The 55,927-nt window shown below is 70.8% G+C and carries 53 protein-coding genes (1 of these 53 cut by a window edge); 31 read left to right on the forward strand and 22 right to left on the reverse strand.

The annotated features are described in order from the left end of the window. The first annotated feature begins 41 nt into the window (after window positions 1–41). Complete coding sequence (locus HD557_RS08500; protein WP_196873560.1) at window positions 42–1,049, forward strand: GNAT family N-acetyltransferase; 1,008 nt, start codon at window positions 42–44, stop codon at window positions 1,047–1,049. A 51-nt stretch (window positions 1,050–1,100) separates the two neighbouring features. Here the strand turns inward: HD557_RS08500 and HD557_RS08505 are convergent, their stop codons facing one another. The 3 genes from HD557_RS08505 to HD557_RS08515 all read right to left on the reverse strand — a co-directional run bounded on the left by HD557_RS08505 (window position 1,101) and on the right by HD557_RS08515 (window position 5,902). Further along, the gene (locus HD557_RS08505) at window positions 1,101–3,548 is read right to left on the reverse strand and encodes a GH92 family glycosyl hydrolase (protein WP_196873561.1); all 2,448 of its coding nucleotides are present in this window, start codon (window positions 3,546–3,548) and stop codon (window positions 1,101–1,103) included. A gap of 63 nt (window positions 3,549–3,611) precedes the next feature. Further along, window positions 3,612–4,703 (reverse strand): N-ethylmaleimide reductase, encoded by a 1,092-nt coding sequence (gene nemA, locus HD557_RS08510; protein WP_196873562.1) that lies wholly within the window; start codon window positions 4,701–4,703, stop codon window positions 3,612–3,614. A 23-nt stretch (window positions 4,704–4,726) separates the two neighbouring features. Continuing rightward, window positions 4,727–5,902: an ROK family transcriptional regulator gene (locus HD557_RS08515; protein ID WP_008357686.1), complete on the reverse strand. Its 1,176-nt coding sequence runs from the start codon at window positions 5,900–5,902 to the stop codon at window positions 4,727–4,729. A 165-nt stretch (window positions 5,903–6,067) separates the two neighbouring features. Between HD557_RS08515 and HD557_RS08520 the strand changes: the two genes are divergently transcribed. The 4 genes from HD557_RS08520 to HD557_RS08535 all read left to right on the forward strand — a co-directional run bounded on the left by HD557_RS08520 (window position 6,068) and on the right by HD557_RS08535 (window position 10,470). Further along, window positions 6,068–7,339 (forward strand): ABC transporter substrate-binding protein, encoded by a 1,272-nt coding sequence (locus HD557_RS08520; protein ID WP_008357684.1) that lies wholly within the window; start codon window positions 6,068–6,070, stop codon window positions 7,337–7,339. Window positions 7,340–7,422: 83 nt separating this feature from the next. Further along, complete coding sequence (locus HD557_RS08525; protein ID WP_008357682.1) at window positions 7,423–8,361, forward strand: carbohydrate ABC transporter permease; 939 nt, start codon at window positions 7,423–7,425, stop codon at window positions 8,359–8,361. Continuing rightward, window positions 8,358–9,227, forward strand: coding sequence for a carbohydrate ABC transporter permease (locus HD557_RS08530; protein WP_008357680.1), 870 nt, complete (start codon window positions 8,358–8,360; stop codon window positions 9,225–9,227). Before HD557_RS08525 ends, HD557_RS08530 begins: the two co-directional genes overlap by 4 nt. A gap of 7 nt (window positions 9,228–9,234) precedes the next feature. Further along, on the forward strand, window positions 9,235–10,470 hold the full coding sequence (locus tag HD557_RS08535; protein ID WP_196873563.1) for an AGE family epimerase/isomerase: 1,236 nt from the start codon (window positions 9,235–9,237) through the stop codon (window positions 10,468–10,470). Here the strand turns inward: HD557_RS08535 and HD557_RS08540 are convergent. After that, the gene (locus HD557_RS08540; RefSeq protein ID WP_196873564.1) at window positions 10,428–11,339 is read right to left on the reverse strand and encodes a dioxygenase family protein; all 912 of its coding nucleotides are present in this window, start codon (window positions 11,337–11,339) and stop codon (window positions 10,428–10,430) included. The genes HD557_RS08535 and HD557_RS08540 overlap by 43 nt on opposite strands. A 98-nt stretch (window positions 11,340–11,437) precedes the next feature. Here HD557_RS08540 and HD557_RS08545 point away from each other — a divergent pair, with 98 nt between their 5' ends. Then, entirely contained in the window at window positions 11,438–11,932 is a 495-nt protein-coding gene (locus HD557_RS08545) for a MarR family winged helix-turn-helix transcriptional regulator (protein WP_307785567.1), read from the forward strand. On the opposite strand, the gene HD557_RS08550 is transcribed toward HD557_RS08545, so the two are convergent. Beyond that, the gene (locus tag HD557_RS08550) at window positions 11,933–13,195 is read right to left on the reverse strand and encodes an alpha-L-fucosidase (protein ID WP_196873565.1); all 1,263 of its coding nucleotides are present in this window, start codon (window positions 13,193–13,195) and stop codon (window positions 11,933–11,935) included. Between the two features lie 5 nt (window positions 13,196–13,200). Continuing rightward, window positions 13,201–13,809, reverse strand: coding sequence for a TetR/AcrR family transcriptional regulator (locus HD557_RS08555; RefSeq protein ID WP_196873566.1), 609 nt, complete (start codon window positions 13,807–13,809; stop codon window positions 13,201–13,203). Between the two features lie 145 nt (window positions 13,810–13,954). Between HD557_RS08555 and HD557_RS08560 the strand changes: the two genes are divergently transcribed. The 4 genes from HD557_RS08560 (at window position 13,955) to HD557_RS08575 (ending at window position 18,495) form a co-directional block, all read left to right on the forward strand. Then, window positions 13,955–15,343 (forward strand): APC family permease, encoded by a 1,389-nt coding sequence (locus HD557_RS08560; RefSeq protein WP_196873567.1) that lies wholly within the window; start codon window positions 13,955–13,957, stop codon window positions 15,341–15,343. Between the two features lie 56 nt (window positions 15,344–15,399). Continuing rightward, window positions 15,400–16,452 (forward strand): agmatinase, encoded by a 1,053-nt coding sequence (gene speB / locus HD557_RS08565; RefSeq protein ID WP_196873568.1) that lies wholly within the window; start codon window positions 15,400–15,402, stop codon window positions 16,450–16,452. A 1-nt stretch (window position 16,453) separates the two neighbouring features. Next, window positions 16,454–17,812, forward strand: coding sequence for a flavin monoamine oxidase family protein (locus HD557_RS08570; protein ID WP_196873569.1), 1,359 nt, complete (start codon window positions 16,454–16,456; stop codon window positions 17,810–17,812). Window positions 17,813–17,898: 86 nt separating this feature from the next. After that, complete coding sequence (locus HD557_RS08575) at window positions 17,899–18,495, forward strand: adenylate kinase (RefSeq protein WP_196873570.1); 597 nt, start codon at window positions 17,899–17,901, stop codon at window positions 18,493–18,495. On the opposite strand, the gene HD557_RS08580 is transcribed toward HD557_RS08575, so the two are convergent. After that, window positions 18,468–19,358 (reverse strand): LysR family transcriptional regulator, encoded by an 891-nt coding sequence (locus HD557_RS08580; protein ID WP_196876339.1) that lies wholly within the window; start codon window positions 19,356–19,358, stop codon window positions 18,468–18,470. The genes HD557_RS08575 and HD557_RS08580 overlap by 28 nt on opposite strands. A 71-nt stretch (window positions 19,359–19,429) precedes the next feature. On the opposite strand from HD557_RS08580, the gene gabT reads away from it, so the two are divergent. The 4 genes from gabT to HD557_RS08600 all read left to right on the forward strand — a co-directional run bounded on the left by gabT (window position 19,430) and on the right by HD557_RS08600 (window position 27,341). Further along, a complete protein-coding gene (gene gabT, locus HD557_RS08585; protein ID WP_196873571.1) occupies window positions 19,430–20,767 on the forward strand; it encodes a 4-aminobutyrate--2-oxoglutarate transaminase in 1,338 nt (445 codons plus the stop codon). Next, window positions 20,764–22,233, forward strand: a complete 1,470-nt coding sequence (locus HD557_RS08590; protein WP_196873572.1) for an NAD-dependent succinate-semialdehyde dehydrogenase — start codon at window positions 20,764–20,766, stop codon at window positions 22,231–22,233. The genes gabT and HD557_RS08590 overlap by 4 nt, the downstream gene beginning before the upstream one ends. A gap of 166 nt (window positions 22,234–22,399) precedes the next feature. After that, a complete protein-coding gene (locus tag HD557_RS08595; protein ID WP_196873573.1) occupies window positions 22,400–25,852 on the forward strand; it encodes an indolepyruvate ferredoxin oxidoreductase family protein in 3,453 nt (1,150 codons plus the stop codon). A 223-nt stretch (window positions 25,853–26,075) separates the two neighbouring features. Further along, complete coding sequence (locus HD557_RS08600) at window positions 26,076–27,341, forward strand: prolyl oligopeptidase family serine peptidase (protein WP_196873574.1); 1,266 nt, start codon at window positions 26,076–26,078, stop codon at window positions 27,339–27,341. A gap of 25 nt (window positions 27,342–27,366) precedes the next feature. Here HD557_RS08600 and HD557_RS08605 read toward each other — a convergent pair whose 3' ends face one another. The 5 genes from HD557_RS08605 to HD557_RS08625 all read right to left on the reverse strand — a co-directional run bounded on the left by HD557_RS08605 (window position 27,367) and on the right by HD557_RS08625 (window position 31,036). Then, the gene (locus HD557_RS08605; RefSeq protein ID WP_196873575.1) at window positions 27,367–27,858 is read right to left on the reverse strand and encodes a hypothetical protein; all 492 of its coding nucleotides are present in this window, start codon (window positions 27,856–27,858) and stop codon (window positions 27,367–27,369) included. A 53-nt stretch (window positions 27,859–27,911) separates the two neighbouring features. Then, window positions 27,912–28,799: a bile acid:sodium symporter family protein gene (locus HD557_RS08610; protein ID WP_196873576.1), complete on the reverse strand. Its 888-nt coding sequence runs from the start codon at window positions 28,797–28,799 to the stop codon at window positions 27,912–27,914. 174 nt (window positions 28,800–28,973) lie between these two features. After that, window positions 28,974–29,309: a DUF1048 domain-containing protein gene (locus tag HD557_RS08615; RefSeq protein ID WP_196873577.1), complete on the reverse strand. Its 336-nt coding sequence runs from the start codon at window positions 29,307–29,309 to the stop codon at window positions 28,974–28,976. Between the two features lie 115 nt (window positions 29,310–29,424). Beyond that, the gene (locus HD557_RS08620) at window positions 29,425–30,720 is read right to left on the reverse strand and encodes an HNH endonuclease (protein WP_196873578.1); all 1,296 of its coding nucleotides are present in this window, start codon (window positions 30,718–30,720) and stop codon (window positions 29,425–29,427) included. A gap of 61 nt (window positions 30,721–30,781) precedes the next feature. Beyond that, window positions 30,782–31,036 carry a hypothetical protein gene (locus tag HD557_RS08625; protein WP_196873579.1) on the reverse strand — a complete coding sequence of 85 codons (255 nt, stop codon included), beginning with the start codon at window positions 31,034–31,036 and terminating at the stop codon, window positions 30,782–30,784. Window positions 31,037–31,156: 120 nt separating this feature from the next. On the opposite strand from HD557_RS08625, the gene HD557_RS08630 reads away from it, so the two are divergent. Next, complete coding sequence (locus tag HD557_RS08630; protein ID WP_196873580.1) at window positions 31,157–32,077, forward strand: sulfite exporter TauE/SafE family protein; 921 nt, start codon at window positions 31,157–31,159, stop codon at window positions 32,075–32,077. Between the two features lie 21 nt (window positions 32,078–32,098). Here the strand turns inward: HD557_RS08630 and HD557_RS08635 are convergent, their stop codons facing one another. Genes HD557_RS08635 through HD557_RS08650 form a run of 4 tightly spaced genes read right to left on the reverse strand, consistent with a single transcriptional unit; the run spans window position 32,099 to window position 36,690 of the window. After that, a complete protein-coding gene (locus tag HD557_RS08635) occupies window positions 32,099–33,433 on the reverse strand; it encodes a glycoside hydrolase family 32 protein (protein WP_196873581.1) in 1,335 nt (444 codons plus the stop codon). Window positions 33,434–33,488: 55 nt separating this feature from the next. After that, the gene (locus HD557_RS08640; protein ID WP_008357649.1) at window positions 33,489–34,340 is read right to left on the reverse strand and encodes a carbohydrate ABC transporter permease; all 852 of its coding nucleotides are present in this window, start codon (window positions 34,338–34,340) and stop codon (window positions 33,489–33,491) included. Next, window positions 34,337–35,299 (reverse strand): carbohydrate ABC transporter permease, encoded by a 963-nt coding sequence (locus HD557_RS08645; protein ID WP_040755017.1) that lies wholly within the window; start codon window positions 35,297–35,299, stop codon window positions 34,337–34,339. Before HD557_RS08645 ends, HD557_RS08640 begins: the two co-directional genes overlap by 4 nt. Beyond that, window positions 35,299–36,690, reverse strand: coding sequence for an ABC transporter substrate-binding protein (locus HD557_RS08650; protein WP_196873582.1), 1,392 nt, complete (start codon window positions 36,688–36,690; stop codon window positions 35,299–35,301). Before HD557_RS08650 ends, HD557_RS08645 begins: the two co-directional genes overlap by 1 nt. A gap of 182 nt (window positions 36,691–36,872) precedes the next feature. Between HD557_RS08650 and HD557_RS08655 the strand changes: the two genes are divergently transcribed. Both HD557_RS08655 and HD557_RS08660 read left to right on the forward strand, forming a co-directional pair. Then, a complete protein-coding gene (locus HD557_RS08655) occupies window positions 36,873–37,877 on the forward strand; it encodes a LacI family DNA-binding transcriptional regulator (RefSeq protein WP_231380234.1) in 1,005 nt (334 codons plus the stop codon). Continuing rightward, window positions 37,877–39,367, forward strand: coding sequence for a GH32 C-terminal domain-containing protein (locus HD557_RS08660; RefSeq protein ID WP_196873584.1), 1,491 nt, complete (start codon window positions 37,877–37,879; stop codon window positions 39,365–39,367). Before HD557_RS08655 ends, HD557_RS08660 begins: the two co-directional genes overlap by 1 nt. On the opposite strand, the gene HD557_RS08665 is transcribed toward HD557_RS08660, so the two are convergent. After that, window positions 39,303–40,256: an Lrp/AsnC family transcriptional regulator gene (locus HD557_RS08665; protein WP_196873585.1), complete on the reverse strand. Its 954-nt coding sequence runs from the start codon at window positions 40,254–40,256 to the stop codon at window positions 39,303–39,305. The two genes, HD557_RS08660 and HD557_RS08665, sit on opposite strands and share 65 nt — an antisense overlap. A gap of 193 nt (window positions 40,257–40,449) precedes the next feature. On the opposite strand from HD557_RS08665, the gene HD557_RS08670 reads away from it, so the two are divergent. From HD557_RS08670 to HD557_RS08700, 7 genes are all read left to right on the forward strand, one after another. Further along, window positions 40,450–40,872 (forward strand): nuclear transport factor 2 family protein, encoded by a 423-nt coding sequence (locus tag HD557_RS08670; RefSeq protein ID WP_196873586.1) that lies wholly within the window; start codon window positions 40,450–40,452, stop codon window positions 40,870–40,872. Next, a complete protein-coding gene (locus HD557_RS08675) occupies window positions 40,872–42,431 on the forward strand; it encodes a purine-cytosine permease family protein (RefSeq protein ID WP_196873587.1) in 1,560 nt (519 codons plus the stop codon). Before HD557_RS08670 ends, HD557_RS08675 begins: the two co-directional genes overlap by 1 nt. 48 nt (window positions 42,432–42,479) lie before the next feature. Beyond that, on the forward strand, window positions 42,480–43,427 hold the full coding sequence (gene speB, locus HD557_RS08680) for an agmatinase (protein ID WP_008357635.1): 948 nt from the start codon (window positions 42,480–42,482) through the stop codon (window positions 43,425–43,427). Beyond that, window positions 43,424–45,049: a thiamine pyrophosphate-binding protein gene (locus HD557_RS08685; protein WP_196873588.1), complete on the forward strand. Its 1,626-nt coding sequence runs from the start codon at window positions 43,424–43,426 to the stop codon at window positions 45,047–45,049. Before speB (HD557_RS08680) ends, HD557_RS08685 begins: the two co-directional genes overlap by 4 nt. Before the next feature lie 13 nt (window positions 45,050–45,062). Further along, complete coding sequence (locus HD557_RS08690; protein ID WP_196873589.1) at window positions 45,063–46,538, forward strand: sodium:solute symporter; 1,476 nt, start codon at window positions 45,063–45,065, stop codon at window positions 46,536–46,538. A 77-nt stretch (window positions 46,539–46,615) separates the two neighbouring features. Continuing rightward, complete coding sequence (locus HD557_RS08695) at window positions 46,616–47,470, forward strand: esterase/lipase family protein (protein ID WP_196873590.1); 855 nt, start codon at window positions 46,616–46,618, stop codon at window positions 47,468–47,470. Beyond that, window positions 47,470–48,120 carry a TetR/AcrR family transcriptional regulator gene (locus tag HD557_RS08700; RefSeq protein WP_196873591.1) on the forward strand — a complete coding sequence of 217 codons (651 nt, stop codon included), beginning with the start codon at window positions 47,470–47,472 and terminating at the stop codon, window positions 48,118–48,120. Before HD557_RS08695 ends, HD557_RS08700 begins: the two co-directional genes overlap by 1 nt. On the opposite strand, the gene HD557_RS08705 is transcribed toward HD557_RS08700, so the two are convergent. Further along, window positions 48,117–48,578 (reverse strand): winged helix-turn-helix transcriptional regulator, encoded by a 462-nt coding sequence (locus HD557_RS08705; protein WP_008357627.1) that lies wholly within the window; start codon window positions 48,576–48,578, stop codon window positions 48,117–48,119. The genes HD557_RS08700 and HD557_RS08705 overlap by 4 nt on opposite strands. Before the next feature lie 64 nt (window positions 48,579–48,642). Here HD557_RS08705 and HD557_RS08710 point away from each other — a divergent pair, with 64 nt between their 5' ends. From HD557_RS08710 to HD557_RS08725, 4 genes are read left to right on the forward strand one after another with little or no spacing between them, the layout of a single operon-like run. Further along, window positions 48,643–49,173, forward strand: a complete 531-nt coding sequence (locus tag HD557_RS08710; protein WP_008357625.1) for a GNAT family N-acetyltransferase — start codon at window positions 48,643–48,645, stop codon at window positions 49,171–49,173. A gap of 60 nt (window positions 49,174–49,233) precedes the next feature. Next, window positions 49,234–49,554 (forward strand): hypothetical protein, encoded by a 321-nt coding sequence (locus tag HD557_RS08715; protein ID WP_008357624.1) that lies wholly within the window; start codon window positions 49,234–49,236, stop codon window positions 49,552–49,554. After that, on the forward strand, window positions 49,551–49,976 hold the full coding sequence (locus HD557_RS08720; protein WP_307785568.1) for a phage holin family protein: 426 nt from the start codon (window positions 49,551–49,553) through the stop codon (window positions 49,974–49,976). The genes HD557_RS08715 and HD557_RS08720 overlap by 4 nt, the downstream gene beginning before the upstream one ends. Next, entirely contained in the window at window positions 49,973–50,263 is a 291-nt protein-coding gene (locus HD557_RS08725; protein WP_196873593.1) for a DUF3618 domain-containing protein, read from the forward strand. The genes HD557_RS08720 and HD557_RS08725 overlap by 4 nt, the downstream gene beginning before the upstream one ends. Here the strand turns inward: HD557_RS08725 and HD557_RS08730 are convergent. Genes HD557_RS08730 through HD557_RS08740 form a run of 3 tightly spaced genes read right to left on the reverse strand, consistent with a single transcriptional unit; the run spans window position 50,250 to window position 53,784 of the window. Further along, the gene (locus HD557_RS08730; RefSeq protein WP_196873594.1) at window positions 50,250–51,680 is read right to left on the reverse strand and encodes a pyridoxal phosphate-dependent decarboxylase family protein; all 1,431 of its coding nucleotides are present in this window, start codon (window positions 51,678–51,680) and stop codon (window positions 50,250–50,252) included. The two genes, HD557_RS08725 and HD557_RS08730, sit on opposite strands and share 14 nt — an antisense overlap. Continuing rightward, a complete protein-coding gene (locus HD557_RS08735; RefSeq protein WP_231380235.1) occupies window positions 51,677–53,008 on the reverse strand; it encodes an MFS transporter in 1,332 nt (443 codons plus the stop codon). Before HD557_RS08735 ends, HD557_RS08730 begins: the two co-directional genes overlap by 4 nt. A gap of 50 nt (window positions 53,009–53,058) precedes the next feature. Next, window positions 53,059–53,784 (reverse strand): transporter substrate-binding domain-containing protein, encoded by a 726-nt coding sequence (locus HD557_RS08740; protein WP_196873596.1) that lies wholly within the window; start codon window positions 53,782–53,784, stop codon window positions 53,059–53,061. An 82-nt stretch (window positions 53,785–53,866) separates the two neighbouring features. Between HD557_RS08740 and HD557_RS08745 the strand changes: the two genes are divergently transcribed. Further along, complete coding sequence (locus HD557_RS08745) at window positions 53,867–54,334, forward strand: peroxiredoxin (protein WP_196873597.1); 468 nt, start codon at window positions 53,867–53,869, stop codon at window positions 54,332–54,334. Next, complete coding sequence (locus HD557_RS08750) at window positions 54,331–55,179, forward strand: SDR family oxidoreductase (RefSeq protein ID WP_196873598.1); 849 nt, start codon at window positions 54,331–54,333, stop codon at window positions 55,177–55,179. Before HD557_RS08745 ends, HD557_RS08750 begins: the two co-directional genes overlap by 4 nt. A 28-nt stretch (window positions 55,180–55,207) precedes the next feature. Here HD557_RS08750 and HD557_RS08755 read toward each other — a convergent pair whose 3' ends face one another. Next, window positions 55,208–55,741, reverse strand: coding sequence for an AAA family ATPase (locus HD557_RS08755; RefSeq protein WP_196873599.1), 534 nt, complete (start codon window positions 55,739–55,741; stop codon window positions 55,208–55,210). A gap of 93 nt (window positions 55,742–55,834) precedes the next feature. Between HD557_RS08755 and HD557_RS08760 the strand changes: the two genes are divergently transcribed. Then, window positions 55,835–55,927, forward strand: the 5' portion of a protein-coding gene (locus tag HD557_RS08760) for a CU044_2847 family protein (RefSeq protein ID WP_196873600.1). The gene runs 240 nt beyond the window's last position; the window shows 93 of its 333 coding nt (coding positions 1–93); the start codon lies at window positions 55,835–55,837; its stop codon lies beyond the right edge, outside the window.

Below are 55,927 nucleotides of genomic sequence, written 5' to 3' on the forward strand. Positions count from 1 at the left end.
TTCCTGATTCGCCCGGCACCATGCCGATCTAGCGTGATGCCATGTCGAGCATCGAAGGAACCACCGTGCCTCACCCCGTCCACATCCACGCGCTGTCCTGGATGTCCGCCGAGCAGGCACTGTCCTGGCACGCGGTCCTGGCCGCGTCGCTGGCGCACGATCTGCCCGGCCAACCGCCACCGACGCCGAAGCAGGTGCATGCCCAGCTCACCACGGCCGGGTTGGACAGTCGCCGGCTGTTCTGGTTGGCGACCGAGGCGGACGGCACGGTCGTGGGTGTCGCGGCCCTGCGGCTGTTCACCCGCCCCGGGCAGGAGCATCTGGCCGAGCTGGAGCTGCACGTGCACCCCGAGTGGCGCCGCCGAGGGGTCGGCTCGCAGTTGCTGGCGCAGGTGGTCTTCGCTGCCCGCGTGGAGGACCGGCGCAGCCTGATCACCAGCGTCGCCGACATCGAGCCGGGCACCGCCTTCTGCGCCGCGAGGAGCTTCCGCCGCGTCCTGACCCTGCGGCACCTGCTGCTGGACCTGTCCGAGGTGGACGACAGCGCGGCGGACGACAACCCGGCCGGCTACCGGCTCGAGTCCTGGGAAGGGACCGTGCCCGACGACCTGGCGGGCACGTTCGCCACCGCCAAGAACGCGATGAACGACATGCCCACCGGTGAGATGAGCTACGGCGAGCAGCGCTGGGACGCCGACCGGGTCCGCGCCATGGCCCGGGTGCTGGCTGATCGCGGCGACACCCTGCTCACGGTCGCCGCCCTCGACGGCGACGTCATGGCCGGGTTCACCGAGGTCGTCATCCGAGCGGGCGAGGAACAGCTGGCGCTGCAGTACGACACCGTGGTGGTGCCCGAGCACCGCGGGCACGGGCTGGGCCTGTGGTTGAAGGCCGCCATGGTCCGGCGGCTGCGCGAGGACCACCCCGGGATCGGCGCGATCGAGACCGACAACGCCGACGACAACACCCACATGCTCGCCGTCAACGAGAGGCTCGGCTTCCGTGAGCACCGCCGAGCTCACGAGTACGAGCTGGACGTGTCCGGCTGAGACGACGGGGAACGACGGGAGAACGACGGGAGAACGACGTCGCTGACCGGTCTATGCGCCGGTGGTGCGGTAGACCGGCAGGTCGGCCTCGGCGGTGCCCCAGGCCCGGTTGGGCTGGGCGCCGACGTCGATACGTACGGTGCCGCCGCGGTTCATCACCGACTCGGGAAGCCACGACCGGGTGCGTGGGGCGCCGTCGAGGGTGACCGACCGGACGTAGACGTTCTCCGCGCTCGCCTGCGGTGACTCGATGACGATGTCGACACCGTTGCCGCGGTGGATGGTGACCCGCTCGAAGACCGGGCTGGAGATCAGCATCTCGGCGCGGGCGGGGTCCTGCGGGTAGATGCCCATCGTCGAGAAGACGTACCAGGCCGACATGGTGCCGAGGTCGTCGTTGCCGGGCAGGCCACGCGGTCCGGTCCCATAGGCCAGCGATGCCATCGCGCGGACCGTCTCCTGGGTCTTCCAGGGAGCGCCGAGGGCGTTGTACATCCACGGCACGTGGATGCCGGGCTCGTTGGTCGGGTCGTAGCGCAGCGCGTCGCCGCCGGTGTACTGCCAGGAGCCGTCGGCCTTGTGGAAGAACGCGTCGAGTCGCTGGATCGCCCGCTCGCGTCCGCCGACGGCCTCGGCCAGGCGGGCGACGTCGTGCGGCACCATCCAGGTGTACGTCGCGCTGCTCCCTTGCGCGAAGCCGGTCTGTGTCGACGGGGTGAAGCCGGCGACCCAGCTCCCGTCGCCATTGCGGGCCTGCTGGTAGCCGACGGTCCTCGTGGCGGGATCGGCGGCGGGATCGGTGGCCGCGGGGTTGAAGGTGTGTCGCCACCAGCCGGCCCGTTCCATCAGCGCGTCGGTCTCGGCCGAGGAGGCGCCGAGGCGGCGGCCCCAGTCGGCGAGCGAGTAGTCGGCGACGGCGTCCTCGAGGGTCTCCGCGGCGCCACCCCAGCAGCGGCAGGTGTCCTGAGGCGCGTACCCCTTGGCGAGGTAGTCGGCCAGGTTCGGCCGCTGGCCGATGCACTGCCCGGGACAGCCATAGCTGGACAGGCCGTCGGGGTGCGGCACCGTCGCCTGGCGGACGAGCGACTCGTAGGCGCCGGCGACGTCGAAGTTGCGGACGCCCAGGGCGTAGAACCCGGCCAGGGTCGGGGCAGAGGGGTCGCCGGTCATCACGTGGGTCCAGCCGCTCAGGTGGACCCAGCGGTCCCAGACGCCGCCGTGCTGGCGGGAGTAGGCGTGCAGCGAGCGGGCGAGGTCGCCGGCCACGCGCGGCTCCAGGAGGGCCAGCAGCTGCGTGTGGGCGCGGTACTGGTCCCAGCCGGAGAAGTTGCCGTACTGCGCCTGCTGGCCGCGCTCGATCCGGTGCACCTCCTGGTCGCTGCCCCAGTAGGTGCCGGCCACGTCGGAGATCACGTTGGGCTGCAGGTAGGAGTGGTAGAGCCCGGTGTAGAACGCGGTCCGCTCCGCCGTGGTGCCGCCGGCGACCTCGATCGAGGAGAGCGCCCTGCGCCACTCCGCACGAGCGTCCGAGGCGACCGTCGAGACGGTGTCGCGCCGGCCGATCTCGGCGTCGAGGTTGGCCTCGGCCGCCGCCTGGCTGGTGTAGGAGATCCCGATCCGCATCCGCACGCTCCGGTCTCGGCTGGGGTCGAAGGAGACATAGCCGCCCGAGCCCTGTCCCTGCCGGGCCGCGCCGGTCTCGTAGCCCTCGCCTCCGCGCGCCTCGGTGCTGCCCGGCTGGAGCTCGCCGTTGACCCAGGTGCCGTGGCCGGTGAATGCGCGGTCGAACTGCGCGGTGAAGTAGAGGCGGTAGTAGGAGCGCTTGTTGCTCCCGCCGCCGTTGCCGCGCCGGCCGCAGAACGCGCCGGTGAGCACCGAGCCGCTCACCGTCCGCCTCGCCTCGTCGATCCGCGTCACCGCGGTCTCGCTGCCGTTGAGCGAGTTGGAGGTGCGGAAGAGGAGGTTCGCCGGCTTGTCGGCCGGGAAGGTCAGGTCGCTGACCGCCGCCCGGGTCGTCACCGCGGTGTCGACCTCGGCCCCGTTGGCCAGTCCCAGCCGGTAGTGCCCCGGCTCGGCCAGCTCGTCGGCGTGGCTGAAGCTCGAGGCGTACGTCGCATCCGTCACGTCTGCGGTCGGCGACCCGGTCATCTCACCGGTGTGCGGGAAGATCGGCACGTCGCCGGCCGCGCCCGGGTGACAGCCGGCGCCGTTGACGTGGGTCAGCGAGAAGCCACGCAGCCGGGTGGTGTCGTAGGAGTAGCCGTTCGACGCGGCGGTGTTGGTCTGGTCGCCTGCGGTCGAGGTCGGGCTGAAGGAGATCATCCCGAAGGGACGTACCGCTCCGGGGTAGGTGTTGCCGCCGTTCGACGATCCGATCAGCGGGTCGACGAGCGCCACCGGGTCACCGGTGGGCGGGGCGGCGGCCTGAGCCGCCGAGAGCGCGGTGAGTGCGCTGCCGAACAGCGCGAGGGACAGGGCACATGTCGCGAGAACCCGCATGGCGGAGAACGATTCCAGAGGAATGTCCTCCGCCGTGCGGGTTCAGGTGAGGGACGGGTGAACTCAGGCGGTCCACTCGGGATAGTCGGTGTAGCCGGCCTCGCCGCCGCCGTAGAAGGTCGACAGGTCGGGCTCGTTGAGAGGCAGGCTCTCCTCCAGGCGCCGGGGCAGGTCCGGGTTCGCGATGAAGGTGCGTCCGAAGGCGGCCGCGTCGATCAGGTCGGCCTCGAGCAGGCGGGCGGCCTTCTCCGGGGTGTAGGCGCCGGCGGCCACGATCGGGCCGGGGTGGGCGGCGCGCAGCTGCTTGCGGTAGTCGTCGGTCAGCTCCGGGCCGCCGGCCCAGTCGGGCTCGGACAGATGCAGGAACGCGATGCCGCGCTTGCTGATCTCGGCCGCGAGGTAGAGGCCCATCTCGGCACCCTCCGGGTCCTCGAGACCGTTGAAGGAGCCGATCGGGGAGATCCGGATGGCGACGTGCTCGGCGTCCCACTCGGCGATGACCGCGTCGAGCACCTCGAGCGTGAGCCGGGCGCGATTCTCCAGGGAGCCGCCGTAGGAGTCGGTGCGCTCGTTGCTGCTCGCGCTGGCGAACTGGTGGAGCAGGTAGCCGTGGGCGGCGTGGATCTCGACGAGGTCGAAGCCGGCCTCACGGGCGTTGCGCGTGGCGCGACGGTAGTCGTCGAGCAGATCCGCGATCTCGGAGGTCTCCAGGGCACGGGGCGTGGGGCAGTTGACCCGGTTCGGGGTGCCGTCCTCGCCGCGTACGGTCGTGCGGTTGCGGTAGGGGAGCGCGGAGGCGCTGACCGGGAGGTCGCCGTCGTGGAACGACTCGTGGGAGACCCGACCGGTGTGCCACAGCTGCGCCGCGATCCGGCCGCCCGCCTGGTGGACGGTGTCGGTGACGTGGCGCCACCCCTCGACCTGCTCGGCCGAGTAGATGCCCGGGGTGTCCATGTAGCCCTTGCCCTGCGGCGAGATCTGCGTGCCCTCGGAGACGATCAGCCCCGCCGAGGAACGCTGGCGGTAGTAGTCGGCCATCAACGGGTTGGGTACGTCGCCCGGTCGGCTGGCGCGCATCCGGGTCAGCGGCGCCATCAGGACGCGGTTGGGGAGGGTCGTCGAACCCAGGCTCAGCGGCGAGAACAGTGAGGTCATGTGGCGCTGAACTGAGCGCTCGCTCATATTGTTCCCGAATCCGGCGCCGGAGTGACCGAGCCGGCGATCACCAGGGCCCCCATGACGCCCGCCTTGTCGCCGAGCTCGCTCGGGACGACGTCGAGGGCGGCGGCGGTGTCGGGCTGGGTGAAGCGGTCGATGGAGTCCTTGATCCCGAGGACGAACGACTCCGAGTGGCGCATCGTGTCGCCCACCACGATCAGGGCCGGGTTGAGGTGGTTGCAGAGGTCGGCGAGCACCCGGCCGACGGCACGGCCGGCGTCATCGAGGATCCGGTTGACCCGGATGTCGCCCTCCTGGGCGAGCTCGAGCAGCCGCTCGACGCTGAGCGTCTCGTCGTAGGCCGGTTGCAGCAGCTCGACCAGCCGGGCGCCGCCGAACGCCTTCTCCAGGCAGCCGCGGTTGCCGCACCGGCAGATCGGGCCGTTGTCCTCGAAACGTACGTGGCCGATCTCGCCGGCGATCCCGGTGATGCCCCGGTAGAGCTTGCCGGCGAGGACCAGCCCGGCGCCGATGCCGCTGGAGGCCTTGACGTAGATGACGTCGTCGACGTCGCGCGCGGCGCCGTACTCGATCTCGGCGAGGGCGCCGAGGTTGGCGTCGTTCTCGATCTGGACGGGCAGGCCGATGCGGCGGGCGAGCTCCTCGCCCGGGGCCAGGTCCATCCAGTTGCCCAGGATGGGGGAGACCACGATGCCGCTGTGCGGATCGACGGGTCCGGGGATGCCCATCCCGACGCCGAGGACCCGGTCGTTCCTCGGGTCGACGCCGGCCTCGGCCAGGCAGTCGCGCACGAGGGCCGCGGCACGATCGATGGTCTCGACGGCGGAGTTGTCGACGTCGAGCCGGATCTCCCGCTCGACCAGCGGTTTCGTGGCGAGGTCGGCGACCGCGACGCGGACGTGGCGATGGCCGATGTCGACGCCGACGAGGGTGCCGGGGGCGCCGCTGATGGTGAGCAGCGAGGGCGGGCGGCCGCCGCCACGGGCCAGGCCGGGGCCGGTGGTCTCGACGATCTGCTCGGAGGCGAGCAGCTCCTGGACGATGCTCGACACGGTGCTGCGGGAGAGCCCGGTGCGCTGGGCGAGCTCGGCGCGGCTGACCGGCGCCGACCGTCCCAGGAGGTCAAGAACCTGGGATCGATTGGTGGCGCGCAGCCGCGACTCCGGAGAGGTCATGCCGTGACTGTAGGTGATTATGTCGATTTGCGACAGATCTCAGGTTGAAAACGTCCCGCGTTATGCGTTGACTCGACAGAATGGAGAGGCGTACGTTGTCCCGGCACGCGACCGCGAGTAACCCAGATCACACCGACGTGGCGGTCGCGCAACCGGAGGACAAAGATGAACGCAACGCGTAAGGCCCTGGCCGCCGGCCTGGCCGCCCTGAGCCTGCTGGCGGTCTCCGCTTGCGGGAGCGACAGCGAGAGCGGCAGCACCGACGAGGTGGAGGTCTTCACCTGGTGGGCCGAGGGTAGTGAGAAGGCCGGGCTCGACGCCCTGGTCAAGGTGTTCGACGAGCAGAACCCCGACCTGAAGTTCGTCAACGGGGCCGTCGCCGGTGGCGCCGGCAGCGACGCGAAGAACGTGCTTCAGTCCCGCCTGCAGAACGGTGAGCCCCCGGCCACCTTCCAGGCGCACGCGGGTGCCGAGCTGACCGACTACATCAACGCCGGCCAGATCGAGGACCTCAGCGACCTCTACGAGGAGAAGGGCTGGAACGAGCAGTTCCCCGAGGGCCTCCTCGAGCGGCTGACCCAGGACGGCGGCATCTACTCCGTCCCCTCGAACATCCACCGCGCCAACGTGATGTGGGCCAACCCGGCAGTCCTCGAGAAGGCCGGCATCGAGGCCAACAAGACCTACGACTCGCTCGACGCCTGGATCGCCGACCTGAAGAAGATCAAGGCCAAGGGCATCATCCCGCTCTCGATCGCGACCGACTGGACCCAGGTCCACCTGCTCGAGACCGTGCTCCTCGCCGATCTGGGCGCCGAGGCGTACAACGGACTCTGGGACGGCACGACCGACTGGGGCGGCAGCGAGGTCGAGGCCGCGCTCGAGGACTACAGCACGCTCCTCTCGCTGACCAACACCGACCGCCAGGGTCTCGACTGGCCGGACGCGACCCAGCTGGTGATCGACGGCCAGGCCGCGTACAACGTGATGGGTGACTGGGCCGAGGCGGCCTTCCAGGAGCAGAAGAAGACGCTCAACACCGACTACACCGCGGTCCCGGTCCCCGGCACCGACGGCGTCTTCGACTTCCTCGCCGACTCGTTCACGATGCCCGTCGACGGCCCCAACCCCGCCGGCACCGAGGCCTGGCTCGAGACCATCGCGAGCGACGAGGGCCAGGTCGCCTTCAACAAGGCGAAGGGCTCGATCCCGGCCAGCACCACGGCCGACACCGCCGACTTCGGTGAGTACCAGCAGACCGCGATCAAGTCGTGGGGCGAGGACGAGATCGTCTCCTCGCTCGCCCACGGTGCCGCGACCTCGGTCAACTGGCTGACCGACGTCACCGCCGCGGTCGCGAAGTTCGGCAGCAACAACGATGTCGCCGAGCTCCAGGAGGGCCTCGTCGAGGCCGCCGAGGACAACAAGCCCGAGTAAGCGATTCATCATCTGGGCCGAGGGACTGCGGCTGCCCCCATGGGTCGCAGCCCCTCGGCCGCCCTTTGTGAAAGGACGGACACATGTCCTCCACGGTGCCCAGCGCCGTCAGGCGACCCAGACGGGCGAGGGGCCGCATCGGCGGCCACGGGTGGGTCGCCCCGGTACTCCTGATCCTGCCGACCGTCATCGTCATCGGCGTCTTCGTCTACGGCCTCATCGGGTCCAACATCCACACCTCCCTGCAGGACCGCCACCACATCGGTCCGTCCCAGGGCTTCGCGGGTCTGGACAACTACCGCGACCTGTTCACCGACGACGACTTCATCTACTCCCTGCGCAACCTGCTGCTCTACACCGCGACGTTCCTCGTCGGCACCCTGTGCCTGGGGTTCCTGTGGGCATGGCTGCTGGAGCGCAAGGCCCGCGGCGAGTCGCTGTTCCGGGCCATCTACCTGTTCCCGATGGCGGTCTCGTTCGTCGCCTCCGGTGTGGTGTGGCGCTGGCTGCTCAACAACGCCGAGGGTGACCGCGCCTCCGGCCTGAACCGGCTCTTCGGGTCCCTCCACCTCGACTTCCTGCAGAACCCGTGGTGGACCGACGAACGGTGGGGCATCCTGGCGATCGCCGTCCCCGCCATCTGGCAGCTGAGCGGCTACGTGATGGCCCTCTTCCTGGCCGGCTTCCGCGGGATCCCCGAGGAGCTGCGCGAGGCGGCCCGGATGGACGGCGCCTCGGAGTGGCAGCTCTACCGCCACGTCATCTTCCCGCAGCTGAGCCCGGTCGCGCTCTCCGCGATCATCATCATCGGCCACATGTCGCTGAAGGTCTTCGACCTGATCATGGCGATCGCGGGCCAGACGAACTACACGACTCAGGTGCCCGCCACCCAGATGTGGATCGAGTTCACCCGTGGCGACTACGCCAAGTCGGCCGCCATCGGGACGATCCTGCTCGTCATCGTGGCCATCCTGATCGTCCCCTACCTCGTCTCCACCTACCGTCAGGAGCGTCGCCGATGACCACCGATGCCATCCCGGCAGCCGTCGCGACCAGGATCCCGGGCGAGCGCTCGCGCGGTGTCTGGCGCACCGTCAAGTACGTCCTGCTGATCCTCTTCGCGCTGGTCATCCTGCTCCCGGCGTACGTCCTGTTCGTGACCAGCTTCAAGGGGCTCGGCGACGCGACGCCCGCCAACGCCTGGAAGCTTCCCGAGTCCTGGGAGACGGCGGGCTGGGCGCGCGCCTGGGAGCAGCTCGGGCCGGCCCTGGGGCGCACGTTCGCCATGGTCATCCCGGCCTCGATCATCTCCTCGGTGCTCGGCTCGATGAACGGGTTCGTGCTCTCCAAGTGGCGTTTCCCGGGCGCCGACGTGGTCTTCACGCTGATCCTGTTCGGGATGTTCATCCCCTACCAGGCCGTGATGGTGCCGCTGGTCCAGCTGATGAGCAACCTCGGCGTCCCGAACGGCGTGCCGAGCCTGATCGTGCTGCACGTGGTCTACGGCCTGCCGATCACCACGCTGATCTTCCGCAACTACTACGCCGGGGTCCCGGTCGAGCTCGTCGAGGCCGCTCGGGTCGACGGTGCCGGCATGCTCCGGACGTACGCCTCGATCATCCTGCCGATCTCGGCGCCGGCGTTCGTGGTGGTGCTGATGTGGCAGTTCACCTCGGCCTGGAACGACTACCTGTTCGCGCTGTTCTTCTCGACCTCGCGCAACGGGCCGGTCACGATCGCGCTCAACTTCCTGGCGAGCGGTCAGCTGCAGGACTACTCCGCCAGCATGGCGGGCGCTCTGATCGCGTCCGTCCCGACGCTGATCATCTACATCCTGCTGGGCCGCTACTTCGTCGGCGGGCTGATGGCGGGGTCGGTCAAGGGATGATCGGCCGATGATCGACCCGGATGCCGAGTGCCGCCGGCTGGCCGGGTTCGCCCGGGCATCGGCGGCCTCGCCCGCCGGGTTCTGGTGGCTGGACGAGTCCGGCCGCCCGGACCCGGCCGAGCCGGTGCACACCTGGATCACCGCCCGGATGACCCACGTCTTCGCGCTCGCCCACCTGCGAGGGGATCTCCCGGGCGGCACGGCGGTCGAGCTGGCCGAGCACGGCGTCCGCGCGTTGAACGGCGCCCTGCGCGACGACGAGTTCGGCGGCTGGTACGCCTCGGTGTCCGGGGAGGGCGAGCCGGTCGGCACCCTCAAGGAGGCCTACGCCCATGCCTTCGTCGTCCTGGCCGCGAGCAGCGGCGTCGCGGCAGGTGTGCCCGGGGCGGACGCGCTGCTCGACGAGGCGCTGGGCGTGCTGCAGCAGCACTTCCTCGACGACTCCGGCCGGGTGATCGACAGCCTCGAGCGTGATCTTCGCTCGGGGGAGGCGTATCGCGGGGCCAACTCCAGCATGCACACGGTGGAGGCGCTCCTGGCCGCCGGTGACGTCACCGGCGATGCCGCGTGGCACCGGCGGGCGCTGGCGATCGCCGAGCACCTGATCCACGGTGTGGCCCGCGCGCACGGCTATGACCTGCCCGAGCACTTCGACCTGGACTGGTCGCCGCTGCTCGACTACAACGCGGACCGTCCCGGTGACCCGTTCCGTCCCTACGGCTGCACGCCCGGCCATCTGCTGGAGTGGTCGCGGCTGCTGCTGCACCTCGACGCGACCGTGGCGGACGCGCCGGCATGGCTGGTCGAGGACGCCCGGGCGCTCTTCGAGCGCGCGATCGAGGTCGGTTGGTCCGCCGACGGCGAGACCGGCTTCGTCTACACCACCTCGTGGGACGGCACCCCGGTCACCCGGCTGCGGCTGCACTGGGTGGCCGCGGAGGCGCTGGCCACGGCCGGCGCCCTGCACACCCGCACGGGCGAGGCGGTCTACGACGAGTGGCGTCAGCGGTTCGAGGACTACATCGAGGCCCACCTGATCGACCGCGAACTCGGTAGTTGGCACCACGAGCTAGACGAGCACAACCGTCCCTCGCACGTGATCTGGCACGGCAAGCCCGACGTCTACCACGCCTACCAGGCGCTGCTGCTCGCCCGGATGCCGCTGGCGCCGGTGCTGTCGGTGCAGCTGCGCGACGCGGCTCAGGCTGCCTGGAACGAGCGCCGGGAGAGCCCGAGCCCGTAGCCGTCCAGGGTCGTGGTGACCGGAGCCGTCGGGTCCGTGGCCGCACCCAGGGTGACGAAGAGCGGGGTGAAGTGCTCGACGGTCGGGTGGGCGTACGGCATCCCGGGGGCGGCGGTGCGGAACCGGGCCAGCTCGGCGACGTCGCCGCGGTCCAGGGCCTCGGCTGCCCAGGTGTCGAAGTCGGCGGACCAGCCGGCGGGCTTGTTCTCGGTCATCATCTCGCGGGTGATGAACGGGAGCCCGTGGGTCATGTGGCCCGAGCCGACCACGAGCACGCCCTCCTCGCGCAGCGGGCGCAGACGCTCGCCGAGGGCGAGCAGCTTGTCCGGGTCCTCGGTGGGCAGCGAGAGCTGCACGACCGGGATGTCGGCGGCCGGGTACATGATCTTCAGCGGCACCCAGGCGCCGTGGTCGAGGCCGCGGCGGGTGTGCTGGTGAGCGGTCTCGGTGTCGGGCATCAGCGCCGCGGTGGTGCGGGCGAGCTCGCTCGCGTCCGGGGTGTCGTAGCGCAGCGAGTGGTAGATCGGGTCGAAGCCGCCGAAGTCGTAGACCAGGTCGTCGGGGCGGGTCGCGCTGATCGAGAGCGGCGCCGACTCCCAGTGCGCGGAGATCACCAGGATGGCCTTCGGCCGCGGCAGCGAACGCGCCCAGGCGTGCAGCGGGTCGAGCCACTCGGGACTCTGCAGCGGCAGCGGACCGCCGCCGTGGGACAGGTAGAGGCTCGGCAGCGGCCCGTCCGCCGGGGTCCAGACGCGATGCGGGTCGGCCGCCTCGCGAGCCTCGACGGCGCGCAGGTGCTGGGCGAACGGATGCGTCTGGGGGAGGCGGGCGTCCGCGGCGGCGGTCGTGCTCTGGGGCGCGGTGGTCATGGCGGTCTCCTGCGGCTCAGGCCAATAGTTGTTGCTTGAACTAACTCTAGGCGACCGGTGTTTGTTCCGTGCAAGTTTCTGCGGCAGACTCCGTGGGCGTGGAGGGCAACTGGCTGTCGCCGGCGGAGCGGGCGGCATGGGTGCGCCTGATCGCCGTTCTCGAGCTGCTCCCGGGTGCTCTCGACTCCCAGCTGCGCCGCGACGCCGGCCTGACCCACTTCGACTACGGCGTGCTGGCCATGCTGTCGGAGGCGCCCGGTCGGACGCTGCGGATGACCGAGCTGGCCGGCTACACCAACGCGACGCTGCCGCGACTCTCGAATGTCGTCAAGCGCCTGGCCGACCGTGGCCTCATCGAGCGACTCGCCTGCCCGGGCGATCGCCGGGCGACCAACGTACGTCTCACCGAGGCCGGCCACGAGAAGATGGTCGCCTCGGCCCCCGGCCACGTCGACGCCGTGCGGGAGTACGTCTTCGACTCGCTGAGTCCCGAGCAGGTCGACCAGCTCTCCGAGATCGCCGGCACCATGCTCGAGCGGCTCGATCCGACCGGCGTGAAGAGGCCGCCCCTCGAGGAGACGGCGCCCGAGTAGTCAGGCCTCGTGGGGCCGGTGCACCGACACCTCGCCGTCGAGCTCGAGCGCGATCACGGTGCACAGCGGGTCGAGGTCGTCGTCGGTGGTGAAGACGTACTCCCAGCCGGGGACCTCGTGGAGCCCGCCGACGCGCTGATGGTCGAGCTCGGCGCCGGTCCCGAGGACGTACGCCTTCAGGACCCGGTTGCGCAGGCCACGGACCACGACGTAGTCGTTGGGCCGGTCGAAGACGTAGAGGAACAGGGTCCGGCCGTCCGCGGAGACGGCGGTCGGACCGTAGAAGTGGCCGTGCGGGAGACCGCGGCGGATCCCGCGGACCGCGGGGGAGTGGCGGGCGATCCAGTCGCCGAGCGCCTCGAGACGCTCGGTCTGCTCGGGCGTGATCGTGCCGTCCTCGCGCGGGCCGACGTCGAGGAGCAGGTTGCCGCCACCGCCGATCGTCTCGACGAAGGTGCGCACGATCTGGCGCGGCGACTTGTGGTTGTCGTCCTGCGGCTGCCAGCCCCAGGAGTCGTTGATCGTCAGGCACAGCTCCCAGGGACCCTCCGGCGGCTCGACCGGGACGCCCTGCTCCGGCGTCACGTAGTCGCCGTGGCCGAGCATCCGGCCGTTGACGACCATCTCGGGCGCGAGCTCGCGCAGCTCGGCCCGCAGCTCGCGCATCCGCCACTGCCGCTCGTCGCGCTCCCACTCGCCGTCGAACCAGAGCAGGTCCGGTGCGAAGCGGATCACCAGCTCCCGGATCTGGGTGCGGTGGAACTCCAGGTAGCGCTCCCAGCGCTCGGGCTCCTCCGCGCCCGGGCGAGGGACCGCGTAGGGATTGTCCTGGACCGAGGGGTGCTGCACGGCCGGGCGCACGGTCGCGTAGTCCGGGTGCGTCCAGTCGAGGTGGGAGAAGTAGATGCCGACCTTGAGCCCCCGGCGGCGTACGGCCTCGACGAACTCGGCGACGAGGTCGCGGCCGGCCGGCGCCCGCTTGACCACCGACAGGTCGTTGGCCTCGGTGTCGTAGAGGGCGACGCCGTCGTGGTGCTTGGCGGTGAGCACGGCGTAGGTCGCCCCGGCCCGCTCGAAGAGCTCCGCCCAGGCGTCGGCGTCGAACTCGGCGGCGGTGAAGCGCTCGATCTGGGCCATGTAGTCGGCGTAGGGGACCCGGCCGTCGTAGAACGACCAGGACTCGCCGACGCCGTCGACGCTGTAGATGCCCCAGTGGACGAAGATCCCCAGCTGCGCCTCGGGGAACCAGGAGGCGATCGGCATGCCCGCTACCCCCGGTCTTCGGCGATGTGTCCGGCGACGGCGGCGCGGGTGTGCTCGAAGGCGCGCTCGCGCAGCGTGGTGCCGCCGCCGGTGACGATGCCGATGCTGAAGCCGTCCCACATCGCCCGCAGTCGCTCGGAGACGGCTTCGCGGTCGGGCACCTCCGGGAGCGCGGCGGCGAAGAGCCGGACCAGGTCGGCGTGCCATTCGTCGTCCATGGCCCGCTGTGCCGCGGCGAGCTCGGCGTCGTACGGCGCCCGTGCCCACAGCTCGAGCCAGAGGAGCCAGCGCGGGTCGCGCTCGTCGAGGGCGAGGTAGACGTCGACGAAGGACAGCAGCGCCTCGACGCCTCCTGAGCGGTCCTTCTCGACCTTCTCCAGGATCGGGGCCCGCTGGGCGGCGTACTCGTTCTCGCTCCAGCGCAGGGTCTCGAGGAGCAGGCCGTTGCGGGTGCCGAAGTAGTAGAGGAGATGGCCGCCGCTGGTCCCGAGCCGGGCGGCGAGCGAGGCCATCGTCACCTTGGCGAGCCCCTCCTCGGCCACCATCTCCAGCGTTGTCGCGAGCACCTGCTCGCGCGGTCGTTCCAGGCGTCTGTTGGAGCGTGTGCGCGTCACCTCGACAGTGTCTCCTCGTGCTCGCTGGGTGAAATCTTCGGTCCCACCCCTTGACTCTAGCGGTGATCTGGGTCACTTTGAATGCCGTTCAAAGTTTTGTACAGCGTTCAAAACTCGCTGTACCCTCATCCCAAGGAGACCCGCGATGATCGAATCCATGCAGATGAGCCCGGAAGAGGTGACGCCGGCGCACGAGCGACGCCGGCTCGCGCGGGTGCTCGGACCCGGTGCCGCGGTTCTGCTGGTGCTCTCGTGCATCACGCCCGCCTCGAGCCTGTTCATCATCGTCCCGGAGCTGTTCGCGACCCAGGGGAGCGGCGCGGTGCTCGCCGTCGTGGCCGGCTTCGCGGTCTCGGTCGCGATCGCCGCCTGCTACGCCGAGCTGGGCACCCGCACCGCCAGCTCCGGCGGTGAGTACGCGATGGTCACCCAGACCCTCGGCAAGTCGATGGGCTGGCTGACGTTCTCCCTGGCAGGCGTGCTGCTCTGGCTCATCCCGCCGATCTTCGCCCTCGGCACCGCCGACTACCTCGCCGACCTGGTGGAGCTGCCGCGGGCCGCGACCGGCGCGATCGTGATGCTCCTCTCGACCGCCACCGCGATCCTCAACATCAAGGCCAACGCGGTCGTCACCGGCACCTTCCTCGCGCTCGAGATGATCGCCGCCGTCGTCGTGGTCGTCCTCGGGCTCGGCCACGTCCAGCGCGGACCCGGCGAGCTGGTGAGCCCGCACGTCATCGGCGAGAACGGCCTGGAGCCGTTCACCCTGGCGATCCTGATCTCCGGCCTCGCGGTGAGCACGTTCCTGGTCAGCGGCTTCGGCACCACCGTCTACCTCGCCGAGGAGATCGTCGACCCGCGCCGCAACGTCGCCCGCGTGGTCTTCTGGACCCTCGGCCTGGGCGGCCTCGTCATCCTGGCCCCGACCGTGACCACGGTCCTCGCGGTCGACGACCTCAGCGACCTCGCCTCCGGCAACTTCTCCCAGTGGGTCGCCGCCTGGGGCGGCGAGCGTGTCGCGGTCGCCGTCAACGTCGCGATCGCCATCGCGATCCTCAACGCCGTCATCGTGATGGTGCTGCAGAACGCCCGCGTCGTCTACGCCTCCGCCCGTGACCGCTCCTGGCCGACGCCGGTCAACGCCGTGCTCACCAAGCTGCACCCCCGCTACGCCACCCCGTGGCTGGCCACCCTCGTCATCGGCATCCCCGGCGCCATCCTGGCCGGTGCCGTCGAGATCGAGGCGCTGCTCGGTGTCACCTCGGTGGTCATCTCCACGATGTACGTCGTCGTCGCCATCGCCGCGCTCCGCGCCCGTCGTCAGCGCCCGGCCGCCGAGGGCTGGCGGATGCCGCTGTGGCCGCTCCCGCCGCTGGTCGTGATCGGCGCGATCGGCTACGCGCTGGCCGGCTCCGCGCGGACCGACATCCTGATCACGGTGGGCGTCGTCGTCGCCGCCCTCGCGTACTACTACGTCTACCTCGCCCGCCGACCGGGCGAGCGGTTCCTCGTCGTCGACCCGACCGAGGACTGAGCACCACCGACAAGCCGCCGCCGAATCCAGAGAATCGAACGAGAGAGAAGAACGCCATGGCTCGCTACGGAACCCAGTTCGGCCCCGACATCACCTTCCTCGGTGTCGACCGGTGTGACTGGGCCGACCCCGCGACGTACGAGGGTGCCGACGTGGTCATCCTCGGTGCCCCCTTCGACGGAGGTACGTCGCACCGGTCGGGCACCCGGTTCGGCCCGCAGTTCATCCGGCAGACGTGCTACCTGGCCCACGACGGGTCAAGGCCCTCGCTGGCGATGCGGGTCGACGCGCTGAAGGACCTCCGGGTGCTGGACGCGGGTGACGTGGAGATGTTCTCCGGCGACGCGGAGCGCTCGGTGCGCGATCTGCAGGAGGCCGTCCACGCCGTGACGAGCAACGGCGCCATCCCGCTCGTGCTGGGCGGCGACCACACGATCGCCTGGCCCGACGCCGCCGGCGTCGCCCAGCACCTCGGTCAGGGGCGGGTCTCGATGATCCACTTCGACGCCCACGCCGACACCGGGGACATCGAGTTCGGCTCGCTGATCGGCCACGGCCAGCCGATGCGCCGGCTCATCGAGTCCGGTGCGCTGCGCGGCGACCGGTTCCTGCAGATGGGCCTGCGCGGCTACTGGCCCGAGCCCGAGACGCTGGACTGGATGGCCGAGCAGGGCATGCGGTCCTACGAGATGACCGAGATCGTGCACCGCGGCCTGGAGGAGTGCCTCACCGAGGCCTTCACCATCGCCACCGACGAGTGCGACGGCGTCTTCCTCTCCGTCGACATCGACGTCTGCGACCCCGGGCACGCCCCGGGCACCGGCACCCCGGAGCCGGGCGGCCTGACCGCCCGTCAGCTGCTCGACTCGGTCCGCCGGATCGCCTACGAGCTGCCCGTGGTCGGCATCGACGTCGTCGAGGTCTCCCCGCCCTACGACCACGCCGACATCACCTCGTTCCTCGCCAACCGGGTCGTCCTCGAGGCGCTCTCGGGCATCGCTCGGCGCAAGCGCGACCAGGCCGACGGGACCCGCTGGGACCCGAGCCTCCCGCTGCTGGCCCAGCGCCCGGACCGGCGACCCACCCCTACCGACGATCAGGAGAACTGACATGACCACCCACGACGTGATCGTGGTCGGCGCCGGCGTGACCGGCCTGACCGCGGCCTGGCGACTGGCCCAGGCGGGCCAGGACGTCCTCGTCCTGGAGGCGCGCGAGCGCGTCGGCGGCCGGCTGCGCACCGAGGCGCACGGCGCCCCCGGTGCCGAGGCCGACTTCGAGATCGGCGGCCAGTGGGTCTCGCCGGACCAGGACGCCCTGCTCGGCATCCTCGACGAGCTCGAGCTGCCGACCTACCCGCGCTTCCGCGAGGGCGAGTCCCTCTACGTCGACAACACCGGCGTCACCCACCGCTTCGGCGACGAGCTCCCGGTCGGAGAGTCCACCTCGGCCGCGATCGCGCAGCTGACCAAGACGCTCGACGCGCTGGCCGCCGCGATGGACCCGGCTCGGCCGTGGGAGCTCGACGACGCCGACCACCTCGACAGCGTCTCCTTCCGTGCCTGGCTCGAGCAGCAGTGCGACGACCCGGTCGCCGTCGACAACATCGCCCTCTACATCGGGCCGGCGATGCTGACGAAGCCCGCGCACTCGTTCTCCGCGCTCCAGGCGGTGCAGATGGCCGCCAGCGCCGGGTCGTTCAGCAACCTCGTCGACGCCGACGTGATCCTCGACCGCCGGGTCGTCGGCGGTCTGCAGCGGGTGCCGCTGGCGCTCGCCTCCCGTCTCGGTGACCGCGTCCGGCTCGGTCAGGACGTCACCCTGGTCGAGTGGGACGAGGACGGTGTCGTCGTGCACGTCGGCACCGAGATCCACGCCGCGCGCCGGCTCGTCCTCGCGGTCCCGCCGACGCTGGTCAAGCGGATCCGGTTCAGTCCCGAGCTCCCGGCCGAGCACCGGATCGCCCGCGAGCACCAGTCGTTCGGGCTGGTCATCAAGGTGCAGGCGCAGTACGCCACGCCCTTCTGGCGCGCCGACGGGCTCAGCGGCACCGGCTTCGGACCCTGGCAGCTGGTCCACGAGGTCTACGACAACACCCCCGAGGGCGAGCCGCGCGGCACGCTGGTCGGCTTCGTCTCCGACGAGCGCGCGGACGCGGTCGGACGGCTCTCCGACTCCGAGCGACGGGTTCGCGTGCTCGAGTCGCTGGCGGCGTACTTCGGGGACGCGGCGCTCGAGCCGCTCACCTACGTCGAGAGCGACTGGCAGCACCAGGAGCTGACCGGCGGTGCGTACGGGACGAGCTTCGACCTCGGCGGACTGACCCGCTGGGGCGCGGTGCTGCGCGAGCCGCTCGGGCCGATCGAGTTCGGCAGCAGCGACGTCGCCGGTCACGGCTTCCAGCACGTCGACGGCGCCGTACGCGTCGGCGACGAGATCGCGCACCGCATCCTCGCGGATGCAACGTGATCGCAGCGGACCGAGACCTAGCGTCACACCGGGCGCGCTCATCGTGGGGGTGAGCGCGCCAACCTCGAGAAAGGTCCACCAGTCGTATGCGCCTCCTCCTCATGGGACCGCCCGGTGCCGGCAAGGGCACCCAGGCCACCGTCATCGCCGAGCGATTCGCCGTGCCGGCGATCTCGACCGGCGACATCTTCCGGGCCAACGTCGCCGAGCAGACCGCGTTGGGCGTGGCCGCGCAGGCCTACATGGATGCGGGCGAGTACGTGCCCGACGAGCTCACCAACGCCATGGTCGCCGACCGGCTCGCGAGCGGTGACTGCGCCGACGGGTTCCTCCTCGACGGCTACCCGCGCACACCGCAGCAGGTGGCCGAGCTCGACGAGATCCTGGCGTTCGCCGACGTCGGGCTCGACGCGGTGGTGCTGCTCGAGGCCGACCCCGACGAGCTGGTGGGCCGGCTCCTGGCCCGGTCGCAGGAGCAGGGTCGCGCCGACGACACCGAGTCGGTGATCCGTCGCCGGCTCGAGGTGTACGCCGCCGAGACCGGCCCGCTCGCCGACCACTACGCCGAGCGTGACCTGCTTGCGAGGGTGGACGGCCTCGGTCCGGTCCACGAGGTCACCGAGCGGATCCTGACCGTGCTGACCTCGGTGGCCGCTCAGCGGACGGCGACCTCGGCGCCGTAGCGCTCGACGCAGAAGGCCGAGAGCCGCTCGGCCAGGGCGGCGAGGGCCTCGGCGGCATGGTGCTGGGGGTCCCAGGCCGCGTACAACCTGATCCGCACGCGCCCGGCCGGCGCCTCGATGTGCAGCGGTACGAGGCCGAAGCGCGGGTCGTCGGAGACGACCGCGACCCCGCGGCCCGACGCTGCGAGCGCCTGGGCGACCTGGGCGTTCGACACCTCGAGGACGTCGCCGTAGCCCACGGCGGCGTCCTCGGCCGCTGCGTCCAGCAGGGGCCGAGGCCGCAGATCCTCGGTGAGCAGCACGAGCGGCCGGGTCACCAGGTCGCGTACGCCCACGGACCCCCGCCCGGCCCACGGGTCGTCGGGCCGAACGTAGGCCCACACCGGCAGCACGGCGAGGGCGCGGGAGGCCAGGGACCGGCCCGGCGGCCGGGTGACGATCGCCAGGTCGGCGCCGGCCCGGACCGCGGCGGCCGCGCCGCGCGGGTCGAGCTCGCGCACCATCGCGACCGGGTCGTCGGGCCCGAGGGTCGCCAGGAACGGGGCGAGCACGTCGGTGAGCGTCGTGGACGGCACCGCGAGATGCAGCTCGTCCAGCCTTCCCGAGGCGAGCACCCCGACGGCGCGCTCGAGGTCGTCCGCGTGCGCGAGCAGATCGCGGGCGCGGGGGAGGAGGTCCTCGGCCGTGCGGGTGAGGCGCAGCCGTCGTCCCTCCCGGGCGAACAGCGGCACGCCCAGGCCGGCCTCGAGCTGGCGCAGCTGTCGCGACAGCACCGGCTGGGTCACGTGCAGCACCTCGGCGGCGCGGGTCGCGGAGCCCGCGTCGGCGGTGGCGACGAAGTAGCGCAGCAGGCGCAGATCCATGCTCACGAGGCATGATTGTAGTAGTCAAAAGGTCTTGGACGACATGTGTCGCGGAGGCTCATGCTGAACCCATGACCGAGCTCTCAACCCTCGAACAGTCCCGCCTCCTGCGTACGCCCCTCCCCGGCCCGCGCTCCCAGGAGCTCATGGCCCGCAAGGTCGCGGCCGTGAGCCAGGGCGTGGCCACGACCATGCCCGTCTTCGCCGCCCGTGCGGCCGGCGGGATCGTCGAGGACGTCGACGGCAACCGCTTCATCGACCTCGGCTCCGGCATCGCGGTGACCACCGTCGGCTCCAGCGCCACGCGCGTGGTCGAGGCAGTCTCCGAGCAGGTCGCCGCCTTCACCCACACCTGCTTCATGGTCACGCCCTACGAGGGCTACGTGGCCGTCGCCGAGCAGCTCGCCCGGCTCACCCCCGGTGACCACGAGAAGCGCACCGCGCTGTTCAACTCCGGCTCCGAGGCCGTCGAGAACGCGGTCAAGATCGCCCGCTCGTTCACCGGCAAGGACGCCGTGGTGGTCTTCGACCACGCCTACCACGGTCGCACCAACCTCACCATGGCGATGACCGCGAAGAACATGCCCTACAAGCACGGCTTCGGGCCGTTCGCCGGCGAGGTCTACCGGGCCCCGATGTCCTACCCGTTCCGCGACGCCGCCGAGATCGACGGCAAGCTGGCCGCGGCCCGGGCGACCTCCCTGATCGAGACGCAGGTCGGCTCCGAGAACCTCGCCGCCGTCGTGATCGAGCCGGTCCAAGGCGAGGGCGGCTTCATCGTCCCGGCGCCCGGCTTCCTCGCCGCGCTGGCGGAGTGGTGCCGCGCCCACGACGTGATCTTCGTGGCCGACGAGGTGCAGTCCGGCTTCGGCCGCACCGGCACCTGGTTCGCCGTCGAGCACGACGGCGTCGTCCCCGACCTCGTGGTCAGCGCCAAGGGCATCGCCGGCGGCCTGCCGCTCTCCGCGGTGACCGGCCGTGCCGACGTCATGGACGCCGTCCACCCCGGCGGCCTGGGTGGCACCTACGGCGGCAACCCGCTCGCCTGCGCCGCCGCGCTGGCCGTGATCGAGACCATCGAGACCGAGGACCTGCTCACCCGGGCCCGCCAGATCGAGGAGCGCCTCCTCGGGCGGCTCCGTGACCTGCAGAAGAGCGACCCGCGCATCGGCGACGTACGCGGCCGGGGCGCGATGATCGCCGCCGAGTTCGTCGACCCGGCCACCGGCGACCCGGACGGCGCGGTCGCCAAGGCCGTCGCCGCCTACGCCCACCGCCAGGGCGTCATCACCCTGACCTGCGGCACCTGGGGCAACGTCATCCGCTTCCTGCCGCCGCTGAGCATCTCCGACGAGCTGCTCGACGAGGCCCTGGACGTACTCACGACCGCACTGGAGGAGACCAAGTGACCACGAGCACCGAGCCTGTGACGACCGGCTATCTCGACGCCCTCGAGCCCGGCAGCGGCGTGCTGGTCGGCGGCAGGTGGCGTCCGGGCGCCGCCGGCGTCTTCGCGGTCGAGAACCCCGCGACCCGCGAGCACGTCGCCGACGTCGCCGACGGCACCACCGAGGACGCGACCGCGGCCGTCGACGCGGCCGCCGCGGCGCTCCCGGCGTGGTCGGCGCTGCCGCCGCGCACCCGCAGCGACCTGCTCGGCCGGGTACGCGACCTGATGCTGCGCGACGCCGACCAGCTGGCCGCGCTGATCGCGCTCGAGAACGGCAAGTCCCTCACCGACGCCCGCGGCGAGGTGGGCTACGCCGCCGAGTTCTTCCGCTGGTACGCCGAGGAGGCCGTGCGCCCGCACGGCGACTTCGGTCCCTCGCCGGCCGGCGGCACCCGCACGATCGTCACCCACAAGCCGGTGGGCGTGGCCGCCCTGGTGACGCCGTGGAACTTCCCGGCCGCGATGGCCACCCGCAAGATCGCCCCGGCCCTGGCGGCCGGCTGCACGGTCGTGCTCAAGCCGGCCTCCGAGACGCCCCTGACGGCGCTCGCGATCGCCCGGCTGATGGCCGAGGCGGGGGTGCCCGACGGCGTCGTCAACGTCGTCCCCGGCGTGGACGCCGCCGGCATCGTCAGCACCTGGCTCGCCGACCCCCGGGTCCGCAAGATCTCTTTCACCGGCTCGACCGGCGTCGGCCGCATCCTGCTCCGCCAGGCCGCCGACCGGGTCGTGAACACCTCGATGGAGCTCGGCGGGAACGCGCCGTTCGTGGTGACGTCCTCCGCGGACGTCGAGGCCGCGGTCGAGGGCGCGATGGTCGCCAAGTTCCGCAACGGGGGACAGGCCTGCACCGCGGCCAACCGGCTCTATGTCCACGCCGACGTCGCTTCGGAGTTCACCGAGCGTCTCGGTGCCGCCGTGGAGGCGCTGAAGGTCGGCCCCGCCGACCAGGGCAGCGACATCGGCCCGCTCATCTCCGCGAAGGCGTACGCCACCGTCACCGGCCTCGTCGACGCCGCCGTGGCCGCGGGCGCCGTGGTCGCCCACCGCGCCGAGGTGCCCGCCTCGGACGGCTACTTCTACGCGCCGACGGTCCTCACCGGCGTACCGGCCGACTCGCCGCTGCTGCGCGAGGAGATCTTCGGCCCGGTGGCCCCGATCGTGGTCTGGAACGACACCGAGGAGCTGCTGGCGGCGGTCAACGACACCGAGTTCGGCCTGGCGGCGTACGTCTTCGGCGAGCTGGGCGAAGCGCTGCACGTGGCCGAGCGGATCGACGCCGGGATGGTCGGGGTCAACCGCGGCCTCGTCTCCGACCCGTCGGCGCCGTTCGGCGGCGTGAAGCAGAGCGGCATCGGGCGCGAGGGCGCGCGGGCCGGGCTGGAGGAGTACCTCGAGACGCAGTACCTCAGCGTCGCCTGGTGACGGCGCCCGTGGTGATTGGCATCACGTAGGCCCCATCCATGATGATGTGACCCAGGCCACCCGCACACCCTGCGGGTGGTTCCTCGGGACTGCCTCACCCCGGCGGTCCCGGCAAACACTCCAGACGGACCACCAGTGCCGCCCGGCAGATTGAGGAGTCACCCCTATGACCGCAGTGTTCGAGCCCGGGACATCCTTCGAGGCTTACGACCTGGCCGACCGCTACCGCGTCGGAGCCGGCCCCGTGCTCCTGACCGGGATCCAGGCGATCGCGCGGATGCTCGTCGAGCAGCGTGCCCTGGACCAGCGCCGCGGCCTGCGGACCGGCACCTTCATCTCCGGCTACCCGGGCAGCCCGCTCGGTGGTCTCGACCAGCTCCTGCTGGGCCTGCCGAAGGAGATGGCCGACGCCGACATCACCGTCGTGCCCGGCCTCAACGAGGAGCTCGCCGCCACCGCCGTGTGGGGCTCGCAGTCCGCGGTCACCCTCGACACCGAGCGCTACGACGGCGTCACCGGCGTCTGGTACGGCAAGGGCCCCGGCGTCGACCGGGCGCTGGACGCGATGCGTCACGCCAACATGTACGGCGCCCACCCCAGCGGCGGCATGCTGATGCTCGTCGGTGACGACCCGGCCGCGAAGTCCTCCACGGTTCCCGCGGTCTCCGAGCGCACCCTGGCATCCCTCGGCATCCCGGTGCTGTTCCCGCGCAACGCCTCCGAGATCGTCGAGTACGGCATGGAGGGCATCGCCCTCTCCCGCGCCTCCGGCTGCGTGGTCGCGCTCAAGATCGTGGCCGACGTCGCCGACGGCGCCTGGGTGGTCAACCCGGAGATCGGCGTCCTCGACCCGGTGATGCCGAAGACCGAGTGGGAGGGCGTGCCCTACACCTACGAGCCGACCAAGATCGAGCTCTTCCCCGACCGGATCGTCGGCGCCGAGGCGAAGCTCTATGGCCCGCGGATGAACGTCGTGAAGGCGTACGCCGCCGAGAACCACCTCAACCGGATCGAGGTCAAGGCGCCGAACGCCAAGGTCGGCATCGTCGCCTCCGGCTCCTGCTACGACTCGATGCGCCAGGGCCTGAAGGACCTCGGCCTGGGCCACGACGAGCTGATGGCGGCCGGCATCCGGGTGCTGCGGCTGGGCATGATGTGGCCGGTCGAGCCGACCATCGTGTCCAGCTTCGCCGAGGGCCTCGACGAGATCGTCGTCATCGAGGACAAGACCTCCTTCATCGAGCAGGGCATCCGCGAGATCCTCTACGGCGAGCCCTCCGCCCCGGTCATCGTCGGCAAGAAGGACCGCGCCGGCGTCCCGCTGGTGCCGCTCGACGGCGAGCTGACCGCCGGCCGCCTGCTCGCGCCGCTGCGCCGCGCGCTGAAGGGCTACGCCGACCTGAAGCCCGCCGGCCCGGCCCGGATCGACCTGCCGCTGCTGGCGACCTCGCGCACGCCCTACTTCTGCTCCGGCTGCCCCCACAACCGCTCGACCGCGCTCCCGGAGGGGAGCCTGGGCGGCGGCGGCATCGGCTGCCACACCCTGGTCACCGCCTCGCAGCGCGAGGACAGCGCCGTCGTCGGCATCACCCAGATGGGCGGCGAGGGCTCGCAGTGGATCGGGCAGGCGCCCTACAGCCACGCCGGCCACACCTTCCAGAACGTCGGTGACGGCACCTTCTTCCACTCCGCCCAGCTGGCCATCCAGGCGTGCGTCGCGGCGGGCGTCAACATCACCTACAAGCTGCTCCACAACGACGTCGTCGCGATGACCGGTGCCCAGAAGCGTCAGGGCGAGGTCGAGATGGCGCAGCTGACCCACAAGCTGATGAACGAGGGCGTCAAGGCGATCATCGTGGTCGCCGACGAGCCCAAGCGCTACCGGCGCGCCAGCTTCCCCGCCGGCGTACGTCTCTGGCACCGCGACCGCCTCGACGAGGCCCAGCGGGAGCTGCGCGAGATCTCCGGGGTGACCGTGCTGATCTACGACCAGCACTGCGCCGCCGACGCGCGCCGCCAGCGCAAGCGCGGCAAGCTCGAGCCCCGCAACACCCGGATCGTGATCAACGAGGCCGTCTGCGAGGGCTGCGGCGACTGCGGCGTGAAGTCCAACTGCCTCTCCGTCCAGCCGGTCGAGACCGAGCTGGGCCGCAAGACCCGCATCGACCAGACCTCCTGCAACACCGACTACACCTGCGTCGAGGGGGAGTGCCCCTCGTTCATGGCCGTCGAGACCGACCCGAAGGCGAAGAAGGAGAAGCGGTCCACGCCGACGCCGCCCGAGGTCGCGGACCCGGGCTACGCCGAGCTCGACCGCACCTACGGCGTCTTCATGGCCGGCATCGGCGGCACCGGCATCGTGACCGTCAACCAGGTGCTCGCGACCGCGGCGCTCCGCGCCGGCTACGGTGTCGAGTCGCTCGACCAGGTCGGGATGAGCCAGAAGGCCGGTCCGGTGACCGGTCACCTGCGCTTCGGCCCGGGCGCGATCGAGCCCTCCAACCGGGTCACCCCCGGCTCGGCCGACGCGCTGCTCGGCTTCGACCTGCTCACCCTCGCCGAGGGCAAGAACCTCGCCTACGGCGACCCGGCGCGCACCCACGCGGTCGTGTCGACGTCGAAGACGCCGACGGGCCCGATGGTCTACGACAAGGACATCGCCTACCCGGCCGACGACGAGCTGCTCACCCGAGTCAACGGGGCGACGTCCTCGCTGCGTGCCTTCGACGCGCTCTCGGCCGCGGACACCCTCTTCGGCAACACCGCCGCGGCCAACTTCCTGCTGGTCGGCGCCGCCTACCAGGCCGGTGCGCTCCCGATCCCGGCCGCGGCCATCGAGGAGGCCATCGGCATCAACGGCGTCGCGGTCAGCGCCAACGTCGCCGCGTTCCGCTGGGGCCGCGCCTCGGTCGCGGCGCCGGAGGAGTTCGCCAAGGTCACCGGTACGGCCACCGCGCCTGTCGAGGAGATCGTCGTCCCGGCGCTGGACGAGGCGACGTTCGACGGTGAGGTCCGCCGCCTCGCGGAGTTCCGCGCCCCGAAGCTCGTCGCCTTCCAGAACCAGCAGACCGCCCGCGACTACGTCGAGGTCGTCGACCGGATCTGGAACGCCGAGCGCGCGGTGACCGAGGACACCCGCTTCTCCGAGGCGGTCGCCCGCTACCTGTTCAAGCTCACCGCCTACAAGGACGAGTACGAGGTCGCCCGGCTGCTCACCGCCCCGGCTGCCCTCGACGGCGTCCGCGCCGAGGTCCAAGGCACGATCAGCTTCAAGCTCTCCCCGCCGGTGTTCGGGGCGTTCCTGAAGGGTCGCAAGATGACCTTCGGCCCGCGCTCCCACTTCATGCTCCGCCTGCTGGCGACCATGAAGTTCCTGCGCGGCACGGTCCTCGACCCGTTCGGTCGTGCCCACGTACGCCGCACCGAGCGCGCCCTCCTCGCGCACTACACCGAGCTCGTCACCGGCCTCGCCGCGGACCTGACCGAGGAGTCGTACGCCCGGTCCGTCCGTCTCGCGGAGCTCCCGGACATGGTGCGGGGCTACGAGAACGTGAAGATGCGCAACGTCGAGGCCTACCGCGAGGCCCTCGCCGCCGAGGGGATCGACCTGGCGGTCTAGAGCACGCCGAAACGTCACTGCCAGCCTCGACCGCGCTCCGGCGCTGTCGAGGCTGGCGTCTGTCCGGCGGATGTTGCCGGCCGAGACGCAGCCCTGCCGAAGGAGACGCGCGGACCCCAGACCGGCACGGAAATGTTGACGTTCACATCGGCAGGTCACTAGCGTCCAGTGCCGATGTGATGTCGTTCACACCGCATGCTCGGTCCCTGCCGAAGGAGCTCCTATGCGCACCTCGATCACCCGCCGTTCCGTTCTCGTCTCCGGTGCCGCAGCCGGGGCCTCGGCACTGCTGGGCACGCCCGCGGCCAGGGCCGCCGTGAGCGCCTCGAGCGCCGGGGGCGGGGCATGGGTGACGCCGGTCGCCGAGGTGCTCGACGGTGGCGAGCAGGTGACGTCGCTGCGGATCTCGTCGGCAGCCCTGGCCCGTGCCGAGCGGTCGTCGCTCACGGCGAACACGTTCGCGGTGCACGTCGCGGCCACCAACCCGCTGACCGGAGTGGTCGCCTACGAGCAGGACCGGGTGGTCAATGCTGCAGGCTGGTCCCGCCGCGACGAGGTCACCCTGGAGCTCGAGCACGGCTGGGGCGTCGCCGGCGGGGGCACGCTGAGCTATATGGGGGCGTACGGGCGGAACGTGCTCCTGGACCTCGACTACACGGTCACCCAGGTCGAGCCTCTGCGGGGAGCCGCGGGGAGCGGTCGGATCGTGATCGACTCCTTCCGGCAGGGCCGGCTGTCCGACCGAGAGGTCGACGCGTTCGGCCATCACACGACCGCGTCCGGCCTGAACTACCGGTTGTTCTCGCCCGCCGGGGCCGGCGGCCCCGCGGGTGCGGCGCTCGTCGTCTGGCTGCACGGCGGCGGCGAGGGCGGCCTGCTCACCGACGGCTACGACTACTACGACAACGAGACACAGCTGCGTGCCAACCGGGGTGCGCTCGGGTTCGCCACACCGGAGGCGCAGGCTCGCTTCGGCGGAGCGTACGTGCTCGCGCCGCAGTCGACGTCCGCCTGGATGCTGGACGGCGACCGATTCGCACCGCTCGTCATGGAAGCGATCGAGGAGGTCGTCGCGACCCGCCGGATCGACCGGCGACGGATCCACGTGGTCGGCTGCTCCAACGGTGGCTACATGTCGCTGAAGATGGTCGCCGAGCATCCGGACACATTCGCGACCTCGACGCCGATCTGCTGTGGCATCGGTGCGCGCGACGGGTCGAGCACCTACTTCATCTCCGACGCCGAGCTCGAGGCGATGACGACGCCGACCTGGTTGGTTGCCTCCGCCGACGACACCACGCTGGACCCGCAGGCGAACACCGTCTACGCCCACGAGCGGATCGACGGCTCGATCATGAGCCTCTACGACGGGGTCACCTGGGACGGCAACACCTTCCCCGGCCACTGGTCGTGGATCTACGTCGCGCGCAACGACCCGAGCCACGAGGGCCGGAGCATCTGGGAGTGGATGGCGACGACGAAGCGGTGACCGGCGGCGTCCGGCGCGAGCTCGTCTAGAGCACGCCGAACGCCTCCGCCAGCCTCGACTGCGCTCCTGCGCTGTCGAGGCTGGCCTCGACCCGGCGGATGTTGCCGGCCGAGGGGTAGGCGAAGAGGGCCATCAGTGCCAGCGAGATGACCCCGCCGATGACGTACGTCATCACCTGGTCCTCGGTGAGGATGAACGCGAGGGCGAGGGAGACGAGAGCGACCAGCTCGCTGAGCACGAGCCGGAGGATCATCGACATCTGGTGCTTCTGCAGCGCCTCACCCTTCGCCTTCTCAGGAGCCGTGCCCGGGGTGACCGGAGCGACCCGGAACCCGATCGTCGACAGGATCAGGGCGACGACGACCCCGGCCACGACCTGACCGCCGATGACGTACGTCGAGGGCAGTGCCAGGTCGGCGTCGGGGAGGCTGAGGTAGACGACCAGGCCCAGCACCACGATCATGCTCATGAAGGCGAGCGCCAGCATCTGAACCGAACGCAGGGCGGGTGTGGGCATCTGGGACTCCTCATCGACTGGTGACGACAGGCAACCTAGCGGACGCGGGATCGTCAGGTCGTGACGTCGTGAGGCTCGGCCGGCCGGATCGCTCGCGAGCGGGTGATGAGGAAGCCGAAGGCGGTCGCGAGGACGTACATCACGATGCTGTAGACCGCGGCCGGGATGGCCACGGTCGTGTTGTCGAGCACGCTGAGCGCGATGGTGAGGGCGATGGTGGTGTTGTGGATCCCGACCTCCATCGAGGTGGCGATCGCCTGCTCCTGGCTGAGCCGGAGCACCCGCGCGCCGAGGTAGCCCAGGGTGAGGCTCGCGCAGCAGAACAGCGTCACGACCACGCCGATCTCGCGGAGGTAGTCGGCGATGTTCTCCCGCTCACCGAGGATCGCGCCGACCGAGACCATCACGAGCACCACGATCGAGAAGATCCGGACCGGGCGGTCCGCCCGGGCGGCGAACGTGGCGGACCGGTTCCGGACCACCATCCCGATCCCGACGGGGACCAGCACGATCGCGATGACCTGGATGACCTTGCCGAACTGCAGACCCAGGGTGTCCCCGGCGTCGAAGTAGCCGATCGCCGCGTTCGTGATCAGCGGGATCGAGACGGCCGCGAGGACCGAGTTGACGGCCGTGAGGGTGACGTTGAGCGCGACGTCGCCACGGAACAGATGGCTGAACAGGTTCGCCGTGGTCCCACCGGGAGACGCGGCCAGCAGCATGACCCCGACGGCGATCAGCGGATCCACGTCCGCGACCAGCACGAGCCCGAACGCGATCAGCGGCAGCACCAGAATCTGGAGCGTGAGCGCGACGATGACGGCTCGCGGCGTGCGTACGACGCGGCGGAAGTCTCCCGGCGTCAGGCTCAGGCCCAGACCGAACATGATGATCGCCAGGGCGATGGGGAGGCCGACCGAGAGCAGGGCCGAGTCGTTCACTGTGTTCCTCCGATGTGCGGGACGGCCGCCACGATCGGCCAAAGAGACGTGCGTCACAGTGCACCATGAGGAGAGGTCGGGCCACAGCCGAATCCGGCCAAAATGCCCGTGTCCCCTGCCGCAAGGAGCCTTGTCGGCTCGCGGCAGGGGACGTGGCGGTGAGCATCGCCGGGTTCAGGCGAGCTTGTCGGCGACCTTGTTGAGGGTGGCGCGCAGCTTGGCGCGGTAGGCGTCGTGCTGCTCGGGCAGTCGGGCGTCGCAGAACGCGGCCAGATCAGTGCCGGTGACCTCGACGACGGTGCGGCCGGCGGCGGCTTCGGTCTCGAAGAGGTCGAGGATGTCGCGCAGGATGTCGACGATGTCCATGCCGTCGCTGGCGGTGAAGCGCCACATGTAGTTCTTCATCTCGGCATACACGGTGCGGTAGTCGGCGGGGAGCTCGTTGGCGCGGGCTTCCATGCGCTTCCAGTCCTTCTTGTCGCCGATGAGGCGGGTGAGGATGTTGTTCATGTTCTGCTTCTTTCTTCGGTGGTTTCGGCTCCCTGTTTTGGGGCCGTGGAAGAAGCGTGCAGGGCTGACGTAGCGTCAGGGTCAAGCACTGATCCGAAGAAAGTTCTCGAGAGCCTCAGGCTGCGAGTGTGTGGTCGAGGAGCAGGTCGCGCAGCGTGAACTCTGCCCGAGACAAAGGTGGTGGGTCTTGTGCCCAGGTCTCGGGTGGTGGGCTGACATAGGTGTGCCCGGTGGGTGTGACCGTGATGATGCTGCCGTCTGGGCCTGGTCTGGCCTGCCAGCCGATCGCTTCCTTGGCCTGGTTACAGCGCTCGCACAAGCCCTGCAGGTTCTGGGCGCTGGTTTCTCCGCCATCGGCGTGGCGTTCGACGTGGTCGATGTTGCGGATCGGGGCATCACAGCCGACCGTCCTGCAGATTCCGGCGTCGCGGGTGGTGATGAACTCGGCCAGCCCGTCGGGTGCTTTCCGGGGCCGGGACTCCATCGCGACCAGTTGACCGGCGGGGTCGGTGAACAATCGGCGCACGAACACCTCGGCATCGGCCAGTTCCTCGCGGGCCCAGGTGGCGGGGACGGGGCCGTAGCCTTCGACCATCGCCGGCTGGTCGCTGGTGTTGGTGAGTGCGTCGGCGGTCATCACGATCTTGACCTCGATCCGCGGCTTCGCCTCAGCGGTGCTGCGGCCGGTGATCCGGTCGACGAGGGTGTCGGCCATGACCTGGCCCCGGGTCCGTTCGTCGCCGGCGGCGCGGGCGGCGTTGGCGGCCTGGTCCAGGGCGGCGAAGACGGCGACGCTGTCCTTGACCGGGAGCAGGGCGCCGAGCCAGGTCATGGTGTCGGGTGCCGGCCGCAGGCTGACGCGGCGGTCTTTCGCGGCGTTGGCGGCGCGGGCGACGACGGAGGCCTGGTCGAGGGTGATGGCGAGTTCCTTGGCGGCGTTCTCGAGCTGGCGTAGCCCCATCGCCACCGCCTTCGCGGGCTGCCCGTTCGGCCCGGGTGCGCAGAGCTCGTGGTCGATGACCCGCCTGTCCTCCAAGGAGAGGCAGGCGGTCTCCCTGGCGAGGATGGTGGCCTGCCACTGCGAGAACAACCCGTTCTTCATCAGGGCGAAGGTGTGCGGCATCTCTGTGAGGAGGATCTTCGCCAGCCCTAGGAGCTTCGCGCCCTTGGCCGGGGAGACCCGGCGCGCCAGCGCGATCTGGGAGGCCACTCCTTCGCCCAGTTTCCGGACAGCAACTCCGGCCTCAGCTTGGCGAACGCGGGCGGCCTCCTCCAGGCGTACCGCTGCTTCGGCCTGCACCGCTTCGGCGATGCAGTTCACCTGTTCGAGACGAGTGATCCAGTCGACCAGCTCTCGCTCGGACGCACCCGGAGGTGGCCCGTCGAGGAGGCGGTCGAGGGTCTCGTACATAGTGCTTATTATATGCGTGCACGCACGATCCCGCTACTCATTTAGGCTGTTCAGAGCGCAGTTATGCAGTCAGCGAACAAGTCACGTGAGTGCTGCGCCACACCCTCGCCGCCGCCCCGATATAGGCGAAATCTTTCTCGATCGGGTGCCGGGTCAAGGATGGCCGAAGGTCACCGCGAAGCGGCGCCCGAAGGGCGTCCTTGACGCGGCGCGCGATCGAGAAACACTCAAGGAACGGGTCGGCGGCGAACCCTGAACCGAAGAAACAGTCGACAAGCGAGGTTTCCTCAAGGGTGGTCTCGACAAGCTCGACCACCGGCGCCTCCCGCGGCCCGCCCAGCCCCCGAGACACCCCCGAGACCGTTGATTCGATCTTTTATAGTAAATCGAGTTACATGACTATTTCACGGTCTTCGATCCCACGCAGGAGGTTCGCATGGAGCGCCTGATCATTTTCGCGCTCGTCGGTCTCGCGGCCCAGGCTGTCGACGGGTCACTGGGGATGGCGTACGGCGTCACCTCGAGCACGCTGCTGGTCGCCACCGGGGTCGCCCCGGCGGTGGCGTCGGCGTCGGTGCACTTGGCCGAGGTCGGCACCACGTTCGTCTCGGGCGTCTCCCACTGGAGGCTCGGCAACGTCGACTGGAAGGTTGTGGCGAAGATCGCGGTCCCCGGCGGCATCGGTGCCTTCACCGGTGCGACGGTCCTCTCCAACATCTCCACCGAGAGCGCGACGCCCTGGGTGGCCGGCCTCCTGCTCCTCCTGGGCGTCTACATCATCGCCCGCTTCGTCTTCGGCAAGCCGCCGGTCTTCATCCCGGGCCGCCGCCCGGGTCTCGGGCTGCTCGCCCCGCTGGGTCTCTTCGGCGGCTTCATCGACGCCACCGGTGGTGGCGGCTGGGGTCCGGTGACCACGCCCACCCTGATCTCCAGCGGCACCCTGCACCCGCGCAAGGTGATCGGCTCGGTCTCCACCGCCGAGTTCGTCACCACCCTCTCCGCCAGCGTCGGCTTCCTGGTCGGGCTGGCCGGAGAGGCGCTCGACTGGCGGATCATCGGCGGCCTCCTCGTCGGTGGCGTGATCGCGGCCCCGTTCGCCGCCTACCTCGTCAAGCACCTCTCGCTGCCCATCCTCGGCGGCCTGGTCGGCAGCATCATCCTGATCACCAACGGACGTACGCTGCTGCGCAACTTCGACGCCGAGTCCGTGGCCGCCTACGGCGTGCTCTTCGCCCTCGCCGCCGTCATCGTGACCATCGCGGTGCGCAAGACCGGCGGCCGGCTCACCGAGGCTCAGGAGGCGGAGCCGGCGACGGCGCCCGCCGCCGAGCCCGCGTCCGAGTCCGCCAACCTCTGACCGGGGCCGCCGCCGGCGCCGCTACCGCGCGTCGGCGCCGTGCAGCCGCCAGGTGAGCGCACCGGCAGGCGCCTTCAGCCGCCAGGGAGGCGGCTGGGTCGGGTAGACCCGCGCCGTGGCCACCCGGCCGGCGCTCGTGAACGCCTCGATGACCGAGCCGTCCAGGAACAGCCGGAGCGCGGGCGCCCCGGCAGAGGTGTCGTACGCATCGTCGACCACGATCCGCCAGGGCTCGGCACGATCGTCGCGACTGGCATGGCGCCCGTCGAGGACGAGCGTTCCGGCACCGGTGTCGACCGTGATCTCGACCGACTCGGCCTCGCCGAACTCGAGAAGCACCGTGCCGTCCACGTGCGGGACCGAGATCTCGGCCTGAGCGCCGATCTCCACGCCGCCACCGTCGACGGCGGCCGAGCCGGATCCGGAGCGGAGGCCGTCGATGGTCCGCACCGGCGCGAACCGGAGCCCGCCGTCGGGCCCGAGCGCGACGGTGCGCGGCAGCGAGATCGTCCCCGCCCAGCCGTCCTCGTGCCACCAGTCCGGCGAGCGACCCTCGGTGATCCAGCCGAACATCAGCGGACCGTAGGGGCTGGTCCGCATCGCCGAGGCGGCGTAGAAGCTCGGGCCGTCGTCGACCCGGACGGCGCGCTCGGGCTGGTCGGCGAAGAAGGCGAGCACGTTCGCCGGGCCGTCGGCGTGCGACCACGACGACACGACCGCGAGGGCGCGCCCGTCCAGGTTGTAGATCTGCGGGCACTCCCAGCCCTCGCCGGAGTCGTTGCCGTCGACGTCCTGCCGGGTCAGGGACGCCAGGTCACCGATGTAGCTCCAGCCGGCCTCGGTCCGGCGGTAGTGCCGGATCGACGCCGTCTGGTCAGGTCCGGCCGCCCCGACCACGAGGTGCAGGCCGTCGTCGGCCTGCCAGGCGAAGGGATCGCGGAACATCGTGATGCCCTCCTCCGGGTCGGGGTCGAGACCGATCAGCTCCGGGGCGTCGAAGGTCGCGCCACCGTCGCGGGAGAGGGAGGTGATCACGGGCTGGAACTCCAGGTCGTTGCGCCGGCCCGAGTAGAAGACACGTACGTTCTCATCCTCGAGGATCGTGTTGCCGGACCAGCAGCCATCGGTGTCGGGGCCACCCGGCTCGGGTGCCATCGCCGGCCGGTGCAGCCGCCAGGTGACGAGGTCGGGGCTGCTGGCGTGGCCCCATTCGACCGGCACCTCGGTGTCGGTGCTGGGGCGGTACTGGAAGTAGAGGTGGGTGGTGTCGCCGACCTGGATCGGTCCGTTCGGGTCGTTGAGGTAGCCGCGCGGCGGGCGGATGTGGAATCGCGGCAGCAGGTGGTCCGTGGGCAAGGCGCACTCATTTCTGGGGTCGGTGAAGCGAGACGAGAAGGGAGAGGGAGGAGGGTCAGCGGAACGAGCCCGCGGTGACGCCCTCGATGAAGTAGCGCTGGGCGAAGACGAAGAGCAGGACGCTGGGCACCATCGCCAGCACGACGCCGGCGAGGACCACGGAGATCGACCCCGTGCCGAGGTTGCCCTGCAGGCCGACCAGGCCGAGCGGCAGCGTGAAGGTGTCCTGCGACTGCAGGAAGATCAGCGGTCGGTAGAACTCCGCCCAGAAGGCCGAGAAGTTCAGGATGGCCAGGGTCGCCACGGCCGGAGCGGCCATCCGGGCGTAGACCATCGCGAAGATCTGGAACTGGGAGGCTCCGTCGATCCGGGCCGCCTCGCCCAGCTCGAGCGGCATCTGCATGAAGTACTGCCGCATCAGGAAGGTGCCGAACGCGCTGCCCAGCGCCGGTATCACCAGCGCGCCGAGACTGTCGGTGAGGCCCAGCGTCTTCACGATCACGAAGACCGGGATGATGATCGTCTGCAGCGGCACCATCATCGTGGCCAGGAAGATCCCGAAGATGGCGTTGCGGCCCGGGAACCGGATCATCGCGAACGCGTAGCCCGACAGCGTGCAGGTGATCGTCTGACCGACCACGATCAGCACGGTGACGATCGTGCTGTTGATCAGGAAGGTGCCGATCGGCACCTGCTGGAAGACGGCCGAGTAGTTCCCGAAGTCGGGATTCACCGGCAACCACTTGGGCGGGTTGGTGAACGCCTCGGCAGGAGTACGCAGCGACGTGGTGAGCGTCCAGAGCAGGGGACCGAGGGCGACGACCGCCGCGAGAAGGAGCACGACGAGGCCCACGCCCCGCCAGAACCGGCCGGCGATGCCGCCGTTGAGGATCATCTGATTGCTCATCGGTAGAACGCCCACTTTCGCGCGGCGAGGAACTGGAGCCCGGTGATGGCCAGGATGATCACGAGCAGCACGCTCGCGATCGCCGAGGCGTAGCCGAACTGGAGGTTCTGGAATCCGGTCTGGTACATCACGATGGTCGCGGTCGTGGTCGCCGTGCCAGGCCCGCCCTTGGTCATGATGAACGGCTGGTCGAAGAGCTGGAGCGCGTTGATCATCGCGACGACCGTGGCGAACAGGATCGTGGGGCTGATCAGCGGGATCTTGACCCCGAACAGCGTGCGGACCGGCCCGGCGCCGTCGATCGCGGCCGCCTCCAGGACGTCGGTCGGCAGCGAGGTCAGCGCCGCCACGAACATCACGAACGTGAACCCGACCTGCTGCCAGGCGGCGATCAGGATGATCGTCACGATCGCGCCCCACGTACTGGTCAGCCAGGGGACCGACGGCAGGCCGACCGCGTTCAGGTAGTAGTTGATCACCCCGAACTTCATGTCGAACATGTAGCCCATGAAGATCGAGACGGCCGCCGTCGAGGCGAGCAGGGGCAGGTAGAACGTCGTCCGGAAGAACGTCTTCGCGGCGGGCCGGCGGCGCTGGTTCACCAGGACGGCCAGGCCGAGCCCCACGACGAGCTGCACGACGACGATGCCGAACGCGAGCAGCAGCGTGGTCCCGAACGAGCTCACGACCGCGTCGTCTCGGACGATGCGCTCGAAGTTGTCGAGCCCGACGAACCTCGGCGGCGTGATGACGTCCCAGGAGAAGAACGACAGCGCGACCGAGGCGATCATCGGGACCAGCGTGAAGACCGCGACGAAAAGCACCGCCGGCGAGATCATCAGGAACCCGAACCCGGCTTCCCGCCGGGCGAGCCGGCGGGTGCCGCGGCGTGGACGGCGCTCGGGATCGGTACGAGGCGGGCGCGAGTGCCCACTCCGGGGAGGAGCCAACGTCGACATCAGACGCCCTTCACGGCCTTCTCGAAGTCGGCCTGCATCCCGTCCAGCGCCGCCTTCGCGTTGCCGGAGGAGATGGCCTTGGTGGTGCGCTGGTTGAGCGAGGTCGCCAGCGCGTTGTAGTAGGGCGGCGCCGAGATCGGGACAGATCCGTCGAGCTGGTCGTAGAAGACCGACCAGTTGGCCGGGCCGGTGCTCGCGTAGCGCTCGGCGGTCATCAGCGACTTGCGACCCGGCGTGGTGACGTTGCCCGGGAACATGATGTCGAAGCTCTCCGGCTGCACCATCATCTTCACGATCTCCCAGGCGAGGTCCTTCTTCTCCGAGGAGTTGAAGATCCCGTAGCCGCCGGCGCCGAAGAGCGACTTGTTGCTCTTCCAGGTGGGGAAGCGCTGTACGTCGAAGCTGCCGTCCTTCATGCCGGCGTTGTGCAGTCCCCCTGCCCAGAACCCGCCTCCGATCGTCATCCCGATCCGGCCCGAGGAGAACAGCCCCTGCAGGGTGGCACCGCCGCCGACGTCGGGGGAGGGGGAGAGGTTCGAGCGCTGCAGGTCGATGAGGTACTCCAACGCCTCGACCGCGGCCGCCGAGTTCGCCGTCGGCTGGCCCCACTTCCAGCCGCCGCCCCGGCCCGCGGCAGCGGCAGGGTTGTTCTTGTAGGCGCTCTTCCACAGCCAGTCGCCGCCGGTGTACTTGCCCTCCTCGAGGAGGTTGCCGCCGTTGGCGTAGAGGAACGAGGTCCAGCTGCCCCACAGCCGGACCACCCAGTCGAACGCGTAGACCTTCGGACCGGTCGCGGCGATCTTCGTGGCGTACGTGTGGAAGTCGTCCATCGTCCACGACTCGGCCGGGGCCTCCAGGCCCGCCTTCTTCAGCAGGTCGGTGCTGTAGAACATGCTGCCGGCGTTGAAGCTGTCGGGGAGCTCGTAGAGGTGGCCCTCGTACATCATCGACTCGACCAGCGCCGGGTGGATGTCGTCGAAGTAGCTCTGCAGCGAGGAGAGGTCCTTGGTCACGTAGCTGTCCAGCGGGACCAGGAGCTCCTTGGAGGCCATCAGCTGCAGGCCCTCGGTCGCGACGCTGACCAGGTCGGGCGCGGAGCCCGAGGCGATCTGGGTGAGCACCTTGGCGAGGAAGTCGTTCCAGTCGGTGCCGTTGATGCCGGTGACCTCGAGCTTCATGGCCTTGTCGAGCTTGGTCACCTGAGGCTGCAGCTTCTTCTGCAGGGCCGTGGCGGCGCTCTGCTGGCCGAAGTAGAGCATCTTGATCGTGTCAGATCCCGAGCCGCTGCCCGAGCAGGCTGAGAGCGGTCCCAGTCCGAGCGCGGCGATGCCGGCTCCACCGAGCTTGAGCAGTGCGCGACGGTCCATCCCGGCGCCGATGATGTGGGTCATCTTCGCCCCTTCCTCATGGGTGGGCGACGGCACCTTGACCGCCACCCAATACGTATTGGTGTGACGACGGTAACAGTGCTTGAATGCGATGGCAATACGTATTGGTAAGGTGCCATCATGAGCTCGTGGAGGATCCTTTGACGTCAGACGCAGGCCCGCGCCCCGGACAACGCAGGGTGACCATGAAGGACGTGGCGAAGCGAGCCGGGGTCTCGCAGCCGACGGTCTCGTTCGTGCTCAACGACCGCCGGGACGTCTCGGTCGCGGAGGAGACCCGCGCCCGCGTGCTGGAGGCCGCGGCCGAGCTCAACTTCCGCCCCAACCGGGCCGCCCAGTCGCTGCGCTCCAACCGGCCCTACACGATCGGTGTCATCACCGACCAGATCGTGTCGCAGCCCTACGCGGGTCAGATCCTGCTCGGCATCCAGCAGGCCGTCCAGCCTTCCGGCTACGTCTGCTACGTCGTCGAGCGGGCCGGCACCGCGGACACGCGCGACGACGCGGTGAGCAACCTGCTGGCCCAGGGCGTCGCCGGTGTCATCTACGCGTCGCACGGCGCGAACCCGATCCGCGCCAGCCGCGGTGCGCGCGACACCCGCTCGGTCTACGTCAACTGCTGGCCGCACGTCGACGGCGAGCAGGCCTGTGTCGTGCTCGCAGACGAGTACGCAGGTGGTGCGCTGGCGGCGACCGCCGCGTTCGAGGCGGGGCACCGCGACGTGGTCTTCCTCGGTGGGTTCCGCGACGACTACGCCTGTCACGAACGCGAGCGCGGCTTCGTCGACGCGGCGACCCGGGCAGGTCTCGACCCGACCAAGCTGCGGCGTGTGTACGGGGGCTACCAGATCGGCTCCGGCTACGAGCTCGCGCTCTCCATCCTCCGCGAGAGCGCCCCGACCGCCTTGGTCTGCGGCAACGACCGGATGGCCGTGGGTGCGCTGCTCGCCGTCCACTCGCTGGGCCTGGAGTGTCCGCGCGACGTGAGCATCATCGGCTACGACGACCAGCCCGACATCGCCGACCAGGTGCACCCTGCCCTCACCACGGTCAGGCTGCCCCACCTGGAGATGGGGGCGCTGGCCGGACGGCTGATGCTCGCCGACGGCGACCCCGACCCCGGCCGCCATCTGGTCGACTGCGAGCTGGTCGTACGCAGCTCCCTGGCCGCACCGCGAGCGGGCGCCTGATGGGGGAGAAGGCCACGGTCCACTTCCGTCCGGAGGGGGCCTACGTCGGTGACGTGATCCCGTTCGCGCACGAGGGCGTCGTGTGGCTCTACTACCTCCTGGACGGCCGTGACCCGGCCGTCGACGACGAGGGCCTCCGGCGCACCGGCATGCCCTGGGCCGCGGTGACCACCACCGACTTCGTCCACTTCGAGGACCGCGGCGTGGTGCTGCCCTCGGGCGGCGCCGACGCGGAGGACTTCGACTGCTACACCGGCAGCGTCGTCACCGGCGACGACGGCACCCTCCACCTCTTCTACACCGGCCACAACCCCCGCGTACGCTCCGCCGACGGCGACCTGCAGATCGTCTGCCACGCCACCAGCGACGGCGATCCGGCGCGGTGGACCAGGCACCCGGAGTGGTCCTTCGGTGCGCTGCCCGGCCACCTTCCCGAGGACTGGCGCGACCCGTTCGTCCACCGGCCCGATCCGGACGGGCCCTGGCAGATGCTCCTCGCGGCCCGCCGCGACGGCGGCCCGGACCGTCGCCGTGGCGTGGTCGCCACGCTGACCTCCGACGACCTGATCACCTGGCGTCCGGATGTCCCGGTCTGGGACCCGCGCCGCTTCATCACCCAGGAGTGCCCGGACGTGTTCCGGATGGGGGAGCACTGGTATCTGGTCTACTCGGAGTTCTCCGACGCCTTCCAGACCCGCTACCGGATCGCGTCCTCGCCCGAGGGTCCCTGGCTGGCGCCCGCCGACGACACCGTCGAGGGGCGGGCCTTCTACGCCGCCAAGACCGTCGAGCACGACGGACGGCGCTACTTCATCGGCTGGATCGCCTCGCGTGAGCACGAGAGCGACTCCGGAGCCTGGCAGTGGGCCGGTGACATGGCCGTCCTCGAGGCCGGCCAGCGGCCCGACGGGAGCCTCACCTTCGACCTGCCGCACCAGACCGCGGCGCTCTTCTCGGACGCGGCCGACGTCACCGGGTCGCTGGTGCCGGTCGACGGCGCCGACGCCGTGCCCGGGGCCGGCGCCCGGACCAGGCACAGCACCTGGCTCGGCCCGGAGACGCCCACCCGCGCGCTGGTCACCGCGGAGCTCGAGATCGCGCCAGGCACCCAGGCGTGCGGGCTGCTGCTCCGGGCGAGCGAGGAGTCGGGATACGAGATCCGGCTCGAGCCGCAGCGCGGCCGGATGGTCTTCGACCGCTGGCCACGCACCCGCACCGGCGGCGAGCAGTGGCAGATCCAGGGCGACGTACCGCATGCGGTCGAGCTCGAGCGGTTCGCCGACCTCGCGCCCGGCCGGCACACGGTGCGGGTCCTCCTCGACGGCTCGCTGTGCACCGTCGTGCTCGACGGGAGCGTCGCGATGAGTGCGCGGATGTACGACCACCCCACCGGGCGGGCCGGCGTCTTCGTGACCGACGGCGAGATCACCCTGGAACGGCTGGAGATCCGGCGCCCTCGCCCAGACGCAGGGAAGCGTACGTCTCCTTGACGAACCGGAGATGGCTCCAGGTCTCGGCCTCGCGGACGCCGTCGAGCTCGCGGATGTGGTCGAGCACGCCGACGAGGTCGCCGGAGGTGGCGGTGTTGACGGTGAGCAGGGCGTCGTAGCGCCCCAGCGTCCGGGCCACGAAGGTGACCGACGGGAGGGTGGCGAGCTGCTCGGCGATCGGGCGGTGGGCGGCGCCGTCGAGACGGAGCCCGATCCCGGTCGCCGTACGGCGCTCCCGGCCCGAGTGGCGCACGACCGCGCCGACCCGGACGACGTTGCCGTCGAGCAGGCGGACGACGCGCCGGCGGGTGCCGGCGGGGGAGAGGCCCACGCTCGCGGCGAGCTCGACGAAGGAGGCGCGGCCGTTCGCCTGCAGCGCGCGCAGCAGTGCGTAGTCGGTCTCGTCGAGCGACCCGGCGGCGGGTGCGGGGCCGACCGGGGCGGCCACGTCGCGGATGACCTCGGTGTAGAGCAGCGTCTCGGTGGTGACGATGCCGTCGATCGCGCGCACCTCGGCGAGGGCGTCGTCGATCCGGCCGATGTCCTTCGCCCGGAGCTCCAGCACCAGGGCATGGTGGCCGCTGGTCATCGAGACCAGCGTGGTGTCCTCACGTGCGGCGGCCGCCTGCGCGACGTGGGCCGCGGAGCCGTTCACGGTGACCGAGACGTGGGCGAGCACGTCGTGGCCGAGGACGGCGGGATGAACGACTCCCCGGACGTCGATGTGCCCCTCCGTCAGGAGCCGCTGCACCCGGGTGGCGGCCGCTGATCGGGAGAGGCCCACCTGGGCGGCGATCTCACGGTGGGTGAGCCGACCGTCCTCCTCGAGCAGGACGAGGATCGCCTCATCGGTGCTGTCGAGGACGGCGGGCGCGAATTCGTTCGACATTTTTTGGGAGCGTCTCCAAGGTCAGACCGATCCTCCAGGATCGGGATCGAATGACATTATGACGGATCTGTCGGTCTTTACCGGCATATCGAAACCCATTACAGCCAGGTTAAGAACGAAACGATTGCCGCGCCTCTCGGGATGCTCTTAGAGTGACGCAGATCTCGGCCGACCCACAGATCCAGGAGGCCCGGTGTCCACGATCACCGCCCCATCAGCCACGCTGACCGAGTCGCAGGTCCATGCGGCCGCCGACCGGCTCCTCGCGGCCTTCGCCGCGACCGACACCGCGGCCTACTTCTCGTGCTTCGCTCCCGAGGCCGACTTCGTCTTCCACACCGAGCCTCGACGTCTCGACGACCGCGCTGCCTACCAGCGTCTCTGGGCCGCCTGGGTCGCCGAGGGCTGGCGGGTGGAGTCCTGCCGGAGCACCGACCGTCGCGTCCGGGTCCACGGCGACACCGCAGTCCTCACCCACGACGTCCTCACCACGACCTCGACGAACGGACGCACCGCGACCACCCAGGAGCGGGAGACGATCGTCTTCCGCCTCGTCGACGGCAACGTCCTCGCCGTGCACGAGCACCTGTCCGCCCGCCCGAGCGAGGGCATGTGATGAGTACGCAGCCGCAGCCGCCGAAGGTCACCGAGGTCGAGCAGCACGGCGTCGAGCCGATCCCCGACCCCGAGCGCAGCGCCCGGCCGCTCGACCTCTTCCGGCTCACGTTCGGCGGCGCCAACACCATCGCCACCGTGGTGCTCGGGAGCTTCCCGATCCTGTTCGGGCTCTCCTTCGCCCACGGCCTGATGGCCACACTGCTCGGCCTGTTGCTCGGCGCCGTCGTCCTCGCTCCGATGGCCCTGTTCGGCCCGCGCAACGGCACCAGCAACTCGGTCAGCTCCTCGGCCCACCTCGGTGTGCACGGCCGGATCGTCGGCTCGTTCCTCTCGCTGCTCACCGCGCTGGCGTTCTTCTCGATCTCGGTGTGGAGCTCCGGCGACGTGCTCGTCGGCGGCGCGCACCGCGCGGTCGGACTCCCAGAGAACGACCTGACGCTGGGGCTGGCCTACGGCCTCTTCGCGGTGCTCGTGCTGATCGTGTGCATCTACGGCTTCCGGTTCATGCTGCTGGTCAACAAGATCGCCGTCGTCGCCGCGACGCTGCTCTTCCTGCTCGGGATCCTCGCCTTCGCCGGCGACTTCGACCCCGGCTACGCCGGCGCGTTCGGCTCCGGCTCGGAGGCGTTCGGCCAGCCCGGCTTCTGGGCCGCCTTCGTCGGCTCGGCGCTGATCGTGATGTCCAACCCGGTCAGCTTCGGTGCGTTCCTGGGCGACTGGGCCCGCTACATCCCGCGCGGGACCTCCGGGCGGTCCTCGATGGCGGCCGCCTTCCTGGCGCAGGTCGCCACCCTCGTACCGTTCTCCTTCGGGCTGGTCACGATGACGATCATCGCCACCCGCGAGCCCGAGATCTTCGAGACCGGTGCGTACGCCTCGGGGCTGCTCGCGATCGCGCCGGGCTGGTACTTCGCCCCGGTCGCGCTGATCGCGCTCATCGGCGGCATGTCGACCGGCACCACCGCGCTCTACGGCACCGGGCTCGACTTCTCCAGCGTCTTCCCGCGCTTCAACCGGGTGCAGTCGACGGTGCTCATCGGCGTCTTCGCGATCGGGGTCATCTTCATCGGCCGGTTCGTCTTCGACGTCGTCTCCAGCATCTCCGCCTTCGCCGTCCTGATCATCAGCTGCACCGTCCCCTGGATGATGGTGATGATGATCGGCTGGTACGTCCGGCGCGGCTGGTACGACTCCGACTCGCTGCAGGTCTTCAACCGTCGTCAGCGCGGTGGCAGCTACTGGTTCGCGCACGGCTGGAACTGGCGCGGCCTGGCCGCCTGGCTGATCGCGGCCGCCGTCGCGCTCACCTTCGTGAACCTGCCCGGCCAGTTCGTCGGCCCGCTCGCCCCGCTGATCCCCGGCGGCGTCGACATCTCCATCCCGCTCGGGATGGGCCTCGGCGCGCTGCTCTACCTCGGACTGCTCTTCGCCTTCCCCGAGCCGCGCGACGCCTACGGTCCCGAGGGATCCCGGCTGGTGCCGACGGCGCCGGCCGCGAACACCCCGGTGACCTCGGTCGACGACGGACCCGCTCCCGCGGCCACCGCCGTCGGCTGACTCGAACCACCCCCGTTACACCTGTCCCACTGCTAGGAGAACCACCCCATGCCCATCGGGCCCATCGACGCCTCCAAGAACCCCCGCTACGCCGGCTTCGCGACCTTCGCGCGCCTGCCCCGCCTCGACGAGGTGGAGCACGCCGACATCGCGGTCGTCGGGGTTCCGTTCGACACCGGCGTCTCCTACCGGCCCGGCGCCCGCTTCGGCCCGGCGCACGTGCGGGAGTCCTCGCGCCTGCTGCGCCCCTACAACCCGGCGCTGGACGTCTCCCCGTTCGCCTCGGCCCAGGTGGTCGACGCGGGCGACATCGCGGCCAACCCGTTCCACATCGACGAGGCGATCGACACCGTCCACGCCTCGGCGCTCGACCTGACCGCCGACGGCGCCCGGCTGGTGACGATCGGCGGCGACCACACCATCGCGCTGCCGCTGCTGCGGGCCGCCGCCGAGCAGCACGGTCCCGTCGCGCTGATCCACTTCGACGCCCACCTGGACACCTGGGACACCTACTTCGGCGCCGAGTACACCCACGGCACCCCGTTCCGGCGGGCGGTCGAGGAAGGCATCCTCGACACCGAGGCACTGAGCCACGTCGGCACCCGCGGCCCGCTCTACGGCAAGAAGGACCTCGAGGACGACCGCCGCTTCGGCTTCGGGATCGTCACGTCCTCCGACGTCTTCCGCCAGGGCGTCGACGAGGTCGTCGACAAGCTCCGGCAGCGGGTCGGCGACCGCCCGGTCTACGTCTCGGTCGACATCGACGTCCTCGACCCGGCGCACGCCCCCGGCACCGGCACCCCCGAGGCGGGCGGGCTCACCTCGCGGGAGCTCCTGGAGATCCTGCGCGGCTTCGCCGGCCTGAACCTGATCGGCGCCGACGTGGTCGAGGTCGCCCCGGCGTACGACCACGCCCAGCTGACCGGGGTCGCCGCTTCGCACGTGGCCTACGACCTGGTCTCGCTGCTCGCGATGCGGCACGCGGAGCAGGCATGACCGGACGCAACGGCGGTGACGTCACCGTCGAGAGCCTGACGGCGCTCGGCGCGACGCATGTGTTCGGGATCCCGGGGCAGCACGCCCTCGGTCTCTTCGACGCCATCCGCCGCAGCGACCTGACCTTCGTCTCCTCCCGGGTGGAGAACAACTCGGTCTTCGCCGCCGACGGGTACGCCCGCACGACCGGCCAGGTCGGCGTCGTGTTCTGCTCCACCGGACCCGGAGCGCTCACCGCCCTGGGCGCGCTCCAGGAGGCGTACGCCGCCTGCGTCCCGATCCTGATGATCACCAGCCAGATCCCGCGCGACGGGCTCGGCGGTGCCCGCAAGGGCTACCTGCACCAGCTCGACGACCAGCAGGCCAGCGCCCGCAACGTCACCCGGTCCACCGCCGTCGTGCGGGACGCGGCCGCCATCCCGGGCGTCCTGGCCGACGCGTGGGCCACCGCCCAGGAGGCGCCGGCCGGGCCGGTCTGGGTCGAGATCCCGCAGGACGTGCTCCTCGAGGAGGTCACCGCGCCTCCGGTGACGAGCCTCGAGGCCCAGGTGCGCGCGCCCCGGCGGCCCCGCCCGGAGGTCACCGCCGAGGCGGCCCGCCTCCTCGCCGCCGCCGAGCGCCCGGTGATCCTCGCCGGGGGAGGCGTACGCCGCTCCGCCGGTGCCCCGGAGGCGCTGGTCGCCGTCGCGGAGCTCCTCGACGCACCGGTGGTCTCGACCGCCGGCGGCAACGGCGCGATCCCGCTCGGGCACCCGCTCAGCGCCGGCGCGTGGATCGAGGACCGGCACACCACCGACCTGCTCGATGACGCCGACGTCCTGCTCGCGATCGGCACCTCGTTCGGCGAGGTGACCAGCAACTACGGCACCGTCACGCCGCGCGGCAGGGTGATCCAGATCGATGCCGAGGCTCGCGTGCTCGGCTCGAACCACGATGTCCTCGGCGTGCACGCCGATGCCGCCGCGGCGCTGAGAGACCTCGCCGCCGCGCTCGGCGAATCCGGCCCACGCGCCGGGAGCAGGCGGTCCGGCGCCGAGGTCGCCCGCGACCTGCGAGCCCGGGTCGAGAAGCGGCTCGACGCCCAGGACCTCGCCGCGGAGCAGCGACTGCTCGCCGACCTGCGCGCGGCGGTGCCCGACGAGGCCGACACCTTCTGGGACATGACGATCGCGGCGTACTGGGCGTGGTCGGCCTGGGACCCGCGCTCCGGCGGCTTCCACACCGCCCAGGCCTCCGGCGGTCTCGGTCTCGGGTTCCCCGCGGCGATCGGAGCCGCGGTGGGGACCGGGCGGCGTACGTTCGCGGTCGCCGGTGACGGCGGCGCGATGTACTCCATCGCCGAGCTCGCCACCGCCCGCCAGCACGACGTCGACGTCACCTGGCTGGTGATCGACGACGGCGGCTACGGGATCCTGCGCGAGTACATGACCGGCGCGTTCGGCGCCGCCACCGCCACCGAGCTCGCCCGGCCGGACTTCGTCCGCCTCGCCGAGGCGTTCGGCATCGCTGTGCATGCCGCGACCCCCGAGACCGTCGGCGAGATCGTCGCCGGCACCTTCGCCACCAGCGGCCCCGCAGTCGTGGTCCTCCCGACAACCCTCCGCATGTTCGCCCCCACATAAGCAGGAGCCCCTCATGGATCTCACGATCATCGTCATCTACCTCGCCGCCATGGTCGCCTTCGGCTGGTGGGGCAAGTCCCGCACCAGCGACAGCGCCGACTTCCTCGTCGCCGGCCGCCGGCTCGGCCCGGTGCTCTACACCGGCACCATGTCCGCACTCGTGCTCGGCGGTGCCTCGACCGTCGGTGGCGTCGCGCTCGGCTACGAGTACGGCATCTCCGGAGCGTGGCTCGTGGCCGCGATCGCCCTCGGCGTGCTCGCGCTGAGCCTCTTCTTCGCCGGCCGGATCCAGCGGCTGCGGATCTACACCGTGGCCCAGATGCTGGAGCTGCGCTACGGCGTCGGAGCCACCGCCGCCTCGGGCCTGGTCATGGTGGCGTACACACTGATGCTCGCGGTCACCTCGACGATGGCGTACGCGACGGTGTTCAACGTGCTCTTCGGCACCGACCGCTGGCTCTCGGTGCTGATCGGCGGCGCCATCGTGGTGATCTACTCCGCGATCGGCGGGATGTGGTCGATCACGCTGACCGACATGGTGCAGTTCGCGCTGAAGACCATCGGCGTCTTCTTCCTGCTGCTGCCGTTCACCTGGAGCCACGCCGGTGGCCTCGAGGGGATCAAGGAGCGGGCCGGGGACTCCGTCTTCGACCTCGACGCCATCGGCACCGGGACCATCATCACCTACATCGTCGTCTACACCTTCGGCATGCTGATCGGGCAGGACATCTGGCAGCGGGTCTTCACCGCCCGCTCGCCCCAGGTGGCCCGCTGGGGCGGCACCGCGTCCGGCGTCTACTGCCTGCTCTACGGCGTGGCCGGCGCCTTGATCGGCGCCGCGGCCTCCACCTTCATGACCGTCGACGACCGCAACGACGTCTACGCCACCATCGCCCAGTCGATCCTCCCCGTCGGCGTCAGCGGCCTGGTGCTCGCGGCGGCCGTCGCGGCGATGATGTCGACCGCCTCGGGAGCCCTGATCGCGACCGCGACCGTCGCCCGCACCGATGTGCAGCCCCTGCTCGCCCGACTGGTCGGACGCACCCCCGAGCCGGTGCAGGACGAGGCCGAGAACCCCGAGCACGACGTACGCTCCAACCGGATCTACGTCGTCGCGGTCGGCATCGCGGTCGTCGTCATCTCCTCGCTGCTCACCGATGTCGTCTCCGCGCTGACCATCGCCTACGACATCCTCGTCGGTGGTCTGCTGGTGCCGATCCTGGGCGGCTTCGTCTGGCGCCGCGGGACCGGTGCCGGAGCGGTGGCGGCGATGGCCACCGGGACCGTTGCCACGCTGGGCACCATGGCGATCGTCGGCGACGTGCTCGCCAACGAGCCCGTCTACGCCGGCCTGGTCGTCAGCGCCGTCGCGTACGTCCTGGTCAGCCTGCTCACCCGGCCGACCGAGCCCGCGGTGATGCGGGAGTGGACCGGCCGGCTCGCGGGCGAGGAGGCCACTGCGGCTCCGGCCGCCGTCGAAGCAATCTGAAAATGAGCATTGTCAAATAGGCCAGCGCGTCCTAGGGTCGGCCGTAGTCGGTCTCGCCTGGGGAAGAGTGGTCTGCCATGGTTCTGCGCTCCGCTGTCATCTGTGCCGCTGTGCTGCTGTCGACGGTCCCGACGCTGCTGGCCGCAGCGCCGGCGCAGGCGGCAGGAGGTGTCAACGACGCCTCCTGCCGACCATCGGCCGACCACCCGAACCCGGTCGTCTTCCTGCACGGCCTGGGGGCCAACAAGGACGAGGACCTCAACGTCCTCCAGGCCGACGTCGCCGGACAGGGCTACTGCACCTACAGCCTGACCTACGGCGCCGGGGCCTACGGGCCGTTCGTCGGCGGGGTGGGGGACATCGCGAGGTCGGCGAGGCAGATCAAGGACTTCGTCCAGGGCGTGCTCGCGCAGACCGGCGCCGCGAAGGTCGACCTGGTCGGCCACTCCGAGGGAGGGTTCCAGACGCTCTACGTCACCAAGACGCAGGGCATCGCGGACCGGATCGACAAGGTCGTCGCGATCGCACCGCCGACGCACGGCACGACCTTCGCGGGGCTCTATCAGCTGGGCATGACGCTGGGCGCGGACGAGCTCGCCGGAAAGGTCCTGACCGCCTTCGGGTGCATCGCCTGCACCCAGCTGGTCACCGACGGGAGTGCCGTGCGCACCCTGACGAACGGGCCGATCGCGCAGCCCGGCGTGACGTACACGATCATCCAGTCGAGGTACGACGAGCTGGTCACGCCCACCGAGACCTCGTTCGTGCGCGAGCCCGGTGTCACCAACACCTACGTGCAGGACGTGTGCCCCTACGACCCGGTCGGCCACATCGGCGAGGCCTACGACACCAACGTGTGGCACCTGGTGAAGAACGCGCTCGACCCCGCCGGTGCCGGCCCCTTCGTCTGCTCGGTCGGGTCGCCCGGCTGATGGCACCGGAGGGGCGCTCCTACGGCGGGCTGACCCGGGAGGAGCGCGACGCCCAGCGGCGCCAGCGGCTGCTGGACGCCGCCAAGGAGATCATCGGCACGAAGGGCTATGCGGCGACCACGATCCCGGGCGTCTGTGCCGCCTCGAAGGTGTCGACGCGGCACTTCTACGAGATCTATCCCGGCAAGGAGGATCTCTTCGTCGACCTCTACGACCGGATCACCGCCGAGTCCTACGAGCGGGTGGCGGAGTCGCTGAAGGCGACCGCCGGCGAGGCGATCTCGCGCCGGGTGCAGGCGGCGGTGCTGGCCTATCTCGACCCGATGCTCAAGGACACCCGCGTCGCCCGGATCGCCTTCGTCGAGATCATGGGCGCCAGCCCGCGGATCGAGAAGCTCCGGCTCGACTATCGCGAGACCCTCGTCGAGGTCGTACGCACGGAGTGCTCCGCCTCGGTGGCCCGCGGCGAGATCGTCGACCGCGACTGGCGCTTCGCCGCGCTGGCCCTGGTGGGCGCGGTGACCGCCATCGTCTACGACTGGGCGCTGCACCAGCCGCGCTCGAGCCGTGAGGCGCTCGAGGGCCAGCTGGCCGATCTCGCGCTCGTGCTGCTGGCCGCCGACCCCGTGGAGCGAGGCGAGGCGCCCTAGCGGGAGGCGACGGGAAGCGCGACGGGCCGCACCTCTCGCGGGCCGCCGAGCCGGTGGCCGTCCTCGCAGGTCAGCGTCAGGTGCACCTCGCCTCCGCAGTCGCGGTGCTCGAGCGTGAGGGCAGATCCGCGGGCGTCGGCGACGTAGCGGTCTCCCCACTCCATCATGGCCACCAGCGTCGGGTAGAGGTCGAGGCCCTTCTGGGTCAGCCGGTACTCGTGCCGCTGGCGCTGCCCCTCGGCGTGGTAGGGCACGCGGGCGAGGACGCCCTGGTCGACCAGGGTGTTCAGCCGGTCGGTGAGCACCGCGCGCGAGACGTCGAGGTTCTGCTGGAGGTCGGCGAAGCGGCGTACGCCCAGGAAGGCCTCGCGGAGCACGAGCAGGCTCCACTTCTCGCCGACCACCGCGAGGGTGCCGGCGACCGAGCATCGGGTGCGGTCGATCTCATCGGTGATCACGGGACCAGCGTACGACGCTGAATTCGTTTGACGAACTCAGCGTGCCGGGAGGAGAGTTCGAAATATGAACTCAGAACTCCTTGTCGCGATGCCGGCGGTCGCCACGCGACCGGTGCGGTCCGAGGACCTGGCCGCCTTCGAACGGATGTGGGGGCGCCTGTCCGAGGAGACCATCTACCGCCGCTTCCACGCCCCGATCCGGCGGCTCTCGCTCAAGCTCCGGCGCTACCTCGTCGACGTCGACCACCGCGACCACGACGCCCTGGTCGCCGTCGCCGGCGGTGAGGTGATCGCCGTGGCCCGCTATCACCGTTGCGCCGACGACCCTGCCGCCGCGGAGGTGGCGGTGCTCGTGGAGGACGCCTGGCAGGGCCGCGGCCTGGGGGCGCGGATGCTGCGCGAGCTGGCCCGCCTGGCGGGCCGGCGGGGCATCGACGTCCTCACCGGCGACGTGCAGGCCGACAACCTGAGGATGCTGGACGTCGTCCGGTCGCTCCTGGGCCCGGCGGCGCTGGAGCCGGAGGGCGACCTGGTCCACGTCCGCGGGAGCTACCAGGAGGCGGGCGAGGCGCGAGCCGCCGCCCCCTGTGCATGAGCCCTGTCTAACTTCGCGGCGCCTGGGTACCGGCCAGGTGTAAGCGATGAGGAGGAGCACATGTTCAAGAAACCAGCGTTGATGACTGCCTTTGGCATCGGCTACGTCCTGGGCGCTCGCGCCGGACGTGAGCGCTACGACGCCATCGCAGCCAAGGCACAGGAGCTGTGGCACGACCCGCGGGTGCAGGACAAGGCACACCGCGCCGGGTTCGTCGCCAAGGAGAAGGCGGCTTCCGCCAAGCACACCGTCCAGGAGAAGATGCCCGGCGACACCACGCCGTCCTCGGCATCCACCCCGACCACCCAGACGACGGCGAGTGTCCCGCACCCGACCACCACCGACCCGGTGACGGACATGCCGAAGGGGTGGGAGTCGTGACGCTTCACCAGACCGACGCATCCATGGGTGAGCTGGTCTCGAGGCTCTCGGAGGAGATGTCCAGTCTCGTACGCGGCGAGTTCGAGCTCGCCCGTCTCGAGCTGACCGAGAAGGCCAAGCACACCGGCAAGGGGGCCGGCGCGTTCGGCGCAGCCGGTCTGGTGGCGCTGTACGGCGTCGGGGCGCTGATCGCCACCGCGATCCTCGCCCTGGCACTGGTCATGGACGCCTGGCTGGCAGCGTTGCTGGTCGGAGTCGTCCTGCTGGCCATCGCCGGCGGCATCGCCGTGTTCGGGAAGAAGCAGGTCTCCGAGGGGGTCCCGATGAAGCCCGAACGCGCCACCGAGAACCTCAGGCGAGACGTGGAGGCCGTCCGGCACCACCGTCGAGCCGAGGACCGCATCGCAAGGAGGACGCCATGACGCACAACACCTCCCGACCCGCCGCGACGGGTGACCACGCGAGTATCGCTGCTGTCGAGGCCGACCTCGACACCACGCGCCACGAGATGGCCGACACCCTGGACGAGCTCGCCGCGCGGCTGGACGCGAAGACGCGCAGCAAGGAGAAGGCCCACGAGGTCAAGGAGCGTACGCAGGCGGCGGCCCGGTCCCGGGACGTGCAGATCCGAGGCGGCATCGTCGCCGCGATCGTTGCCGGCGTGATCCTGATGCTGGCCCGGAGGAAGCGCCGGCTCAGGTCCGCCTAGGCCGGGTCAACCGGTCCAGGAAGGCGACGAGCAGCGCCTCGCGCAGCGCAGGGGTGGCCAGGTCGAGCATCGCGTTGACCTCGGCCATCCGCTGCGGGAGGGCCAGGTCGCCCTGCTCGCCACCGGTGCCGATGAGCCCGGCGGCGAGCAGCAGGCCGTCGAAGTCGTCCTCGGAGAGGGCGAGCGGGTCGAGCTCTGCGATGAAGGCCGCGACGCCGGGGTCGACGGTGACCGGGCCTGAGGCGACCGCCGCCGCCACCGACTCGGCCAGAGCCGCGAGCAGCTCCTCGACGTGGGGAAGCGTCGCGGCGCTCACCGACAGGTGGATCGTGGCGGGGGAGCCGGCGTAGGACATCTGCGGCTGGACGTACCAGCCGCGCGCCGCCATCTCGTCGCAGACCGTGAACGGGTCGCAGCTCCCGTCGGTGGTGAGAGCGAGGAGCGTGGAGTCGGGCGTGCTGACCACGGCGAGCTCCTTGGTGTCCGCGATGCCGTCGCGGATCCGGTCCACCGCCTCGAAGACGTCGCGGGCGAGCCGCTCGTAGCCCTTGTCGCCCAACGACCGCATCACCGCCCAGGCGCCGGCCAGCGGCCCGCCCGACTTCGTCGACTGCATCGTGGAGTTGAGCATGGTGTAGCCCGGCCAGGCGGCCGAGGCGAAGAACTGGGGCCGGCGCAGCTCAGGGCTGCGGTGCAACAGCACCGAGGTGCCCTTCGGAGCGTAGGCGTACTTGTGCAGGTCGACGGAGATCGAGGTGACGCCCTCGACCGCGAACGTCCAGGCCGGTACGTCACGCCCCAGCCGCGCGGCATAGGGCAGCACCCAGCCGCCGATGCACGCGTCGACATGGCAGCGGATGCCGCGCTCGGCCGCGGCCGCCGCGATCGCGGTGACCGGGTCGACGACTCCATGCGCGTAGGACGGCGCCGAGGCGACCACCAGCACCGTGCGCTCGTCCATCGCCGCGGCCATCGCCGCCGGATCTGCCCGGAGGTCGGGACCGACCGGCACCAGCACCGGCTCGACGCCGAAGTAGTGCGCGGCCTTGTGGAAGGCGGCGTGGGCGGTCGCCGGCAGCACCATCCGGGGCCGCGCGATCCCGGGCTGCGCGTCGCGTGCGGTCTGCACCGCGAGCAGCACCGACTCCGTGCCGCCGGACGTGACCGTCCCGACGACGGTGTCCGGGGCGTCGAGCAGATCGGCGGCCATGCCGACCACCTCGTTCTCCATCCGGAGCAGGCTCGGGAAGGCGGTCGGGTCCAGGCCGTTGGAGCCGGCGTAGGCCGCCACCGCCTCGCGGCCGATCCGGTCGATGTCGGGCAGCCCGGAGTCGTAGACGTAGGCGAGGGTGCGGCCGCCGTGCACCGGCAGATCGGCGGACTGCATCTCGCGGAGTCGGGTCAGGGCGTCGGTCATACGGTCACGGTTCCTTCGACGTCGTCGGCGGTGAGCGAGTAGCGCCGCAGCCACAGCAGGCTGAGGAGGACCAGGAACGCCGGCAGCACCGAGAAGCCGAGCGTGATCGCGGTCAGGGCCGAGTCGGGCTGGACGATGTCGGCGACGATCGAGGACCGGTAGCCACCGAGCGCGAGCACCACCGCGAAGACACCGGGACCGAGCGCCAGCCCGAGGGTCTCGCCGGCGGTCCAGACGCCGGTGTAGACGCCGATCCTGCTCGAGCCGCTGCGCCGGGCGTCGACGGCGGCCGCGTCGGGGAGCATCGCCATCGGGAAGACCTGGCACCCGGCGTACCCGACCCCGACCAGCACCACCGCGGCGTAGACCAGGGCCACCGGCGCGATCTGGGCGGTCGCGGCGAGGAGCGCGCCGAGGGCGAGGACGAGGGAGGCGGCGACGTACCCGTTCTTCTTGCCGATCCTCGCGCCGAGCGCTGCCCACGCGGGCGTGAGCAGAAGCGCGGGGCCGACGAAGCAGACGAACAGCACCGTCGCCGCGCCCGCACGGCCAAGCACGTCGCCGGCCAGGTAGTCGACGCCCGCCAGCATCGCGCCGAAGGCGACGGCCTGGATCACGAACGTGATGAGCAGCCGCCGGAAGTCCGGCGCCGCCGCCACGATCCGGAGCTGGTCGCGCAGTGTGCCCGCGCCCGGCTGGACGGTGTGGACCGGCGCCCGGCGGGTGCCGGCGTACGCACTGAGCACCCCGGCCAGGATGAGCGCCGCCATCACCACACTCATGACGCGGTAGCCGTCGCGGCCGCCGACGGCGTCGCGGATCATCGGCGCGGTGGCACCGGCGAGCAGGATGGTCAGGGCCAGGATCGCGACCCGCCAGGTCATCAGCCGGGTGCGCTCGTCGTAGGACTCGGTCAGCTCGGCCGGCATGGCGACGTAGGGCACCTGGAAGAACGCGTACGCCGTCGCGCAGGCCAGGAACATCGTCAGCACCCAGAGCGCCTCGAGCCCGGTCGCCATCGACGGCGCCGCGAACAGCAGCGCGAACGTCGCCGCCAGCGCGATCCCGGCGCGGCGCAGCCAGGGACGCCGCGGGCCCCGCGGATCCACCGTCCGGTCGCTGATCCGGCCGGCGATCGGGTTGAGCACGACGTCCCACGCCTTCGGCGCGAACACGATGAACCCGGCCGCCAGGGCGGCGATCCCGAGGCTGTCGGTCAGGTAGGGGAGCAGCATCAGGCCCGGGATCGTGCCGAACGTCCCGGTGGCCACGGACCCGGAGCCGTAGCCGATGCGCACCCCGAGCGGGAGGGTCGGGCTGGCTGGCATGCCCGCCATAGTGCCCTCCCCGGCGCGTCGGTGCGCGGGAACGGCGGAAATCAGGCGGTCATGGGCTCCGCGGGCGCGACGGTGGCCTCGACGCCGCTGGCGAGCAGCTCATCGCGCACGAACCCGGAGGCCTTGAGCTCCTCGACGTACGCCGCGACCGCGGCCACGGCGTCCTCATCGAGCCCACGGGGCAGGCCGACGGACTGGCGGATCTCCATGAACGCGGGCTCCAGGATGCGGCGGCCGGTCGCGGCGACGTACTCCTCCATCGGCTGGCGGACGCCCGCAGCGGCGTCGAGCCCCTGCTCCTCGAAGACGTCGGTGGCCTCGTCGGCGCGGACCACCTCCGCGTGCCGGAGGCTGCGGGTCAGGAAGAGGTCGTAGGCCGAGCCCTCGCGAACACCGACGCGTACGCCGTCGCGGTCGACGTCGTCGGCGCCGGTGAGCGGCGAGTCGGCGTCGGTGACGTAGACGCCCTCGATGAGCACGTAGGGAGCGGTGAAGACGACGCCCTCCTCCCGTGCCGGCTCGTTGGCGAGGAAGCAGAGGTCGACGCGGCCCTCGGTGATCGCGGCATAGGAGTCGCGGGCGGCGTCCACGCAGTGCAGCTCGAGCGCGACGCCGAGCCACTCGGCGACGGACCTCGCGATGGCGACCGTGACACCGCGGGGCTCCGCGGCCGTGCCCTGGGCGAGGACCGGGTTGCCGAGGTTGATGACCACGCGGAGCGCGCCGGTCGGGGCGATCAGGGTGGCGAGCGGGCTCGTCGAGGGCATCTGGGACTCCTGGGGGCGGCGGACTTCGTCGGCACCCAGTATCCGGCCAAGGCGGTGTGGACCTGCGGAGTAGGTTGACGCCATGCCGCTCGAGACCGGTGCCGTCGCGCCCGACTTCACGCTCCCCGCCCAGGACGGTACGTCCGTCTCCCTCGCCCCGCTCCTCGAGAAGGGTCCGGTGGTGCTCTTCTTCTACCCGGCCGCCGAGACGCCGGTGTGCACGAAGGAGGCCTGCTACTTCCGCGACCTCGCCGGGGAGTTCGAGGCGCTCGGCGCCCACCGGCTCGGGATCAGCAAGGACAGCGTGGAGAAGCAGGCCGGCTTCGCCGCCAACCACGACCTCGACTACCCCGTCCTCTCCGACCCCGCCGGCTCCGTCGCCGACCTCTACGGCGTGAAGCCCAGCCTCCTCGGCAAGCTCGGGCCGCTGCAGCGTACGACCTTCGCGATCGGGACCGACGGCCGGATCAAGGCCGTCATCGAGGGCATGCTCAAGGCCGAGATCCACGCCGACGAGGCCCTCGCCGCGCTGCGGGATCAGGCGGAATGACGACCCGCCCCACCATCGCGGTCACCGGCGCCACCGGCTTCGTCGGCGGTCACGTCGCCCGCGCGCTCGGCGGCTCCGGCGCCGCGCTCCGTCTCCTGGTCCGCGACACCGCCAGGGCTCCTGAGGTCCCCGGAGCCGAGGCGTTCGCGGTCACCTACGGCGACAGAGAGGCTGCGCTGGCGGCTCTTGACGGTGTTCAGACCGTGCTCATGGTCTCGGCCTCCGAATCGGCGGACCGCCTGGAGCAGCACCTCACCTTCGTCGACGCCGCCGCGGCGGCCGGGGTCGAGCACATCGTCTACACCTCCTTCTTCGGCGCCGCGCCGGACGCGATCTTCACGCTCGCGCGCGACCACTTCGCGACCGAGGAGCGGATCAAGACGAGCGGGATGGGCTACACCCTGCTGCGCGACAACTTCTACCTCGACTTCCTGCCCTCCCTGGTCGGTGAGGACGGCGTCATCCGGGGTCCGGCCGGCAACGGCCGCTTCGCGCCGGTCGCACGGGCAGACGTCGCACGCTCCGCCGTGGCGGCGCTCAGCGCGCCCCAGCGCCACCGCGGGCTCACCTACGACCTCACCGGGCCCGAGGCGCTCACCATGAGCGAGGTCGCCGACATCCTCTCCGAGCATCGTGGGCGTGAGGTGCGCTATCACGACGAGACGATCGAGGAGGCCTATGCCTCGCGTCGCCGATGGGAGGCGCCCGACTGGCAGTACGACGCCTGGGTCTCCACCTACACCGCCATCGCCGCAGGTGAGCTCGACGGAGTGAGCAGCGCCGTGGCGACCCTCACCGGGCGCGAGCCTCTCGCGCTTCGCGATTTCCTCGCGGCGAGCGAGTAGGTCCCGGCGCCGGGCGAGTCCGGCGGTGTCATTCCTGGTGGCGGATCAGCCTGACCGATGCCATCGCCGCGACGTCGAGGCGATAGACGCGGCTGAATCCCTCCCCGTCGAGGCGGGCCAGGGTCGTGTCCATGTCAGCCCGCTGCTCCCGGATGGCAGCCTCGGGGACGACGCGGCCCACCCGTGAGGCGTTGCGCGCCAGGCAGTCCTCGAGCGGGACGTCGAGGGCGAGGGCGACGATCTCGACCCCGGTCTTCTCGGCGAGCTCGAGGTTGCGACGGCGGGCGTGCGCGTGGACGTTGGTGGCGTCGATGACCGCGATCCGGCCGGCCTCCAGACGCGCCTGAGCGATGTAGCGGACGAGGTCGAAGGCCTGCGGCGTGACCGACTGGTCCTCCTCGGAGTCGGCGATGAGGGCGCGGCAGTGGTCGCTTGAGACGACCTCGTACGGACCGAAGATCCGCTTGGCGAAGGTCGACTTGCCCGAGCCCGACGGGCCGACGAGGAGGACCAGGCTGGGAGCGCCGATCGTGAGGGTGCCACCGGCAGGTACGTCGATCACGCGCCAACCGTACTGGGAGCATCGCGAAACCCCTTACGCGTCACCCGCGGCTCCTCTACGGTTGCGTGGGTTCGATCCACGAGGAGGAGAGCGTTGGACTACACGCCGGTTCAGATCGGCACGTCGAGGATCCTGATCGAGTCGTCGGACGACGGCCCGGGCACAGCGGTCGGCGGGGTCACCGAC

Source organism: Nocardioides luteus, assembly GCF_015752315.1.
Taxonomy (GTDB): domain Bacteria; phylum Actinomycetota; class Actinomycetes; order Propionibacteriales; family Nocardioidaceae; genus Nocardioides.

Bases quoted from the DNA above. Each gene is read 5' to 3' on its own strand.
- HD557_RS08695 (WP_196873590.1), top strand. From the start codon at position 46,616: ATGGTTCTGCGCTCCGCTGTCATCTGTGCCGCTGTGCTGCTGTCGACG.
- HD557_RS08665 (WP_196873585.1), bottom strand. From the start codon at position 40,256: ATGTCGAACGAATTCGCGCCCGCCGTCCTCGACAGCACCGATGAGGCG.
- HD557_RS08715 (WP_008357624.1), top strand. From the start codon at position 49,234: ATGTTCAAGAAACCAGCGTTGATGACTGCCTTTGGCATCGGCTACGTC.
- HD557_RS08690 (WP_196873589.1), top strand. From the start codon at position 45,063: ATGGATCTCACGATCATCGTCATCTACCTCGCCGCCATGGTCGCCTTC.
- HD557_RS08750 (WP_196873598.1), top strand. From the start codon at position 54,331: ATGACGACCCGCCCCACCATCGCGGTCACCGGCGCCACCGGCTTCGTC.
- HD557_RS08710 (WP_008357625.1), top strand. From the start codon at position 48,643: ATGAACTCAGAACTCCTTGTCGCGATGCCGGCGGTCGCCACGCGACCG.
- HD557_RS08725 (WP_196873593.1), top strand. From the start codon at position 49,973: ATGACGCACAACACCTCCCGACCCGCCGCGACGGGTGACCACGCGAGT.
- speB (WP_008357635.1), top strand. From the start codon at position 42,480: ATGCCCATCGGGCCCATCGACGCCTCCAAGAACCCCCGCTACGCCGGC.
- gabT (WP_196873571.1), top strand. From the start codon at position 19,430: ATGACCGAGCTCTCAACCCTCGAACAGTCCCGCCTCCTGCGTACGCCC.
- HD557_RS08530 (WP_008357680.1), top strand. From the start codon at position 8,358: ATGACCACCGATGCCATCCCGGCAGCCGTCGCGACCAGGATCCCGGGC.
- HD557_RS08645 (WP_040755017.1), bottom strand. From the start codon at position 35,299: ATGTCGACGTTGGCTCCTCCCCGGAGTGGGCACTCGCGCCCGCCTCGT.
- HD557_RS08575 (WP_196873570.1), top strand. From the start codon at position 17,899: ATGCGCCTCCTCCTCATGGGACCGCCCGGTGCCGGCAAGGGCACCCAG.
- HD557_RS08735 (WP_231380235.1), bottom strand. From the start codon at position 53,008: ATGCCAGCCAGCCCGACCCTCCCGCTCGGGGTGCGCATCGGCTACGGC.
- HD557_RS08605 (WP_196873575.1), bottom strand. From the start codon at position 27,858: ATGCCCACACCCGCCCTGCGTTCGGTTCAGATGCTGGCGCTCGCCTTC.
- HD557_RS08660 (WP_196873584.1), top strand. From the start codon at position 37,877: ATGGGGGAGAAGGCCACGGTCCACTTCCGTCCGGAGGGGGCCTACGTC.
- HD557_RS08500 (WP_196873560.1), top strand. From the start codon at position 42: ATGTCGAGCATCGAAGGAACCACCGTGCCTCACCCCGTCCACATCCAC.
- HD557_RS08505 (WP_196873561.1), bottom strand. From the start codon at position 3,548: ATGCGGGTTCTCGCGACATGTGCCCTGTCCCTCGCGCTGTTCGGCAGC.
- HD557_RS08675 (WP_196873587.1), top strand. From the start codon at position 40,872: ATGAGTACGCAGCCGCAGCCGCCGAAGGTCACCGAGGTCGAGCAGCAC.
- nemA (WP_196873562.1), bottom strand. From the start codon at position 4,703: ATGACCTCACTGTTCTCGCCGCTGAGCCTGGGTTCGACGACCCTCCCC.
- HD557_RS08745 (WP_196873597.1), top strand. From the start codon at position 53,867: ATGCCGCTCGAGACCGGTGCCGTCGCGCCCGACTTCACGCTCCCCGCC.
- HD557_RS08540 (WP_196873564.1), bottom strand. From the start codon at position 11,339: ATGACCACCGCGCCCCAGAGCACGACCGCCGCCGCGGACGCCCGCCTC.
- HD557_RS08560 (WP_196873567.1), top strand. From the start codon at position 13,955: ATGATCGAATCCATGCAGATGAGCCCGGAAGAGGTGACGCCGGCGCAC.
- HD557_RS08520 (WP_008357684.1), top strand. From the start codon at position 6,068: ATGAACGCAACGCGTAAGGCCCTGGCCGCCGGCCTGGCCGCCCTGAGC.
- HD557_RS08730 (WP_196873594.1), bottom strand. From the start codon at position 51,680: ATGACCGACGCCCTGACCCGACTCCGCGAGATGCAGTCCGCCGATCTG.
- HD557_RS08525 (WP_008357682.1), top strand. From the start codon at position 7,423: ATGTCCTCCACGGTGCCCAGCGCCGTCAGGCGACCCAGACGGGCGAGG.
- HD557_RS08630 (WP_196873580.1), top strand. From the start codon at position 31,157: ATGGAGCGCCTGATCATTTTCGCGCTCGTCGGTCTCGCGGCCCAGGCT.
- HD557_RS08650 (WP_196873582.1), bottom strand. From the start codon at position 36,690: ATGACCCACATCATCGGCGCCGGGATGGACCGTCGCGCACTGCTCAAG.
- HD557_RS08570 (WP_196873569.1), top strand. From the start codon at position 16,454: ATGACCACCCACGACGTGATCGTGGTCGGCGCCGGCGTGACCGGCCTG.
- HD557_RS08700 (WP_196873591.1), top strand. From the start codon at position 47,470: ATGGCACCGGAGGGGCGCTCCTACGGCGGGCTGACCCGGGAGGAGCGC.
- HD557_RS08600 (WP_196873574.1), top strand. From the start codon at position 26,076: ATGCGCACCTCGATCACCCGCCGTTCCGTTCTCGTCTCCGGTGCCGCA.
- HD557_RS08620 (WP_196873578.1), bottom strand. From the start codon at position 30,720: ATGTACGAGACCCTCGACCGCCTCCTCGACGGGCCACCTCCGGGTGCG.
- HD557_RS08685 (WP_196873588.1), top strand. From the start codon at position 43,424: ATGACCGGACGCAACGGCGGTGACGTCACCGTCGAGAGCCTGACGGCG.
- HD557_RS08550 (WP_196873565.1), bottom strand. From the start codon at position 13,195: ATGCCGATCGCCTCCTGGTTCCCCGAGGCGCAGCTGGGGATCTTCGTC.
- HD557_RS08615 (WP_196873577.1), bottom strand. From the start codon at position 29,309: ATGAACAACATCCTCACCCGCCTCATCGGCGACAAGAAGGACTGGAAG.
- HD557_RS08640 (WP_008357649.1), bottom strand. From the start codon at position 34,340: ATGAGCAATCAGATGATCCTCAACGGCGGCATCGCCGGCCGGTTCTGG.
- HD557_RS08535 (WP_196873563.1), top strand. From the start codon at position 9,235: ATGATCGACCCGGATGCCGAGTGCCGCCGGCTGGCCGGGTTCGCCCGG.
- HD557_RS08515 (WP_008357686.1), bottom strand. From the start codon at position 5,902: ATGACCTCTCCGGAGTCGCGGCTGCGCGCCACCAATCGATCCCAGGTT.
- HD557_RS08740 (WP_196873596.1), bottom strand. From the start codon at position 53,784: ATGCCCTCGACGAGCCCGCTCGCCACCCTGATCGCCCCGACCGGCGCG.
- HD557_RS08580 (WP_196876339.1), bottom strand. From the start codon at position 19,358: ATGGATCTGCGCCTGCTGCGCTACTTCGTCGCCACCGCCGACGCGGGC.
- speB (WP_196873568.1), top strand. From the start codon at position 15,400: ATGGCTCGCTACGGAACCCAGTTCGGCCCCGACATCACCTTCCTCGGT.
- HD557_RS08655 (WP_231380234.1), top strand. From the start codon at position 36,873: ATGAAGGACGTGGCGAAGCGAGCCGGGGTCTCGCAGCCGACGGTCTCG.
- HD557_RS08595 (WP_196873573.1), top strand. From the start codon at position 22,400: ATGACCGCAGTGTTCGAGCCCGGGACATCCTTCGAGGCTTACGACCTG.